Origin of the sequence: Bacillus sp. FSL M7-0791 (assembly GCF_038627085.1) — a bacterium.
Classification (GTDB): domain Bacteria; phylum Bacillota; class Bacilli; order Bacillales; family Bacillaceae; genus Bacillus; species Bacillus safensis.
On sequence record NZ_CP152022.1, the window covers coordinates 2,936,250 to 2,993,920 of the forward strand.

Here is a 57,671-nt window from a genome sequence, read left to right on the forward strand (position 1 = left end):
ATCATTCGATGAACAGCCGCTCTCATCCCATGCGTCTGTATGAGGGTAAGCTGATCAGCTACAGCTTGACTCAATCCATTTATATCCGTTAAATCTCTACCCCATAATGACTCGCATGAAAGAATTTTCGCTGCAACTCCTTCATTAGAAGGGTTTTCCCTTTCCCATGCTTCCTTCATGAGCGTTAGCACAGTTTCATCATCCTTTACCCTTCCCGCATGTGCTCTGTAGAAATAAATGAGACTGCTAAGTGAAAACACAAGTTTCATTGGTAGCTGTTTCTTTCGTTCAACATAATCAAGCAATGACGGAAGATTACGGGTTCGGAATTTGGATATCCCATTCAGCGCAATATCCAGCAATTGATGCTTTACAAATGGATTGCAAAAACGATCCCAAACGGATTGTGTATAAAGAAGAAGCTCATCTTCAGGGAGTTCAAGCCCTGGAAGTACTTCCTCCTCCAGCATACACCTGACGAACGGACCAACATGCTCATCATCCACAGCTTCTTTTACAGTTTCTAAACCGCATGAATAGGCAATCGGCACCATTGCCGTATGTGCACCATTTAAAATTCGTACCTTGCTCATACGATAAGGCGCAATATCCTCTACAAAAAGTACATTTAATCCTGCTTCTTGAAAGGGGAGCTCCTTTTGCACAAAAGCAGGCGCTTCAATGACAAAAAGATGATAATATTCTGCCGTGACAAGCAATTCGTCGATATACCCTTCCTCCTTTTGTACAATTTCAGCCGCTTCCTTAGAGAATCCAGGGACAATCCGGTCCACAAGTGTATTACAAAACGTATTGGCTTCCTTAATCCATGTAATAAACGCAGACGGCAGTTCCCACTCAGCTGCCATACTGATCACATATTCCTTCAATCGATCACCATTTTGTTCAACCAATTCACAAGGCAGAATGATCAGTCCTTTCTGCTCATCTCCAGCAAATGCTTTAAACCGGTGATACAAGAACGCTGTCAGCTTTCCTGGAAAACTGGCTTGCGGCCGATCCTCCAAACGATCCTCTTTTCTGAACACAAGTCCTGCCTCTGTCGTATTTGAGAAGACATAGCGAAGATTCGGGTTTTCCGCTACGTGTAAAAACTCCTCGTAATCCGTATACGTACTAATTCCTCTGCTAATCGATTGGATGATCATACGTTCATTCATTTCTTGCTGGTCATGATATCCCTGAATACATAATGTGTACAAGCCATCTTGTTCATTTAAGGCTGCTACCGATCCTTTTCGTGGAGGAACAACAACCGCTCTTCCTTTAAAATCTGTGCAGTCGTTCAGCTTCTGGATGTGCCAATTGATAAATCCTCGCATAAAATTTCCTTCGCCAATCTGCAAAATCGTTTCCGGATACTCAGCCGCCGGGTATATGGCTTTTGATAATCGTTTCAAATGGATTCCCCTCTCCAAGTATTATGCACACGTGAACATTTTTTCTAAGAAGGTGCTGATTACTGCACCTTTTTAACTGAATCTCTGATCATCAGTTCTGTGTGGACATACACTTTCTCCATATGATCCTCTTCTTGCTCTTCACCGTTTATTACTGAAAGGATAGCTTCTGCTCCAAGTGCACACATTTTTTCAATCGGTTTTTTCACCGTTGTCAATGCAGGTGTGGTATAGGACGAAAAAGCAATATCATCAAAACCAATAATAGAAATATCACCTGGACACGTTTTGCCTTTTGCAAATAAAGCATTCATTGCACCAATCGCCATGTCATCGTTTGAGCAAAAGAGCGCTGTTGGCGGATCATCGAGGGCCAGCAGCGATTCCATTGATTCATAGCCGCTTTTCATATGATAATCGCCTTTCATCATATATTCTTTCTTCATAGGTATTTGGTGATCAATTAACGCTTGCAGGAAACCAGCTTTTCTTTCCTGAGTTGATTTAAAGCCTTCTTTCCCTTCAATGATGGCGATTTGTTCATGACCTTGCTGAATGAAATGGTGTGCAGCCTGGTAAGCTCCTTGACTATCATCTGCTAATATATTCATGACCTCATGACTTTCTACACGGCGATTCAGCACAATGATGGGAATGCCCTGTTTCTTCACATGATGGATAAATGCTTCATCGTGTTCGCTTTGACTCATGAGCAAAATGCCATCGTAGCGTTGTTTATGAATGGTTGTGTAATCGTGAAAGTCGTCAATTCCTCTTACAAAGAGATTATAATACTCTGTCATGACGCTGTTGACACCTTTTAACGCATCCACAAAGAAGCTTGAAGATGTGCCTTCTGTTAAACTTGTAAAAAACAGACCAATTGTAAATGATTTTTGTGATACTAGGCCTCTCGCATGGACATTCGGTGAATAATTCAGCTGTTTTGCAATCGACAAAATCTTTTGTTTTGTCTTCTCTTTAATAAAAGGACTGTTATTCAAAGCCCTTGATACCGTGGTATGAGAGACGTTTGCCAATTTTGCTATGTCTTTAATTGTGACTGTCATGCTATTCCGCCTTTTATGATTTTTTACCATCTTATCATAAAACCGCTTTCATTTTCTTCATGTCATTTTGTTTGGGTGGTGCTTGAGCTGATTTGCCCGGTCAAATTTGAAATACTGCCTGGCATTTTCATAGCTGATTCTTTTCACGATTCCCCCTAACAGCTCAAGATCATAAGGGGCTTCTCCTTTTTCTACCCAATCTCCAATGATATCGCAAAGCAGTCTTCGAAAATATTCATGCCTTGTATACGACAAAAAGCTTCGTGAATCTGTCAGCATCCCAATGAAACGGCTGATCAGCCCAATACTGGATAGAGCCATCATCTGCTCTGTCATCCCTTGTTTCGTATCATTAAACCACCAAGCTGTGCCGTGCTGGATCTTCCCAGGTGTCGTTCCGTCTTGAAAGCTTCCAGCCAATGTGGAAATCACAACATTGTCCCGAGGATTCAAGGAATAGAGAATGGTTTTTGGCAGTGCCTGTTCTTGATCTAAACGGTCTAATATTCTGCAAAGCGGCTTGGCAATGTCTTCATCATTCATCGCATCATACCCTGTATCTGGCCCAAGCCGCTCAAACATTTTCGTATTGTTGTTCCTAAGCGCATTGATATGAAGCTGCATCGCCCAGCCCCGCTCATAGTAAGCCTGACCAAGCTTAATGAATGTTTGTGTTTTAAATTTAACCTTCTCTTTTTCCGTCAATGAATGCCCCGACATTTTTTTATGAAAGATGGCTTCCACTTCTTCTTCCGTCGTTTCTTCAAACGTCATTTCGTTAATGGCATGATCTGAGATCAGGCAGCCCTGTTCATGGAAAAAATCAATTCTTGCGAGGAGTGCTTTCAAAAAGTCTTGATAGGATTGGATTGGAGTAGATGAAGCCTTTGCCAGTTCGTGAACATACGATGTAAATAGGTGATTCGTTATATCGAGTGCCTTATCAGGCCGAAATCCGGGCAGTACTTGCACAGTGAATCCTTCTTCCCGCAGTTTTTGATGATAGCAAAGCGAATCGACTGGATCATCTGTTGTCACGACTGTTTCAACGTTCGATTTCACAATGAAGTCTCTTGCACCAAAACCCTCTCCTTGCAGCTTTTCATTTACTTTTTGCCAGATGATGTTTGCGGTTTTTTCGTTTAAAAGTTCTTCAACTCCAAAATATCGTCTCAGCTCTAAATGAGTCCAGTGATAGAGCGGGTTTCCAATGGTCATGGGAACGGTCTTCGCCCACGCCAGAAATTTCTCATAGTCTGAGGCATCCCCTGTGACGTGCGATTCGGGTATGCCATTTGCTCTCATGGCACGCCATTTGTAATGATCTCCGTAAAGCCATGCTTCGGTGATATTATGAAAGGTTTTATTTTCATAGATTTCTTTGGGGCTTAAATGACAATGGTAATCTATAATTGGAAGGTCCTTTGCAAATTCATGGTATAGCTGTTCCGCCGTTTGACTGTTGAGTAAAAACTGATCATCTAAAAAAGCTTTCATCAAACTCCCCCATCTCTCTTATAGATAAAAATAATTTGTTCACGTTAACAATTTTATTGTAATCGTTTACAAAATTGATTTCAATCCTAAAACAGGAAAAAACGATCTCCTTTAGAAAAGAAAATCGTTTTTTGGCTATTTTACAGGTGATGATTTTTTTAGGATAATCGCAATAGTTGTTCCAGTGCCTAGTTCACTTTCAACTTGAATATCACCGTCATGCAGCAAGACGAGCTCTTTTGCTATCGCAAGCCCGAGACCTGTTCCGTTCGTTGGATCGTTTGTATTTGTCCCTCTGTAATAGCGGTTAAACAGGTGATCCACCGTTTCCTGTGCCATTCCGCGGCCATTGTCTTTCATTTCGATTCGAACTTCTTCATCTGTTTCAGATAAAACAGCTGTAATATGTGTGCCTTTTTCGTTATGCTTCACTGCATTCGCCAGCAGGTTCTCAATCACTCGTCTGAACCAAGCTTTATCGATCTCAAATATGACACCATCTGTTTGATCTTCAAAGGAGGATGGATAATCCTCAGATGAGGAGCTTCTTGAAAACTCGTCCATAATGGAAGTTAAAAATTCACTGAGTTCAACCGGTTTCCGATTAATAGGCAGGGCACCATTCTTCAATCGGTACGTGAGATTTAAATCCTCAATCAGTGTCGACATGTATTCTGATTTCTCACGAATCACCTGTCCCATTTCCATGACTTCTTCTTTGGACCATTGATATTGATCGGATTCAAGCATGAGTCCATAGCCATAAATCGTACTTAGAGGCGTTTTCAAATCATGAGACAATCCTGCAATCCATTCTTCCCTTGTGGTTTGAATTTTTCTTCGGTTTGCTTCATTCTCTTTTAATGTAAGCGTGAGCTGATCCATTGTTTTTAGGATATCCTCAAATAATCGGTATTCCCGCTTAATACGGCCTTTTTTATTTTTGCTGACTGGAATTCCCTTTCTATTTGTTGGTTCCTGCAATTTATTTTTTGATAAGAAAATCAGCCAGCGAATAATGTGATAAATTGGCAGCCCATAACGATACGAATACCATAATGTCATGACAATAATAATAGTGAGTGCAAGACCTGCAATTAAGATGGTTGTATATTGATTTAAAGCGTCTCTCTCTTTATCATAAAGCTCGTCCGGGCTGTATACTTTATTTGGTACCGAAACAATAATATACAGGTTTTTATTCACTTTCATATAAGACAGATCACTTCTAAACTCCCAAGGCTTCGATTGATACTTGAGCAGTTCAACATCTGTTACGTTATGTTTCAAATCGGTGTTGGCTCGAATGCCTTTTAAATATTTTCCTTCGTCATTGAACAAATGAACTGATCCATTCATTCTCTTCAAGAATTCTTTCGTTTCAGCCGAATATTGAGATAATGCAGCCAAATTTTTCTCATGCTGTTTCAGATAATTGGCTACCTTTGTGCTGTTCGTTTTGAACCCATATAACACAGTAAAACTTTCTTGATCAATCTCAATTGGCCAGAAGTACATCTTGTAATCTTTAAATTGTCTTTTTTCAAAGATCTTGATCATTTCATCCTTTTGATAAGACGTTGGAATTGATTTAGGACGGTGATAGCTATAAACGGTATTCTTCTTTGAATCAATCACTTGCAGCCAGCCGTCTCTTTTTTTTACTGCTTGCTTGAGCTGATCGTCGGCTTCCATTTTTCCATCCTCGTTAAAATAAAGCCAGCTCATGAGTGTATCTCCATCAGCTTTTGTTAAACCAGTTTCGGTCATGTTCTCATAGTATTTATTTAAATATAAGTTCTCAGAGAACGTATTGCCGATCGTCAGAATGGCAATCACAATAAACATTTGTCCGACAAAGTGAAAGAAAAGTTTTGCTCGTAAATTCATAAATTATTGAAGGACCTTTGCAGGGTGCGGTATAAATTTATATCCCATACCACGGATCGTCACAATATATTCTGGCTGACTCGGATCTAATTCAATCTTTTCTCTCAGCTTTCGAATATGAACCATGACAGTGTTGTTATCACCATATGATGGGACGCCCCATACTTTCTCATAGATTTGATCTTTTGAGAGTACCACATTCGGATGGTCACAAAAGTACTTCAGCAAAGAAAGAAGCTGAGCAGAACATGCCGTCACCTCTCCTCTTACTTTCAATTCGGCTGCATGAGGATGATAGGAGAAATGGGCATAATGATATTGGCTTTGAGTGTCTTCTTGCTCCTCCTGTAAGGAGATATATGTTCGATTTAGGTGAGCCTTAATTCTAGCCACTAGCTCAAGCGGGTTAAATGGCTTCGTGATGTAATCATCTGCCCCCTGTGCAAAGCCCGTCAGTTTATCGACATCAGACGTTCTTGCAGTTAAATAGAAAATAGGCACTTTCGTTAACTTTCTGATTTCAGGCAGAACGTCAAAGCCAGACTTACCGGGCATCATTACATCTAGAAGTAAGAGGTGGATGTCCTCGTTTTTGACAATATCTAATGCTTCATCTGCATGGTAGGCTTTATAAATATGCTTGAATCCTTCTTTTTTTAATACGCGTTCAACCATTTTCACAATTGCTTCTTCGTCATCTGCAATCAATATTTTTGCTGTTTCCACGCATCTCTTTCCTTTCTAGCATGATCTCTAACCGTATATTACCATTGTCTAAAGTAAAAAAGTACCTCTTTTCTGCATAAAAGCGAAAAAATATCAACTGGAGAAAATGGCGGGACTAGGAAGTTTTAAACATGCAAAAAAACCCGGCAGCTGCACCGGGTTCCTATACATCTATTATCCATTCACAGCTTCTAGCTTTCGTTCATGATTCATTAAGTCATATGTTAAACAGATCGGCTTATTCGTTCTAGGATCAAGCACAATTTCTGCATCAATATGGAATACCCGACTGAGTACATCTTTGGTCATGACCTCATGAGGCGTACCATCTTTTATGACTTTCCCTTGATTGAGGGCAATCATGTAATGTGAAAAACGCGCCGCATGATTCAAATCATGGATGACCATCAACACAGTTCGGCCCTGCTCCCTATTTAAGCGTTCTAACAGCTGAAGAATCTCGAGCTGATGTGCAAGATCCAAATACGTCGTAGGTTCATCTAATAGGAGCAGCTCTGTTTCTTGGGCAAGTGCCATCGCAATCCATACACGCTGACGCTGTCCGCCGGAAAGTGCTTCAATTGGCCGATCATGAAAAGCAATCATTCCCGTTTCCTCAAGTGCCCACCTAATGATTCGTTTATCTTCATTTGATAAGCGACCAAACCCATTTTGATGCGGGAAACGTCCATATGACACGAGCTCATACACTGTCAATCCACTTGGTGCTTCGGGCGTTTGCGGTAAGATCGCCATTTGTTTTGAAATTTCTTTTGTCGGCGTCTCATGGATAGCCTTGCCATTTAAGTAAACAGCTCCTCGATTGGATTTCATAATACGAGACATCGTTTTTAAAATGGTTGATTTCCCGCAGCCATTCGGTCCAATCAGTGTTGTCACCTTGCCTTTTGGGATACTGACATTCAAATCTTCTACAATCAAACGGTCTTGATAACCGATACAAAGCTTTTCTGTTTCGAGTGATTTCATATGTTGTCTCTCCTTCCTCATTAGTTCGATTTCATCAATAAGTAAATGAAGTAAGGTGCACCTAAAGCAGAAACGACAAGGCCAACTGGCACTTCTGATGGTGCAAGGATGACGCGGCCAATTGTATCTGCCAGTAATAATAACAGCGCGCCAATCAGCGCGGAGGCCGGTATCATTCCTTGATGCTTTGGCCCAACAAGCTTTCTAGCCAAGTGCGGTGCGGCTAATCCTAGGAAAGAGATACTTCCTGCAACAGCAACACTCGCACCTGCTAATGCAACGGCAATCAGCATGAGAAGGCTTCTTTCTTTATGAACAGAAATGCCCAATCCATAGGACAGCTGATCACCTAAATTCATAATGTTTAAGTAGCGTGATCTGACAAGCGCTAATATAAGGAAAATCAGCATCCATGGCAGAACAGATAAGACGTACGTCCAGCTCGAGCCATAAATGCTTCCAGATAACCACACGATGGCTTGGTTAAAATCATTTGGGCTCATTTTCAACTGGATGACCACAATTGCTGCTGAAAACGCAGCATTCACACCAATACCAGTTAAAATCAATCGAACAGGTGTGATGCCTTTTTTCCACGCTAACACATAGATGAGAAATGCAGCAAAGCCTGCACCTACGAACGCGAAAAGCGGCAGTACAAAAATCGTAAAATCACCTAAATTTGTCATCGTGCCTTGAAATGCAAAGATAAATAGCACAACGGCAAAACCAGCACCGGCATTGACACCGAGAATACCTGGGTCAGCTAAACCATTTTGAGAAACACCTTGCCAAATCGCTCCTGATACAGCGATAGAAGCGCCGACAAGTAAAGCGATGACCATTCTTGGAAGCCTGAACTCGAATAATACGAGTTCATCCATTTCACTTCCGAATCCAAAAAGTGTTTTCAATGTATCCATCGGAGAGATTCGAATTTCTCCGGTATTTAAACTAATGAGAAACACAGCTACGATCGCGAAAAAGATCATGAGCATCGTTCGTTGATATTTCTTTTTCTTTGCTTGCTGCACCATTTCCATTTAAATCCCGCTCCTTTCACGTCTAGCTAAGTATAAGAAGAAAGGAACGCCTATAATCGCAGTAATGGCACCGACTGGCGTTTCAAACGGAGCGTTGACCAGCCTTGCAGCAATGTCTGCATAAATTAACAAAGTGGCTCCTAAAATAGCGGAGCATGGGATAATCCAGCGATAGTCCACTCCAACCAAGAATCGAGTGACATGAGGGATCACAAGCCCAATAAAACCAATAGAGCCTGCTACCGACACGGCAGCACCCGTTAAAAGAATAACAACCAATATACCAAGCACCTTGACCGTTTTTGTATATTGTCCAAGTCCTTTCGCCAGTTCTTCACCTAAGCTCAAAACCGTGATCGAACGGGCAAGGATCATTGCAATGATTAGTCCTGCAATGGCAACTGGAATGATGATATGAATGTTACTCCAATTCACACCTGCTACTCCGCCAGCATACCAAAAGCTCATATCTTGAGCGACGTCAAAACGGATGGCAATGGCTGAGGAGATGGAGCTCAAAAGTGCTCCAACCGCTGTACCAGCTAGTGCGAGCTTTACAGGAGTCAGCCCCCCTTTTGACATAGTACCGACACCAAATACAATAGAGGCACCGAGTGCGGCTCCAACAAATGACCAAAGAATTAATGTAAAAGAAGATTGGCCAGGGAAAAATGCTAATGCAATGGCAATCGCAAATGCGGAGCCATTTGTCACACCCATAATCTCAGGTGATGCAAGCGCGTTTCTTGTCATTCCTTGCATAATGGCACCTGATACGGCTAAAAAGGCACCGACGAGGGCAGCTCCAACTGTACGCGGCAGCCTCAATTCCCGAATGATTTGATGTGAAGTTTGATGTGGATCAAAATGAAAAACGGCTTCCCATACAGTCTGTAGATGAATGTTTGCCGCTCCTAATGATACTGATAAAAAAAGACCAAATGCTAAAGCGATCATTCCTATGATGATAACAGCTGCTGTTCCAAAAGGCTTCGTGACAATATCGATCGTATCATCGCTGGCTGGCAGCTGTTTATTCGATTGTGAGCCCAAAACCAGTCTCTTCCTTTCCGTTCATGTCTATTCTGTATTAGTGATAATGATTATCAATCTCGAAGTCTAGTATATCACTTTCTTTTCTTTTTGAAATCACTGTTCTGATAAATTTCTTTATTTTCGGCAAAAAACTGTGAGAATTTCATCATTTTTCTTTTGGTTCTAAATTAGCCGATGCATTTTTGTTCCTATCATGTTACGATAAAATTGAAAATGAGAATCATTATCAGAGGAAAGTGAATAGGAGAGAACTTTTGTGAAAAAACGAACTGGATTTCTTTTGATTTCTTTATCCATCCTTATGATCTTTACAGCCGCTTGCGGCAGCACTTCAAATAAACAATCTGCAGCGAAAAAGAATGACATGATCACCTATCAGGATGCCAAAGGTGAAGTGAAGCTACCGAAAAATCCGAAACGAATAGTGCTTCTTGCAGAAAGCTATTACGGGGACCTCGTCACGCTCGGCAAGACGCCGGTTGCTACAACATCACCCATCTTTAAAAACCCTTTTTATAAAGGGAAAACAGATGGAGTGGAAAATCTCGGAAGGACCCCATCAGTCGAAAAGGTAGCCGCTTTGAAGCCAGATATGATTATTGCATGGGGAGAAGACGAGAAGTTTGATCAATACAAAAAAATCGCCCCAACTGTAGCGGTTAAATACAACCAATATTCCTTCAAAGACCAGCTAAAAGAATTCGGTAAAATGACAGATACACCAAAAAAAGCAACAGAATGGATCACGAAATGGGATACCAAAATTGCTGAGGTGAAACCAAAGGTAACAAAAGCGGTCGGCAGCAAAACGGTTTCGATCGTATCGCCATTTGATAAAGGTATTTATATTTTTGGAAACACCTTTGGCCGCGGGGGCGAAATCATATATGACGAGCTGAAATTAAAAGCACCGAAGGCCGTCAAAAAAGAAGCGATCGACAGCGGAGTCGGCTATGCAAACATTTCTCTTGAGAAGCTGCCAGAATTCGCAGGTGACTATATTTTCACAGGTCCATGGAGCGGCTCAAAAAGTAATGGTGACCAAGTGTATCAAAGCAGCATTTGGACATCACTTCCTGCCGTCAAAAATAAACGTGTATTTGAAATAGATCCCGTCGGTTACTTCTTTAATGACCCAGTGTCACTAGAAGGTCAGCTAGAGTTTATTGTGGACCGATTGACATCTGCATCATAAAAAAACGTTTCTCCAGAGATGGAGAAACGTCCAAATTATTGACAAAGGGATAAAATGAGCTTTATTTTAGCCCTTTGTCTTCTTTTCAGCGTGATAGAAAACCTTTGCAGTCTAGGAAGGGCGAGTACCGGAGCGGAGCGAATTGAAACATTCGTGAGCACCGGAGCGCAGACCTGACAACGAATGCGAGGGTTTGTCTACACGCTGAACGTTTCTCCAGAGATGGAGAAACGTCTTCCTTATCCTAATCTTATACCGTTTCTTTGGCAAATCCTTTTGACATAAGTGGATAAAGCAAAATACCCACTAAGAATAAACCGATTCCAAGACCAAAAGTTTTCAAGTCGGCTGTTCCTGAAATAATGACCCAAGCTGAATATCCCATCGCAACAAGTGCAATAATACCGTCTCTTGTTCGATTTCCTTTTTGAAGCTCATATGTGTCACCTTGCATGATGACCTTAAAGCTGTAGATGGAAGACACAATATACGGAATAAGATACGCAAGTGTCGCTGATGTGGTTAAAAAGGTAAAAGCTTCATTAATCGTACGTGACATCACAGAGAAGATAAACAGCTGTGACATAATATTTGTAACAGTCAAAGCGAAAGCAGGGCTTCCTTTTTTGTTTGTTTTTGCAAATACTGCTGGAAAATCACCAGCCTTTGCTGCTTGATACGGTACTTCTGAACCAAGTAAAATCCAGCCAAGCATCGAACCAAACAAACAAATAATCGCCAGCAGTGCCATGACAATTCCGCCAGCTGGCCCAATAATAAGCTGAAGCACATCCACGAATGGTTTGTCAGAGCCTTGCAATTGATCATGCGGCAGAACGCCCATTGTAATCAATGTGATAATCATGTAGATCGAAAGTGCGATTAAAAGACCTGTAATCGTCGCACGTTTCACATCACGCTGTGAGGATGCTCTTCCTGATAAAATGACAGCTGATTCAATCCCAATAAATGCCCATAGTGTGGAAATAGCCGCATGATGAATTTGGCCACCAAGTCCGAGCACTCCTTCTCCGCCTGTTTCAACTGGGAAGTAATAATGTTCAAATAATGCCGTTTGAAATGCAAATAATCCCGCCACAATAAAAAGGACGAATCCAAGCACCTTCGAAAAGGTCGTAATAAAATTCAATTTACTTGCAGCACTTAAGCTAGTGATTAAAATGGTATGTGTTCCCCATAGAAGAAGGGTACATACGATAAACGTCATGAGCTGGCCAAGTGTGACCGCTTCTTTTCCAAAGGTAAAAACTTCAGTCTTCACGGTGAGAATAGGGAAAAAAGTCGTTAAATAACCAGCAAGGCTTGTAATAATTGCGACATTACTAATCCAGCTTGCCACCCAATATCCCCAAACCATTGTAAAACCGGCCGCTTTCCCCTTTTTCGGATCTTTAAAAAGCGCCCTTGCATAACTTTGTGGTCCAGCCGTCAGCTGCGGCTTATGAATGGACAAATGCCCAAATACAAGCGCAATCATCAGCACACCGCCGCCTGTGACAAGCCATGCCATCGTCACACCTAAAGGACTGGCGTGCTGGGCAAGCGTACTTGGCAGCATAAAGATGCCTGAACCTACCATATTTCCGACGACAAAAGCCGTCAATAACCAAAAACCCCATTTTTTTGTCTGTTCCATTTCCGTACCTCCGTTTTATTCACTTTGGACCAGACCCGGCAGTATCTTCATTGATATATTTGTGAAGCAATGACTTGCATTCTTTATGTTCATCATGGATTACTTATTCACAGCATACCCTTATTTTTGTTACTCAGAACATAAAAAAAAGCCTGAACAAAAGTCCATGCTTTTCAAAACATACACCTTGATCTCCGGATAGCCCTCCACGCTTCAAAGACGTGGCAGTCCTGCATTTATTCAATGCAGACCCAGCATAAAGAAAGTTGGAGCTCTCTTTACACTTCGGCGCTGATGCCTTTTTTCTCATGATCTACGATTCCATCTCTCCTATGAGTGACTCATCATCCGCGCAACCTCTACCTCACTGAGACATAGCGTGAGGATTTCTATTCATTTTTACTACACGAAGGTTATCAAACATTCTCACATCTGTCAAAGGGAAAAACATAGAAAAAAGGCAGAGAACGGTTTCTCTGCCCTTTACCTGCTTATTGTTGATTGTTTTTCTTCTTTTGTACAGCTTCCTGAAGCGGATCGCCTGCTAGCTCTTTACTTGCTTCCTCTAACAGCTGATCTACCTGCTGATGGTTTTTCTCACTTTTCGCCTTTTTATCCTTTTGGAAAAATGACATCGCTGTTTCCTCCCTTTTCATAAAATGCGGTTGCCTGTTTAATTTGCGCTACAGCGCTCAGCATTATACAAGGGAAGAGGCTCAATCATCATGAAAGGTCTGTCTCATTTTTTGCAAGTACGACAGAAAGGTTTTTAAATCATCCTTTGTGAAGTCTGACATCATATGCTGAATCACTTTTCCGAAAAGACGTGTATGCTTTTCATAAATCGCCATCCCTTTTTCCGTGACTTCTAAACGAACAAGTGATGAATCGTCCTTGTCCCGTTCTCTTTGAATATAACCCTGCTCACATAATTTATTGAGTGCAATAGAGGCTGCACCAGGGTTTAAAGAGAGTCTTTGCTTCAGCTCTTCGGCATGTGATACTTTGCCTTGTATCAAAATAGAAAGAGCATATATCTGCGGGGGCGTGATGTCTTTCTCTAACTCAAGTAACTTGCGGTTTAATTTACGGCTGACTTCATAATGTACAAGAACAATTTCTTTTAAAATGTCTGCATTACCCATCCGAATCGCATCCTTATCGTTAGTATCAACATGACTTCTCCCTTATTATAGAATGTTTTTCCATTCAGCCAACCATTTTGGCCTCTTTTTCTTTAGAAATAAGCCTTGCTGAATAAATCCACCCTTGATATAGTGAGTACTTGAACTAAAGATAGAACAGGAGTACGCATCATGACAGGAAAAACACACATCATGGGCGGAGTTGCCGCCTCTACAGCCGTTGCCTACTATTATGGATTAGACCCAGTGACGATGGCTGCTGCTGGATCAGTTGGTGCCCTGATCCCTGATCTTTGCCATACAAAAAGTAAAATCGGCAGAAAATTCCCGCTGCTCTCGGCACTGATCAGCAGTGTATTCGGTCATCGCACGTTTACACACAGTTTATTATTTTTGCTGATCATTTATTTTCTAGCGACAACATACATTCCAAATGACAGCCTAAGTATCGGTTTACTAGTCGGGATGGCAAGTCATCTCATCCTGGATGCAGGAACAGTGAACGGGATTAAATTTTTATTTCCAGCTTCCATTAAAGTGCGTCTTCCCTTCTATGTCAAAACAGGCAGCACAGGAGAACAAGTCGTACTAGCTGCTCTTACCGTCGTTACCTGCTATTACATCGCCGTCATCTGCGGCATATCCATCCCATTCTAATGAATTAAAAAGAGTTTTTCCGAAAAACACAGGATATGAATTGATCATTCCTCATTTTTTTAGTAGGTTTAAGATAAGTGTTTTTGCCTTGCAGCTGAATACAGAATGATGAGGAGCTACATAAATGAAAGCGTTCTTCAAAAATCACTGGTTTTTAGTGTATTCCATCCTCTTCATGTGGATGAAAACATACATCATATATCAATTCGGATTTCACATAAGAACGGCCAATCTGTTTCATGAATGGCTGCTTTTGATCAATCCACTTAGCTTTTTGCTCCCTTTGTTTGGGATTGCTCTTTTTTTAAATGAAAAGAAGCAAAAGATTTTTTTATTGACCGCAAATTTTATTTTGACGGCGATTCTCATAGCGAATACGATCTTTTATGGATTTTATATTGATTTCATTACGATCCCTGTATTATTCCAAGCGAAAAACATGGGGGATATGGGCAGCAGTATGACAGAATTGTTCCACCCGCTGTTTTTACTGATGCTCATTGATTTCGTGGTACTGGCATGGCTGTTAAAGCGTAAACCTTTAGCACCAAAAGCTTCCTTCAAGACGATCAAAACATATTATGCCGTGTGCTGCAGCTTTCTATTGTTTCATGTCAGTTCAGCCATGATGGATCACCCTCGTTTTCTGACAAGCTCTTATGATCGAGAAGTGATTGTACGAAACCTTGGGTTGTTCCAGTTCCACCTGTATGACGGTGCTGCCCAAACAGCGCGAATTGGACAAAAAGCCTTTGCAGATGAAGATACACTTTCAACCGTAGCTAACTACACAAAGGCTGATTACAGTGCACCAAACGAAGAGTACTTTGGACTTGCTAAAGGCAAGAACGTTGTGTTCATTTCACTCGAATCAACCCAGCAATTTGTCGTTGATCAAAAGGTGAATGGACAATACATCACCCCCTTTTTAAATCAACTCGCTAAAAAGAGTTTTTATTTTGATGAATTTTATCAGCAGACTGAGCAAGGAAAAACGTCGGATTCAGAGTTTATTGTCGCAAATTCCCTCTATCCATCTAGCAGCGGCGCTGTCTTTTTCACAGCGAGTGACAACGAATACGACACGTTATACAAGCAGCTGAAAAAAAAGAACTATCAATCCGTCCAATTTCATGCGAATAATAAAACGTTTTGGAATCGTGATGTGATGTATGAATCGTTTGGGATTGACCGCTTTTATGATGTCGATTCGTATCAAGTCAATGAACAGAATTCAACTGGCTGGGGCTTAAAGGATATCGACTTCTTTAACCAATCCATTGATTATTTAAAAAAGTTGAAGGCACCTTATTACAGCACATTCATTACCTTGACCAATCACTTTCCATTTGAAATCGATCCAAACGATCAATTGATTGATGAATATGATTCGTCCAGCGCCATTTTAAACCGCTATGTGACGACCGTCCGCTATCAGGATGAAGCCATAAAGACATTTTTTGAACGTATGAAAGAAGAAGGACTGTATGACAATACAATGTTTGTTCTCATGGGGGATCACTATGGCATCTCCGAGGCACATCATCAGGCAATGGCAGAGCTGCTCAATAAAGATGAAATCACACCGTTTGATGCTGTGAAATTGCAGCGGGTTCCCTTTTTGATTTACATTCCGGGAGTCACAGATCAAGCACCGCAGACAATTTCTGAAACAGCTGGGCAAATCGACGTGAAGCCGACACTCCTGCACTTACTCGGTATTGAAACGAAGGATGCCATTCAATTTGGCAATGACTTATTTTCAAACGAACGGACGCCTTTTGCTGTTTTGAGAAACGGGAACTTTATTACAAATGATTATCTCTATACAAAGAACACCTGCTATGATCAAAAAACAAAAGAGCCTGTTGAACAGGATGAGGTGTGTCAGCCTTATATCGAAAAAGCCAATAAAGAGCTTTCCTTATCAGACAAAGTGATCAATGGGAATTTGCTCCGTTTTTATCAGCATTAAAAGTCGCCTTCTGGCGGCTTTTTCTTTTCTCTTTTTACTGAAAGCCTATGAATGGTCAAATAAGTTTGCTTATAATAAAGGATACAGATGATATTGAATAATAAGAGGTGTAAACATGAAGTATGCGTTCTTCGCCTTCATCGCCATCTGTTTGCTCCTGAGCGGGTGTCAAACAGAGATGAAGTCATCGGATACAACCAAAAAAACTGAGCTTGTCATTTCAGCTGCGGCAAGCCTTCAGGATGCACTAAAGGAAATTGAATCTACTTATAATGATGAGCATCCGAATGTGACATTAACAAATAATTTCGGGTCATCCGGCGCATTAAAGCAGCAAATTGCGCAAGGGGCAAAGGCGGATCTCTTTTTCTCAGCAGCTGAAGCGCCCTTTGATGAACTTGTGAAATCTGGAGACATCGATCAACATTTTATCAAGGATGCTATCCAAAATGAGCTTGTACTCATTGTGCCAAAAGATCACTCTTCCTCTATTAAAAGCTTTCAAGACGTCCAGCACATAAAAGGAAAGGTTGCTCTTGGCACACCTGAATCCGTTCCTGCTGGTACATACGGCAAAGAGATTTTCACAAAGCTGAACATCTGGGATCAAGTGAAAAAGAACGCTGTGTACGGCAAGGATGTACGGCAGGTTTTAAGCTACGTAGAAACAGGAAATGTGGAAGCAGGTGTTGTGTATAAGACAGATGCCCTCGTTTCCAAAAAAGTAAAGATTGCAGCTGAAGCCAATCAGGACATGCATTCCCCGATCATTTACCCAGTAGGGATCGTAAAAGGGACAGAACATTTAGAAGAAGCCAAGTCCTTTTTTCAATTTCTACAATCAAAAGCAGCCAAATCCATTTTTAAAAAGTACGGCTTTCAAGTAACATAATGCCCATGCTCACTGAAGAATTCCTATCTCCCATCTGGCTGTCTGTGCAAGTTGCCATTGTGAGCGGGCTGCTGGCAACAGTTTTTGGTACAATGATTGGCTATTGGATGGCGCGAACTTCATTTAAGGGGAAAATGATCGTAGAAACGCTTTTGATGATGCCGCTTGTCCTTCCGCCAACAGTTGTAGGGTTTTTATTGCTCGTCATATTCGGAAGGCATAGCTTGATCGGAGGCGTGATTGAATGGATCTTCCACCAGCCGGTCATTTTCACATGGTGGGCGGCGGTAATTGCATCAACGGTTGTGGCATTCCCCCTTATGTATCAATCTGCAAAAGCTGGATTTTCTACGATTGAGTCAGACATTGAAGGGGCTGCAAAAGTAGATGGTGCTCATTCATTCCAAGTCTTTGCTTATATTACTGTACCACTTGCCCTGCCTTCCCTCTTGTCAGGCAGCATCCTCAGTTTTGCCAGAGCCCTTGGAGAATTCGGGGCGACCTTAATGTTTGCGGGCAACATCCCAGGAAAAACGCAAACACTCCCAACCGCTATCTATGTGGCAATTGATTCTGGACGAATGGAGCTTGCTTGGGCTTGGACGATTTGTATTGTGATCCTATCTTTTATCATGCTCTTGGCTGTGCGCCGAAGCAGTACGTAAAAAATCCTCTTTCTCATATAAGAAAGAGGATTTTATTATTTATTCAAACCCAACCGTCATCGTCTCTGGATTTGAGCCGACGCGTTCGTTATTGTTTAATGCATCGATTTTTTCCATGTCTTCTTTGGAAAGCTCGAAGTCAAAGATGTCTGCATTTTGTTTAATGCGTTCTTCATTGATTGATTTTGGAATTGTCACGACACCGCTTTGCAGATCCCAGCGCAAGATGACTTGAGCAACAGATTTGTTGTAGCGTGCAGCAATGTCTTTCAATACGTCATGATCTAATAGCTTCCCTTGCATCAGCGGAGACCATGCCTCAATTTGAATGCCTTTTTCCTTTGCATATTGACGCAGTTCAACAAGTGTCAGTTTCGGATGAAATTCAACTTGGTTCACAGCTGGAACAACCTCAGCATCTTTTAACAGCTCTTCTAAATGCTGAATGTAGAAATTGCTGACTCCAATGGCTCTGACTTTCCCATCTTTATAAAGCTTCTCAAGTGCGCGCCATGTGTCTTTAAATGTATCTGCATTTGGTCCAGGCCAATGAATCAAATAGAGGTCTAAGTAATCAAGACCTAATCGGTTTAAGCTTGCGTCAAACGCTTCAAGCGCTTTTTCATAGCCTTGATCTGTGTTCCATACTTTAGATGTGATAAATAAGTCTTCTCGTTTCACGCCAGATTCTTTAATCGCTTTTCCTACGCCTGTCTCATTTTTATAAACAGCTGCCGTATCAATGCTGCGATATCCGTTTCGTATGGCTGCTTTTACGGCATCTACCACTTGATTGCCGTCCTCCACTTTGAATACACCTAAACCAAACCAAGGCATTTCGACTCCGTTATTCAATGTTACGGTATCATTCAAGCTTTTGACCATTTTAACAACCACCTTTTTTATAGATTCCATCTCTTTCATTATCTCATGTTGTGCTTCAAAACTCTATTATCAGGCGTTTCTCTTCGCTTCGACGGCTAAGAGCAGCGCACCTGTCATGCCAGCCTTGTCCTCAAGCCCGGGGGAGACAATGTATGTATCAAGCGGCGGCAGATCCACATAATCATTGACATAAGCAGCCAGCTTCTCTCGAATGAGTGGGAATAGCTGCTTTTGCTTCATGACGCCTCCGCCCATGATGATGCGCTCTGGGCTTAAAATGAGTGAGTACTGCATAAGCGCCTGCGCTAAATAATCCGCTTCAAGTGCCCAAACCGCTTCTTCCTGCGTAAGCTCTTTGGCGGGTTTTCCCCACCTTTTCTCAATCGCTGGTCCAGCTGCCAGCCCTTCTAAGCAATTTCCATGTGCCGGACAGACACCTGCAAACGGATCTGATTCATCCTGTCTGATAAGGATATGTCCCATCTCAGGATGTGAATGGCCGTGTAGAAGCTCATTTTTCACAACAGCTCCCGCACCAATGCCTGTACCGACCGTGATATACAAACAGCTGCTTAGCCCTTTGGCTGCCCCTTTTGTTAATTCACCTAGTGCTGCGGCATTGACATCTGTTGTAAAGGATACTGGGACACCTAATTGCTTCTCAAGCTCAGGAATGAACGGATAATGCTTCCACTCCACTTTCGGCGTGTTCATAATATAACCGTATGAAGGATCATCCTTTTGAACACAAATGGGTCCAAAGGAGCCAACCCCTAATGCTGCAATGTCATGCTGCTTAAAAAATGGAATAAGCTGCTGTATTGTTTTCTCTGGGTGCTCTGTCGGAATCGTCATTTCCTCTAAGATGTCTCCATGCTCATTGCCGATTGCACAACAAAATTTTGTACCCCCAGCTTCAATCGCTCCATAATACGCCATCATTGATCTCCCCTCTGCTCGTTCTCTTTCTTCATCATAAAACACGAGGGAGAAGATGACAACATCACGTATTGGTGAGCAGAACAGCTTCCATGTCATTGATATACTCCCTTAAATGATGGGCAATATCACGGTTGATCTCACCATCTTCATATAAGGTTTGAATTTCATTTCGAATCGACTGTACAGCTTGGAAGTTAAGCTCTTTTTTCTTTCGGTCAAATGAACGGTCTTTTTGCTGGAAGAAGCTTGGACCGTGTTCACAGCGGTAAATCACTTGGTTGTAAAAACCAATCACTTGGTGGCACGTTTGCTGGTTTTCATCTGTCATATGCTGTTTGATCGAGTCTACCGCAGCCTCAGCCGTTTTCTTACGGATTTGTTTGTACGCGTCCTCTTTTTCTAAAATACCGCTTGAAATGTGCTGATTCGGCCGCCATAATTGCAGCCATTGAAGCAAGCGGAGAAACTTCACCTTTGAAAAACGGATTTTGAAGGAGTTTGAATACAGCATTTCCAGCTCATGAAATCTCTCTTGCAGCTCATAGGCTTCTTCCTTGTCAATTTTCTCTTCATCGATTAATTGTTGAAGTTTCATCTGTTCTGCTTTGATGCCGTGCAGTCTGATTTTTCGCTCTTGTTTTCTCATCCCGAATTGGTATGGTTCACGCTGGATATTTCTCAGCTTCATTCGGTAATCATTGATGAGTGCAAGGGATACTTCCCTGTTGTCCTCATTCATCCCTTCTTTTAACGTTTTAATCGCACTTCTCAGCAGTTTTCGTTTCGCATGCTGAATCTTTGTATCCAAGTCCACGTCGACTTGTTTGTCTTTTTTCTCAGATAAAAGAGGCAGTAACACACTGGCTAAAATGAGTGTACATAAGATGACGCCTGCTGCGAGGAAGATAATCAAATGCCGCTCTGGAAATGGTGATCCGTCCGCGAGCGTAAATGGGATAGAGAAGGCACCGGCTAATGTCACAGCCCCGCGGACACCAGAGAATGTCATGAGCATCGAGGCGCGAAACTTCGGCTTTTTCACATTTTGCTTTTTTGTTGCACTCCATTTTCCTGCCCAGAACAGCCATACCCATAAGAACCGCAGCACCATGAGACATAGTGTAATAATTAAGATGTAACCAATCACCTGCATGTTGTTAAAGGATTCATCTTGGAAAATAACTGTAGATACATCTGGAATCTGCAATCCAAGTATGACGAAAACAAGTCCGTTTAAAATAAATAAAATAATATTCCATGTGTTTGATGAAGCAATTTGCAGTTTGGCTAAATTCGCTTCCATTCGATCTTGTTCAATGGCATGTGTCACACCGCCAGCCACAACGGCTAAAATTCCGGATACACCGATTTCTTCCGCTGCTAAATAAATCACAAATGGTGTAAGGATTTGCAGGATGATATGCATTGTGACATCGTCCATTCCTAAACGGCGGAGAAAATAGCGAAAACGAATGATAAAAAAGGATAGAATAAATCCAGTCAATAACCCGCCTGCTGCAATCAGTACAAAACTAAAGGATGCCTGAGCAATTGAAAATGCTCCTGTCACCGTTGCAGCAATGGCAAATTTAAAGGCGACAAGTCCTGATGCATCGTTCATCAGCCCTTCGCCTTCCAGCAGTCTCATGATGCCCTTTGGCATATTCACACGGCTGGATAAAGCACTTACTGCCACCACATCTGTCGGTGATAAAATTGCTGCAAGCGCAAAAGCGGCTGGAAGCGGTATGCTTGGAATCATCCAATGAATGGTATATCCCGCTACAATGACGGTCGCAAACACTAGACCAAGCGCTAAAAGAAGAATCGGTGCTCTTAATTTCCATAGCTCATCCCTTGGGGTACGCTTCCCGTCATTAAATAACAGCGGCGCAATAAATAGAACGAAGAAGAGTTCAGGATTTAAAGAAATATGTAAACCTGAAGGAAAAGCTGCCACCAATATTCCTAAGCCCACTTGAATTAACGGAACGGGAATAAAGGGGACAAAACGATTGATAATATTAGATACTGCAATGAGTGCCAGTAGTACGAGCACTGCCAAAAAAATCTCCACTAGTACATGTCCCTCCTATGTATATTTTTCGTCAAGTTTTGCTTACATGCAAAAGATGTGTTCATTTCATCCATCCGTCCGCTCAGAAGTGCTTCTTTAGTATTCCGCAAAAAGTGAAACCAACACATAACAATCCATCTAGGCAAAAAAAGGCTGAATCTAGATATTCAGCCAGCTGACAAAATTTTCATCATATGTATTGTTCAAATGATGAACAAAAGACCCTGCTTTTATTTTACACGAAAACTCCATCATCTGCTGATATTCAGCTCTTATTAAACACAAAAAAAAGAGCGGAATCGCCCTTTTTTCGTTTTACCCTTTATTTAAAAAATAAGACCTGGCGGGAAGACGCCATTTGAATAAGTAGGAACAAACTCTGCATACGACGAGGATGACAAACAGCAGATATAAAGCAAGCTCTCCTTGTGCTAAGCCGAGTCCGACGAATAAGCCGCCAAGGGCTGCCCATACGGCGTAAATCTCTGCTTTTAGCACAAGCGGCTTTCGCCCTGCTAATAAATCACGCACAATTCCGCCGCCGCTTCCAGTCAAAATGGCTGCCACAATAACTGCACTGAGCGGGAGTTCTCTTTGCACAGCAAATAATGCGCCTTGAATCGCAAACGCTGCTAAACCGATCGCATCCGAGAAATTCCCCCATGTGCTCCAATGCTTGAGCAAAAGCTTTGGAAAAAGAAACACAATCGTAATGGATACAAGGGCAATCGTAAACATTTTGCCCTGTGACCATAAAGCAGACACAGGCAGACCAATTAATAGATTCCGAATCGCTCCACCGCCAAATGCTGTCACAATCCCTAAAATGTACACACCAAGAATATCGTACTCTTCCTCCATTGCCACAATCGCACCACTAATAGCGAATGCGACAATGCCAATGATACTTAAGACTTCCCATGCCATTTTCCGCTTATCTCCTTACCTTTATCTGATCATCTAACACTACTCCCTTAATGTATATCTGACACAGGTGAAAAGCAATACAAATTTTCTTTAAATTTTATCTTTTTGCAAAAATAAAAAATAGCCCGCTTATAAGCAGGCTATCTCTTTCAATCTTCTTTTGCATTTAACAGCAGCATACTAATGATGATGAGAATAAATGCAATAAGGGCTAGTAGTGGAATGGTGATAAAACCAAACCAGTTCAAATAATCAACGGAACAAGGAATACCGCTCAGGCAAGGGCGAATCGATGCAAAGCCAGGTATCTTTTGTTCCATATAATGATAGATAGAAAAACAAGCGCCGATCACAGCCAAAGGCAGAACGTAATATTTCACTTTCACATCGCCTCTGAATGTCGCAATTCCAAGTAAAAGCACGAGCGGGTACATGAAAATACGCTGAAACCAGCACATATCGCATGGGATAAACTTCTTTACTTCACTTAAATACAGGCTGCTCATCGTCGCAACGATAGAAACGATCCAAGCACTGTATAAGTAAACAAGCTTATTCTTCATGATTTTTTCCCTTTGAGCTCTTGATCAATTAATTCTTTGATTTCATCATAGTCATAAAAGTTTTCGACTTGTTTATTGTTAATGAAAAGAGTTGGTGTTGCATTCACTTTATATTGGTTCACAAGCTGATCGTCTGTGTTCAGCTGCGGCTGATATGTTTTCTTTGATAGGTTATCTTTAAGCTTGTCCGTATCTATTTTTGTTGTCTTTTTCGCTAGCTCTGTCAGCTTAGCAGGCGTGACCCATTCTGCTTCACTATCTGGCTGTGCTTGATAGACAGCTTCATGAAATGCCCAAAAGTTTTTCGGATCTTCTTTCCACACTTCTTCAGAAGCTAGTGCTGCCAGCACTGCGCCATCTCCATGAACAGGAAGTGGCAAGTTAATAAACGAAAATGATACATCGCCTTTATCTATGTAGTCCGCTTTCAGCTTTGGGAAAATGTCTGTTTCAAATGATTTACATGATGGACATTTATAATCCCCAAACTCGACGATTTGTACGGCTGCGTTTTTATCTCCCATGACAGGCTGTCCTTTAATAGAAGGCTTACTGTCAACCGTTTGTGCTTCTTTGCTGTTGTTATTTCCAATGACGACGAATAATCCGATGAGAAGAGCTGCGATAATGGTTAAAATGACAGCAAATTTAATGGATGATGATTGATTATTTTTTTTACTCACATAAGCACCTACCTTATCTTTTTCATTCCTTCAAAAGAAAAAGGATAATAGCTTAGAATAATGCCATTATCCAACTTCTTCTATTTTAACAAGAGGGGATTCATTATGAAAGATGGTATTCATGAATTTTTCCTAACAATTTTATTTCATTACCCTCATGGCATTTAAAACAGCGAGTACAGTCACACCGACATCCGAGAAGACGGCTTCCCACATGGTCGCAATACCAAATGCTCCGAGTAATAGGAAAACCCCTTTAACCCCAAGAGCAAATGCAATATTCTGCCATACAATTCTTCTTGTTCGTTTAGCGACAGCGATGGCTTCTGCAACTTTTGACGGCTGGTCTGTCATAATGACGATATCAGCCGCTTCTACCGCTGTATCTGAACCAAGTCCGCCCATCGCAATTCCTATGTCTGCTCTTGCTAATACCGGTGTATCATTAATGCCGTCCCCAACAAATAATAATTTTTCTTGAGGCGCTTTTTTCTGATCAATTTCTTCTAATTTCGTTACTTTATCCTGCGGTAATAATTCGGCATGTACTTCATCAATGCCAATTTGCTGGGCGACCGCTGTTCCAACTTGCTTGGCATCACCAGTCAGCATGACTGTTTGAATGCCAGATGCTTTTAGAGCTGAGACCGCTTCAATTGCATCATCCTTTAATTCATCTGCAATCAAGATCGATCCGGCAAACTCACCGTTAATGGCCATGTACACAACCGTTCCGCTTCGTTTTTCTTTTTCATATGAAATGCCTTCTCGTTCCATCAAGCGATGATTACCCGCTAACACTTGGGAACCACTGATGGTTGCTTTAATTCCATGTCCCGCAATATCTTCATATGCTTCGATCTTGCTTTCATCAAGCGGCGAACCATATGCCGCTTTAATCGATTCAGCAATCGGATGTGAGGAGTGGGCTTCTGCTAAAGCTGCAAAAGAAAGCAGCTCTTCTTCTGACCACTTGTCGCTCGTTGTCACGATATTGGTCACCGTAAAGTTCCCTTTTGTGAGTGTGCCCGTCTTATCAAATACAGCATAGCTCACAGAGTTTAGTGCTTCTAGATAGTTACTTCCTTTTACAAGGATACCTCGTTTAGAAGCTGCCCCAATTCCCCCGAAGAATCCTAATGGGATGGACACGACAAGCGCACAAGGACAAGAAATCACTAGGAAAACGAGTGCCCGGTAAACCCAGTCAGACAATTGAGCTGATGGAATGAGAAGTGGCGGCACAAAGGCAAGCAGCAATGCTAATACAACGACAGCCGGTGTATAGTATTTTGCAAACTTTGTGATAAAGTTTTCTGTCTGTGCTTTTCGGCTGCTCGCATTTTCAACCAAATCTAAAATTTTCGTCACTGCTGATTCGCTTAGCCCTTTTTGCACTTCAATTTCAAGAATACCGTTTTGATTCACAAATCCTGCAAGAACTTCTTTCCCTGCTTCTACATCCCGCGGCACAGACTCACCTGTTAATGCAGAGGTATCCACGAGTGAAAAGCCTTCAATGACGAGACCATCAAGTGGAATTTTTTCGCCCGGTTTTACGACGATACGGTCACCGACTTTTACTTCTTCCGGCTTCACTTTTTTCGTTTCATTTCCTACTTTGAGATTCGCATATTCAGGGCGAATATTCATTAATTCACTAATGGATCGTCTTGAACGATTCACTGCTGCCCCTTGGAACAGCTCTCCAATTTGGTAAAACAGCATCACTGCCAGTGCCTCTGGATATTGCTGAATGACAAAAGCGCCAGCTGTTGCAATGGTCATTAAGAAGTTTTCATCAAATACTTGGCCGCGCACGATATTTTTCAGCGCTTTAAAAACCACATCACCGCCGACTAGTAAATACGCTGCGAAAAACATGATAAATTTCAGCAAGCCATCTTCTGGTATAAAATAAGCTGCTGTTCCAATGACTGCACCGCCAATTAATTTCAGCACAATCGCTTTTAAATTCTTTGTCCCATGATCATGATCGTGGTGATGTCCTTCTTCTTTTGGTGATACACTCACATGAGGTTCGATGGACTGAACCGTTTTTTCAATACGCTTTGACATCGTTTCTTGCTTATCTGCATGTGTGACAGTCAATGTCCCTGTCGCAAAATTAACGGAACAAGCTTCAACGCCATCCATTTTGCTGACACCTGTTTCAATTTTACGTGCACAGTTTCCACAATCAAGACCGCTTAATACGTATTCATCCTTCATTTTTTTCATGTTCTCACCTTTTTTCTATATGATAAGTAACGTTCCCTGGATCGATGAAACCTATTAAAAATCAAGAACTTTATATATGAACATATATTCATATATTAGATTACCTTTATTATATGAAGAGTTCTTGTCTTCTGTCAATCCTTTCTGAAGAAATCATTGGTTTTTTGTGTCCAATTCTGTCACACGGATTTTCAATAAACCAAGCTCATGTCCCCCCCTCCCCGCATAACATAAAAACGATCGTTTGCAGTTTTTCTCTTTACAAAAGAAGGACAAACGCTTAGAATAAAATAAAAGTTTCCCTAAGGAAACAAATTAGCGTTAGAGAATCATTTCATCCTTTAGTCAAAATTATTTAATGTATGCATATATCTTTAGGAAGCGCAATGATGATTGAAAGGGGCCGCAAGAGATGTCAAATGCTTTAACAATCGACCGTCTTCATGTCTCATATCACGGACAGGATGCATTAGAGAACGTCTCTCTTTCCATACAGGAAGGGACAATGACAGGAATCATCGGTCCAAATGGTGCTGGTAAATCGACGTTACTCAAGGCATGTTTGGATCTCATTGAAAAAGACCAAGGGGATATTCTTTTTTTTGAACAGCCCTTTAAACAAGTCAGAAAACAGATCGCCTATGTACCGCAGAGAAATGATTTAGATTGGACGTTTCCGATTCATGTACTGGATACCGTACTACTTGGAACATATCCGAAGCTCGGACTAATCAAACGTCCAAAAAAAGAAGACCGGGCATATGCGTATCACTGTTTAGAAAAAGTCGGGATGCAGGACTTTGCCAAAAGACAAATCGGTGAGTTATCCGGCGGACAGCAGCAGCGTGTCTTCCTTGCAAGGGCACTTGCTCAAAACGCACAGCTCTTCTGTTTGGATGAACCATTTGTCGGGATTGATATGGCAAGTGAAGAAACGATGGTTCGCATTTTGAAGGAATTGCGAGATGAAGGGAAAACCATTTTGGTTGTCCATCATGATTTGAGTAAGGCAGATGATTATTTCAGCCATCTTGTTCTGTTAAATAAAAAGCTCATCAAAGCAGGGCCTGTACATGACATCCTTCGCCCAGAGATCATGCTGGAAGCATATGAAACACAGCTGCCATTCTTAAAATCAGCAGGAGGAGACGTGTAATGGAATTTTTAACCGGACTCTTTGAATATGCTTTTTTACAAAAAGCGCTATTTACATCCGTCATGGTAGGCATCATTTGCGGCGTTATCGGCTGCTTTATCATTTTACGCGGCATGGCTCTGATGGGAGACGCCATTTCTCATGCCGTACTGCCAGGGGTCGCCATCTCTTATATGCTTGGAATTAACTTTTTCTTCGGGGCCGTTTTAACTGGCGTGTTAACAGCGATTGGGATCGGTTATGTGAGTCAAAACAGCCGCATAAAAAATGATTCTGCCATCGGCATTGTCTTTACAGCCTTTTTCTCAATCGGAATTATTTTGATCACATTTTTGAAAAGTTCAAGTGATCTATATCATATTCTATTTGGAAACGTTCTAGCTGTTCGATCATCTGATATGTGGATTACACTGGGAATCGGTATTTTTATTTTGCTAGCCGTCATTGTTTTCTACAAGGAACTGCTCATTAGTTCATTTGATCCGGTGATTTCTTCGGTTTACGGTTTGCCGAATCGTATGATTCATTATTTTCTCATGACCTTATTGACCCTTGTGACCGTTGCATCACTGCAAACCGTTGGGATTATTCTTGTCGTTGCCATGCTGATCACGCCGGCAGCCACCGCTTATCTCTTAACGGACCGGCTCTGGATCATGATTTATTTATCTGCTTTTTTCGGTGCTGTTTCTGCTGTCGTAGGTCTTGGGCTTAGTTTTACGTATAACTTGTCATCTGGCGCTTCCATCGTGCTGGTCGCGACCATTTTATTCGGCAGTGCCTTTATCTTTTCACCAAAGCAAGGCATTCTATGGAGATCATTAAAATCTAAACGAAAACGAACGCACTTAAGAAAGGAAGCGTCTATGTAAAAGGAGGACATATATGAAGAAGGTATTTGCTATCCGTTTGACCGCAGTATTCATTGCCCTTATGATCATCGCAGGCTGTTCGACCAAGCAAAGTAATTCCGGTAAAGATGACGGCACATTAAAAGTTGTCACGACCTACTCCATTCTTTATGACATTGTGAAGGAAGTAGGTGGGCAGCATGTCTCTATTCACAGCATTGTTCCCATTGGTACAGATCCACACGAATTTGACCCACTGCCAAAGGATGTTCAGTATACGACGGATGCAGACCTTGTTCTATATAATGGCTTGAACCTTGAAACAGGGAACGGCTGGTTTCAAAAGCTGCTTGAATCGAGCGGCAAGGACGGGGATGATGCACCTGTAGCCGAGCTGAGTAAAGGCGTCAAAGTGAAGCATTTGTCCTCAAAAGGCCTTGAAAGCCAGCAGGACCCTCACGCATGGCTGAATGTTGAGAACGGGATCCTTTATGCCCAAAATGCCCGAAATGCGCTCATTCAAGCGGACCCTGAACATAAAGAGGATTACGAAAAAAATGCAGAAGCCTATATCAAAAAGCTTCAAGCTCTTCACGATGAAGCAAAAGACAAGTTTGATCAGCTGCCAAAAGATAAAAAACTCCTTGTCACAAGTGAAGGGGCATTCAAATATTTTGCAGAGGCGTATGGATTGAAAGCCGGCTATATTTGGGAGATCAACACAGAAAGTGAAGGAACACCAGGACAAATGAAGCGCATTATTCATTTTGTCAAAGATCATCAAGTTCCTGCGCTCTTTCTTGAAACAAGTGTTGATAAACGCAGCCTTGAAAGCCTCTCTGAGGAAACCGGGGTTCCGATCAAAGGAAAAGTCTTCACCGACTCTATTGGAAAAGAAGGGGAAGATGGAGACAGCTACTATAAGATGATGAAATGGAATATCGACACCATTTACAAAGGGCTGTCATCATAAGAAAAGACAGGCGGAGTGAATTCGCCTGTCTTTTTTGTCAGCCTGTTATATTTTCTGGATGCTTTTTCGGCCAAATGACGTAGCTGATGCTAATGATGAAATCAATCGTTAAGATCATCCCCCATGTATTGACAAGCTGCATCAGCGCTTCCGTCCGCTCTGGTGCTTGTATGAGATAGGTTAATCCATATAACAGCCCCGCTCCAATAACATAAGAAATGAAATGCCGCGCCCAGCCGATCATTTCATACACAGACCGCTCTTTCCCGTACTTTGGTTTTCCCTTTGGCTTAGGGCCTCCTGCAAATCGATAGGCAAACCTAGCATCTGCCCATTTCACCATTTGATGTCCGAAGGCAAGGCTCACACCAATATAAACAGCCGCAAGCCCGTGGATGACACTCGCCACAGCCCCTTGCCTTAAATCTATATAAGTAGCCGCAAGAAGGATGAGATCTAAAACTGGCGTACAGACAAGAAAAAAAGCACCCCACTTTTTCTGTTTAAACACATAACGAAGCGTTAAGCCTATTAGAATAAACAGCCAAAAACCAATTTCACATGCCACAATCAATAACCCGACCAATTTCTCCACATCCTTTTTAATACGATTGTATTAAATAAAAAATAACACATCTGTGTTAAAAAAACAACAGCTATGCTAAAATCAATGTATGCCAAAAATCGTCGATCACCATAAACAAAAACAAAAGGTCGCTCAAGCTGCAATGAGAGTGATTAAACAAGAGGGATTGGAAAACGCTTCTGTACGAAAAATAGCAGTCGAAGCTGGAATTTCAGCCGGCTCTATGCGTCATTATTTTTCCACACAGCAAGAGTTATTTCTCTTCTCTATGAATTTAATTCAGGAAAGAGTCAAGGAGCGGATTACAGGGCTTTCATTAAACGGTTCAACGGAGGAAAATGTCCTCACTTTATTGGAGCAGCTTCTTCCACTTGATGAAGAGCGAAAATTTGAAATGGAGGTGTGGCAGGCTTTTACAGTCAAGGCGCTGACTGAACCAGATCTACAGCCGCTCAATGCAAAGATGTATGACGAGCTATTCCAAACGGTGCAATATTGTTTAATGAAATTGAAAGAGGATGGGCTGTTGCTAACTGATATCGATCTTTTATTAGAAACTGAGCGGCTTTATGCGGTCATCAATGGGCTTGCATTGAATGGAATCGTGCAGCCCGAACGCATACCGCCTCAGCTCATACGCTCCGTACTGCAGATGCACCTGCAATCTATCACAAAAAAAGACATGTCTCCTTAATTGGAGAGCATGTCTTTTTTTAATCTTCCATAAAAATACGTTTCGCTTCGTAGTAAAGCACCTGCACAAATTTCTTCACATTGATACGGGTGTGTTCTTCTCTTCCGCTCATCTCTTTCGTCAATTCACTCATTTTCTTCCGTACGATGGTGAAATCGAAAAATTTAGATGCGTAATTTTCAAACGTTGGATGAGAAAAATCGGTTAGCCCAAGTGATGCGATGTGCTTTAATGATTGGTTGATCGCACGTCTTACCCGTTGTTCGGCCGCCTTTGCTTCTCTTGCGATGTCTGCCGATGTGTAGGGCTCACTTAACTTATCCTCTGTAATCCCAGTGAAAATGATCTTTAAAGAAGGAAAGGAATCATGATGATCAGCATGCAGCGCTAAATACTGGTCTGTAAAAAGAATCATATCTAATAAATCTTTAGACCCCTTCTCACCAACAATGCCAAGCTCCGCCAGCAAAAACTGCCCCGCCTCTGCAAGACTTTTCCCCCGCTGCTTCGTTTTCGTCTGACCGCGTTGCTGAAATTGTATGACCGATTTGAGTGAGTGCTGAATATTTTCAATTGAATGCTCTAAATGAAGACGTTCAATCATGAGATGGAGAACACTTAAGACCTCTACACGATTGATCGGCTTTGTCACATAATATTCGACGCCAAGCGTATACGCCTGTCCGATTAATTCCTTTGTTTCAACCTGTGACAGCATTAAGTATTTCCCATGAAACTCATCCTTGATCGCTCGAATCGTTTCAAGCCCGTCCCTTTCCGGCATCAATAGATCAATACATAAGATATCAATGTGCAAATCATTTAAGTAGCTGGCTGTTAACTCTGCGCCATCCTCTGCTTCCCCGGCCACAATGCCAAGCTCTTCATCTTCAATGAGCTGAGCCAGCGAAGAACGAACGGCTTCATCATCATCAACAATAAAAAATCTCATCTCCCAATCCCCTCTTTTCTACTGACTTGATCTACTGGTATCGTTAATGTGAAAATCGTTTGTTCATTTGGGATACTCTCCATCTCAACACTTCCGCCAAGCTTCTCCGCTGTATCCTTTACATAGGCAAGCCCGATACCGCTCGATGGATTCCCAGCCTGATCGTATTTTAAAGTGAAGCCCGGTTTAAAAATCACATGATGATTACGTTCTTTTATGCCAGGCCCGTTGTCGCTGATTTGAAAAATCACGTGGTTTTCTTTCTGTGAAATAGAAAGTGACACCTCTCCTTCTACAGGAATGGCTTCCACAGCGTTGGATACGATGTTATTTAACAAAGATAGAATGGTATACACGTGATAGGCGGGATGCTTTCCATCTTCATCATAATGAAAGACGATGTTTTTTTTAAGAGATTCTGCATAATTTTCATGAATGCGAATGACAAGCCCAGCGATATGAGAAGGACTCTCATAAGCCTGGAAGTTTTCCTCATGAATCAGCTTTGATAAGGCAGAAAAAATCCGCTGGTTATCCTTTTTGATTTCATGCACCTCTCCTGCAATCTGCAAGGCGGTTTTACCGAGCTTTTTCAAATCCAATGATTCCGCATCCTTTGCGTGGTGAAGGGATTGATACAATTGATAGGATGTAGCCGTAATATGCTCAGCATGTGCGAGTGTTTTATGAAAATATGTAGATTCTGTGTAAAGGTTAGACAGAAGCATCAGCAGATGTTCCTTTTCCTTTTTCATCTGACGCTCTCTCGCCTGCTCTTCATATAAGCGAATCATTGTATAACAAGCCAACACGAAAAAGCTTCTGAATATCGCCAAAACAAATAATTGGAACAGCGTCCTCACCGTTAAAATTTCATCCATCGTGCCTCGAAGTGCGATGATTTCAACAACGCTTGCGCACAGCTCCATGACGATGCCTGTTGCTCCAATCAGCCATGGCTGATCGCGGAAACGTCTCACCTTCAATAAATAAAAGAGTGTGCCATAGACAACATAATAAAGCAGGGAAGGAAATCTTAATGAAACTGCCTCTTCAAGCGGAAGATGCCCTGTCACAGCTGTATCAAGCAGCACGCGAAACACAAAAACAGATATCCCAGCGATGATGCCGCTTGCCCATGCCGGAAATCTTTTCATTTGTAGCAGGATAAAGAAAAAGATAACGGTTCCAAAGCTGACCCGAAAGCTGTCCTCAAACGGATAAAATTTAAACTCTCCGCCAATCGGCGTCAGTACAATGAGCAGCACAATTAAATAAGGCTCTGTATTCAGCCATTTTTTCAGTAGATTCAAACGCAGTCACATCCCTAATAATTGACGATAGTATACTATGTGAGCTAAAGAAAAACAAACCTCCATGAAAAAGCGCACACCGGAACTTTGCCGGTGTGCGCTTCTCATGATGCCGCTTAATCTTCTAAACGATCCTTTTCTAAAAGTGATGCACCAGCAATACCTGGTTTTGTCATTTCAAAAGGATTTAAGATGACATCAAGCTCTTCCTCTGTTAACACATCATTTTGCAGACAAAGCTCACGTACAGATGCGCCTGTAAGGATGGCTTCTCTTGCAATTCGTGCAGCCGCTTCATAACCAATGTGCGGGTTCACCGCCGTCATGACACCGGCACTCTTTTCTACATATTCTTTTAATCTAGATTCATCTGCTTTTAAGTCACGCAAGCAGTTGTCCACGAAGGACTCGAATACATTTTTCATCATGCTGAGAGATTGAAGCAGGTTGAACACTAACACTGGTTCCATAACGTTTAGTTCAAGCTGGCCAGCCTCTGATGCAAGACAGATTGTGTGATCATTCCCTATGACTTGGAATGCCACTTGGTTCATGACCTCAGGCATAACTGGGTTGACTTTCCCTGGCATGATGGATGAACCTGGCTGTCTCGGCGGCAGGTGCAGCTCACCAAAGCCTGCTCTTGGACCTGAAGCCATCAGACGAATATCGTTCGCCATTTTGGACATGTTCATCATACATACTTTAAGTGCAGCCGATACTTCTGTATAAGCATCCGTATTTTGCGTGGCATCGACTAAGTCTTCAGCGCCAACTAACGGTAATCCGCTAATGTCAGATAGGTAGCCAACCACTTGGCGAATATATTTAGGATCTGCATTCAATCCAGTTCCGACTGCTGTTGCACCCATATTGACTTCATATAAATGCTGTCTAGACTGCTTGATACGTTTAATATCACGAGCAAGAACTTTTGCATACGCACTAAACTCTTGTCCAAGTCTGATTGGAACAGCGTCCTGAAGATGCGTGCGTCCCATTTTGATGACATGATCGAATTCCTGCGCTTTTTCGGTCATGACTTGATGCATGTTTTCCATCGTATAAAGTAGTTTTTCAATCATATTCAATGTTGAAATATGAATCGCTGTTGGGAAAACGTCGTTTGTTGACTGCGACATGTTCACATGCGTGTTTGGACTTAGCTCAGTATAAGCGCCTTTTTCCTTTCCTAGTAGTTCAAGCGCTCTGTTTGCAATGACTTCATTGGCATTCATATTCATTGAAGTGCCAGCCCCGCCTTGAATTGGATCGACAATAAATTGATTGTTCCATTTTCCTTCAATGACCTCATCTGCGGCTTGAACAATTTTTTCTCCAAGACCAGAATATAGTCGCTGTGTATCCATATTTGCAAGTGCGGCTGCCTTTTTGACAATCCCTAATGCTTTGATGAGTTCCTCATGAATACGGTAGCCTGTAATTGGAAAGTTCTCCACTGCACGTAATGTTTGAATTCCATAATATGCTTGAGTGTCTACTTCCTTTTCACCTAGAAAGTCACGTTCGATTCGAACTTGCTTGTCCTGTAGCTTCGTCATTTGAAAAGATCTCCTTTTTTACGCTGCTTTTGTTTGTTGTTTTAATTCCTCAATATACTTCTTCGATTTCTCTTGATCAAATACTTTTTCCCACTTAGACATGACAATGGCTGCAAGTGAGTTACCAAATACGTTCACTGTTGTACGAACCATGTCAAGAAGTCGGTCGATCCCAACGATGAAGGCAAGTCCTTCAAGCGGCAGTCCCATAGCACCAAGAGTTGTGATGACAACAACGATCGATGCACCTGGTACACCAGCCATTCCTTTAGATGTCAGCATTAAAATTAATAGTAACGTAATTTGCTCATAGATGGAAAGCGGCATGCCATACATTTGTGCAACAAATATCGCAGCAATGGATTGATAGATGGCACTTCCATCTAAGTTAAAGGTGTAGCCTGTTGGAATAACGAACGACGTGATCGCTTTCGGGCAGCCGAACTTCTCCATTTTGTCCATTAATCTAGGCAGTACAGCCTCTGAACTTGCTGTTGAGAATGCAAGAATGATTTCTTCTTTTAATACTTTAAATAGTGTAAAGACGCTTGTTCCAGCCATTTTCGCAATAATGCCAAGTACAACAATGACGAAGAATGCCATTGTACCGTAAACGACAAGTACCAGTTTGCCTAGCGGGAGAAGCGCTCCGACCCCGAATTTGATCACCGTCACACTGATGAGCGCGAATACACCAAATGGTGCAAACTTCATCACTTTATTGGTCACCCAGAACATGGCTTCGAGTATACCTTCAAAGAATCCTAATACTGGTTTTCCTTTGTCTCCAACTGCGGCAATTCCTAATCCGAATAAGACTGTAAAGAAGATGGTTGGTAATAGATCACCTTCTGCAATGGATTGGAAAACGTTTGTCGGTACAAGATGCACCAACGTTTCAGAGAAAGTCGCTTTTTCAGAAGAAGCCTTAGATGTCTCTTCATATTTAGAGATATCACCTTTCTCCATGTTGCTCATATCAATTCCTGTACCAGGATGGAAGACGTTTGCTGCAAGCAGTCCAACTGCTAATGCAATCGTTGTCACAATCTCGAAGTAAAGAATGGTTTTTCCGCCGAGTCTTCCGATCGTTTTCATATCTCCAACACCTGCAACTGCTACAATCAATGCAGCAATAACAATTGGAAGAACGATCATTTTAATTAAATGGATGAATATATCGCCAATCGGCGTTAACACATTAATAACGGTTTCATTTTGATAAAACAGCGCTCCCACGACAACACCCAGAACAAGTGCAATGAGTATTTGAGAAGCTAACCCTAACTTTTTCATACGTGAACCCCCTTTTTTTGATAACGCTTTCTTTGTTGCTTAATCGCATCTTAACGACGAACCTACAAAAAACGACAAAAAGGAACAAAAAGAAGTGAATTTTTTATGAAAAATCTTTAAAAAGGTGGGTTTTTCCACAATATTGTAAAAAAAAGACTTCGCTTTTGGCGAAGTCTTAGAATATAGACAACGTGCTAAAATGATTTTGTTTTAGCACGTTGTCTTCTTTTCAGCGTAATAGAAAACCTTTGAAGTCTAGGAAGGGCGAGCACCAGCGCGGAGCGAATAGACATTCGTGAGCACTGGCGCACAGACCTGACAAAGAATGCGAGGGTTTGTCTACACGCTGGGACTTCGCTTTTGGCGAAGTCTTAATGATTTTGCATCTGTTCACTTGGTGTATGTTGATTTGGAAAAAATTCATTATAAATCGTATATCCAATGAGCACAAGAGCAACGTAGAACAATGCACTAACGGTCCAAATCCATTTGACATTCAGCTTCATTCTGCCACTCCCTCTCTAACTGGCTTCAATCGCTGCAATCTGAGCGCATTCAGCACAACGGACACGGAACTAAAGGCCATTGCTGCTCCTGCAAGCCATGGCGCAAGGAAACCAAATACAGCAATCGGTATCCCGATACAGTTATAGGCAAGCGCCCAAAATAGGTTTTGTTTAATGTTTCTCATTGTTTTTTTACTAAATTCCAGCGCATCTGCAATGGCATGGAGATCTCCCGTCATGAGCGTAATATCTGCTGCTTCCATGGCAACGTCTGTCCCTGTTCCCACAGCCATCCCAATATTCGCTGTTGCAAGAGCTGGGGCATCATTGATACCGTCTCCGACCATGGCGACTTTTTTTCCTTGTTTCTGAAGCGCTGCAATATGAGCCGCTTTTTCTTCAGGCAGCACTTCAGCAATGACATGATCAATGCCCGCCTGTTTCGCAATCGCCTCTGCTGTTAGTTTATTATCACCTGTCATCATCACAACGTGAATCCCCTGCTCTTTTAGACGAGCGATGGCTTGTGGAGAGGATGATTTGATTGTATCTGCAACCGCGACAATGCCGGCGACTTCACCGTCAATCGCAACAAGCATAGCCGTTTTCCCTTGCTCCTCCAGCGTTGTGACAGAAGCTTCAATTTGCTCATATTGGATATGATGTTTCTGTAATAGCTTACGCGTTCCAATCAAAAGCTTGTGTCCTGCTGCCTTTGCTTCAATTCCATGACCTGGATCTGCTTGGAACGCTTCAACCTCGACCGCTTCAAGACCTCGTTCCTTCATACCGTCTGTGATCGCCCGGGCAAGCGGGTGTTCCGACTGCTGTTCTGCCGAGCCTGCTAGCTGCAGCAGCGTATCTTCTGTCCAGTTGGCATATGCCAGTACATCTGTCAGACTAGGCTCTCCTTTTGTCACAGTCCCTGTTTTATCTAACACCACCGTGTCGAGTGATTGAGTCACTTCTAAATGCTCTCCGCCTTTAAACAGAATGCCTGATTCAGCCGCACGGCCGCTGCCAGCCATAATAGAGGTTGGTGTCGCAAGGCCGAGCGCACACGGACATGCGATGACAATGACGGCTATAAAGGTTTCAAGTGCTGACGTCACATTTCCTGGATCAACAAAGAAAAACCATATGAGGAATGTGAGCACAGCAATTCCTACAACAATAGGAACAAATATCCCTGATATTTGATCTGCCATTCTTTGAATCGGTGCCTTTGAGCCCTGCGCTTGTTCTACGACTCGGATAATCTGTGAAAGAGCGGTCTCTTTCCCGACTTTAGTCGCTTTTATTTTGATGAATCCATTTTTATTGATCGTTGCCCCAATGACCATATCTCCTGCTGTTTTATCAACAGGCAGACTTTCTCCTGTAATCATGGACTCATCTATTGCGGTTGTCCCCTCTATGATTTCTCCATCTACCGGCACTTTTTCCCCGGGTTTGACAAACACAAGATCATTCACTTTCACGTCAGAAATAGGCACAGTCATCTGTTTGCCATCTCGCTCGATAACCGCTTCTTTCGCCTGTAAGCCCATCAGCTTTTGAATCGCTTCTGATGATCTTCCTTTTGCTCTTGCTTCCATTAATTTTCCGAGCACGATCAACGTAATGAGGACAGCACTTGTTTCATAATAGAGGGCTGCCTCATGTGTGCCTCTAATCGCTGACTGAATGCTTTCATATAAACTATAGAAAAACGCGGCAGATGTCCCAAGTGCGACAAGAACATCCATATTGGCACTTTTATTTCTTAAAGCCTTATACGCACCTACATAAAAGGGCCAGCCGACAATGAACTGCACCGGCGCTGCTAACGCCAGCTGTACCCATGGATTCATAAACGCTTCTGGCAGCCAAATAAAGGATGTAAAAGAAAAATGGCTGACCATTGCCCAAAGAAGCGGCAGTGATAAAATCATCGAGAATAAAAAGCGTGCCGTTTGCTTTTCTATTGCAGCTTGCCGGTGATCTTTTTTTCCTTCCTCCGCTTGATCTGCATCTGGTTCTATTAAAGAATACCCAATAGACTGCACCGCATCTTTTATGTCATTTGCAGACGTTTGGCCCGGATGATATGTGACCTGAAGTGTCTCAAGGGCAAAGTTTACAGACCCGTGATCGACACCGTCCATTCGGTTAATTTTTTTCTCGATTCGGTTTGCACAAGCTGCACAGGTCATTCCCTCTATATCAAATTCTGCTTGCTCCATCACCACATCATAGCCAAGAGATTGAACTTTTCGCTTCAAATCATCTGGTGTTAACTGCTCAGTTTCATAAATGATATGAGAAGTTTCAAGCGCCAAATTCACACTGGCATCCTCCACACCTTCCAGCCTGTTCAATCCCTTTTCGATGCGGCCTGCACAGGCAGCACAGGTCATCCCCGTAATTTGAAAATCAATTTCCTTTTTCATTGATCTCACCTCTCCACATACTCCATGGGGGTATTATATTTTGAAAAAAATACGTGCTGTTTTGCAGCACGTATACTTATTTATACAACATCATATCCCTGTTCCTCAATCACATCGGAGATACGGTGTAACGTGACTTGATCCGGGTGAAATGAAACCTCCACCTGTCCTTTGTCTAAATGGACTTTCACAGATTCAACACCTGCTAATTCTCCTACATTTCCTTCGACTGCTTTCACGCAATGTCCGCAAGACATGCCCTGCACTTGAAGTGTTGCTTGTTCCATTTCTCATCGCCTCCATCAATCATTTTCTACAATTTACTATACCCTAGTAGGGTATTAATGTAAACATAAATGCTACGATTTTGTCAGTTTCGTAAAGACCGTCATTAACTCTTCAATGGCTTCATCCCCATTGCCGCTCTTGATAGCATCTGCAACACAATGATGTGTATGCTTTTCCATCAAATGAAGACTGACTTTTTTCAAAGCCGCATTGACTGCGGAGATTTGATTCACAACATCTATACAGTAACGATCGTTTTCAATCATTTGCTGAATCCCGCGCACTTGTCCTTCCACTCGTTTTAAGCGATTGATCAATTGGTCCTTTTCCTTTTCGGCTCTAGGCGAAGCCATATGTCTTTCTTCATGTTCTGTCATGTGATCACCTTTTTTCCATTATGACTTGTCTGTACCTAAATTAAAGCATATCTCCACCGGAAAAGGCAAAGATATGCTGAGCACCGCATATAAAGCTGTGTTTGTCCTAATTTGTTAATTGTTCGATATCCTGCAAAAGATTGACGGATTGCTGAAGCTGTTTCATCAATCCCTGCTGATCCTCCAGTATGGCGGCAGCATCGATATCGCCTGCCTTCAATTGCTGTAAATACGTTTGGATTTCCTCTGACAGCACTTTATTTTTTTCAATGATTTGCGCATGCAGGTCTTCTGCCATTTTTGGCGCTGTGACTTCATTAAAATCTTGAATGTCTTTCTTCAATGATTCAAGCTGCTGCGTTAATTCTGCTTTTTTGGCGGCATTTTGCACAGCTTCTTCAGCGAGTTTTGGAAAATCCTCTGTAAATTGCTGAATGTCTGTCACATAGTCATTTGCCTCAGTGACATATGTCGTTGTATCGTTGACCTGATCAAGCAAGCCGGAGCACCCGCTTAATACAAGCGTTCCGGAAAATAGGAAAGCCATCACATATTTTTTCAAGGTCGATCATCCTTTCATCTGTAGGATTAAAAGCATCATTTGTTCCGCTTCTCTATCACACAGATGCAAAAAGACCTTAAAAATAGCCAGACCTTTGCCTCATGTGTGATAGGCAAAGGTCTGGCTAACATTGTTCATGCCGGAATAGCCGAGAAACAACGGATGTTTCTGTAATGACGACCAAACCGTAAAAGCTACTCCCCTTTAGGAAACCGTTCAAATGTTATGTTTATCATATCGAATGTCAGGACAACAGTCAATTCGGAAGATCCTGCTCTTGATACAGCACATGGCCCTTACCAGTGGATGCATAAATCCGGTTCCGTCCTTGGCGTTTTGACATATACAAGGCCTGATCCGCTTCAAATAGAAGTGTCTCTAATACACAAGGATCATTGGCTGTGTGAGCAATTCCAAAACTCGCTGTCACTCGCACTTTTTCTTCATCATTTGTAAAGAAACTTGCTTCAAACGAATGTCTTATTTTTTCCGCGATATGACATGCCTCTTTAAATGACTGATGAGGCAGACAAATGGCAAACTCTTCTCCCCCATATCGTCCAAATAAATCATCCATTTGTAAATGCTCCTGACAAATAGAGACAACATGACGCAGCGCTTCATCCCCGATATGATGTCCGTGTGTGTCATTGATTTGTTTAAAGAAATCAATATCAAACAGCATAACAGCCGTATCCTGTGCATCCTCTTCCAAGATCATCTGCGTTCGTTCGATGAAAGAAGAACGATTGAAAATATTCGTCAAACCATCGATATACGCACGACGCTCCAGCTCTTCCTGCAGCAAACGCTGCTCTGTTACATCACTGATCACGATTTGCCTGCCTTCGATCTCTCCTCTTCTATTAAATAGAGACGAAGCGGTCAAATGATAATAGCAGGACTGGTCTTTTTCCTTTTTCCACATTAAATCATATTGCGAATGATCCTGCGGAGAGCGCAGCCATTGAATGAACGCTGAATCTTTGATGATTGCTGAGAAAATATCGTCGATTTTATAGCCAATTCCCTTTTTATTCGCAAGTGCTGGAATGATCGATGCAGCAGCGGGATTGTAGTCAATGAGTGTCCGATATCGATCTAAAATCAGAACCCCTTCAGACATATGCTCAAACACACGCTCCATTGCAATAGGAGACAGCTTAAAGAGCTGAAACGACATAATTGCCCATAAATAGAGTGCATTGGTGATAAACATCACCACAGGAACCGGATCAATATGTAGGGGTGTAACACCTAATAAATAAATAAAAGAAGTCAAAATTGGTAATGACATTCCCACTAACAGTATCAGAATCTGCTTTAAATATTCTTTTTTTGTGACACGTAAAAACCAAAGCAGCATAAAGATAGCAAGCATCGAACAGCCAAACGTATAAACGCCATGAATGATATACCAATAGCCAATCGAAAAATCAGCCAATAAAAACCCATCTACTGGATTCATCGTGATGCTTCGATAAAAGAGTGAATGTAAAGAGTTGGTGAACACCATAATGGTTGTGAGAGTTGGAATCAATAAGATGAGAAGCACGCGGCGCTTTGTTAAATATTGATGGAACCCCGTAAATTGTAGCACAATCAGCAGACTGAGCGGTGCGATAAACGGAAGACCTATGTATTGAAAACAAACCCAGAACATGATTTCTCCAGGAGTACGAGCCAATAATTCAAACGTATGCCCAAAAATATAAATCGCAGTTGCTCCAGACATGTACATAAACAATTGACAGCCAATATATCGATGGCGGTTTGCATGAGCAATGATTGATAATATCACGGACAGAATGCCAGAAACACTCATGATCACAATAAAATGTAAAACAATCGAATCCATGTAAACGCCCCAATTTCAGTTATTTAGAACTAGTCTAATCTTACTATATATGAGGACGTCTCAAATGGGAAGATGTGATTTTGAATTGGTTGGAGGTTTTTTGTAAAATTTCAGGCGTCATCGGTTCGTGATTCCTTATATTTTCACTACTTTTTGCTTAATTTGAGGGAGAAGTATGTTGCGTTCGGAGAAATATCTGTACAATGTGGGGATGAATGGAGAGGAGACTCGAAAGGAATATGACTTTTTGGATGATTATGACGGGGCTGTTTATGCTGATTCTTTTAGAAAAACCGTTTAAAAAGAGAAGTTCTGGATTGTTATTTTTGATCAGTTACTTGCTGCTGATTGCGGTTTATGTGATTCAGACAACGTTTGTAAAACTTATGCCGGATGGATTTTTGATGATGATTGCGGTGGTTGTCGTTTTTCCTTTGTTTGTTCGGTTGGTGCAGTCTTCTCAAAGGAGTATTTAACTTCACTCCATAAAAAACCTCTACTTGTTTCTATACCAAGTAGAGGTAATCATCTGATTTAAATTTATTTACTCGTAAATACTTTCTTCACAACCCGCTCACTTGCCCTACCATCTTCTAATGAACAGAATCTTTCATGGAATACATCATATTTTTCCTTGTAAGCATCTTTTACGCTTTCGATGTTTTGTATGCTATTTAGAACTTCTTCAGACGTATACAATAATGGACCTGGTAGATCTTTTTCAACATCAATATAAAAACCTCTCAGCACATCTTTGTATTTATCAATATCATACGTAAAGAAAAGAATTGGCTGCCTTAAGTTTGCAAAATCAAAGAATACAGACGAGTAATCAGTGATTAGGATGTCGCTTGAAATATATAAATCATTTATATCGTTATATTTGGAATAATCAAAGGCAAATCCTTCAAATCCAGTTAAATCAATATTATCTGAAATAAAATAGTGCATCCGTAATATAATGACATATTCTTCGCCTAACTTTTCTTTTAGTAAATTTAAATCTAAGGTAAGATTAAATTTATACTGACCTGCTTTATGAAATTCATCATCTCTCCATGTTGGTGCATATAAAATAACTTTTTTATCAGCAGGTATACCAAGTTTCGATTTAATTTTGACTTTATCCTCATCAGTAAAGTTTTTCAAAATATCATTTCTTGGATATCCATAAGTTAATATATTTTCTTTCGGATACATAAATGCACTTTCAAAGATTTTTTCGGAATATCGGTTTGCTGCAATTAAGTAATCCCATTTACGTGACTGCAAGTAAAATTCCTTTTTATAATCGGGATTAGCAGATACTACATTTTCCATATCAAATACTAATTTCTTCAGTGGTGTTCCATGCCAAGTGGATAAAATAATTTGTTCATCTTTTTTATAAAGCCACTTTGGCTGTCTCATGTTTAAAACAAAGTATTTGGCGACGGTGACATAATAAAAATATTTCCAGCTAAATCGCTTAATCACTTTGACGTTCTTATGCCGAAATTCTTCTTCATTTGATACCATTTCTTTATCATTAAGAATCCAAACATGCTTCCATTTGTTTGGTTCATTTTTCAGCAAATATTTAAAAATCGCTTTTGGACTATCCGAGTAGTTTCTTCCTAAAAAGCTTTCATAAACAATTGTGTGGTGTTTGATAGGTAATCTAGAAAAAAACATTTGTTGAACTGTTCTTTGTCTCGCTCTCTTCTTTTTCGGTTTTATACTCTGATATAGAGTATAATAAAGAACGCGTTTTTTACTTAGACGATATGCCTTATTGTAATTCCCATTCTTAATAGCATCAATCTCTTTTGTATGTCTTCTCTTCAATTTGAATGGATTTGACTCTGCATTCAAAATGGTTTGAAAGTACTGATAAATAGGCGTTAATCGTTCAGTTCCTACTTTAAATATTGGGCTTTTTACAACTTTATACAAATATTGACTAATTGCTTCAACCTTTACTTGTTTAACCAAAGCCAAATCATCACATTGTTCAATTGACTTGCTTAATGTTCGAAACAATTCTTCGAATCGATGATCATGATCTTCTTGAGAAAGTGATGCATAATTGATAGGATCATTATGAATCAGCTTATAGTATAAGCAAATTGAAGTCTCCAAAATAGAGAAAGCATCTTGGTAAATTTTCATTAAGAAAGGAATATCACTATACAATGGTGCGCTTTCATCAAACTGTATTTGTTTGTTCAGCAAATATTTTTTTTGCACAACGAATCCGTGTGATTTAAATTGGTAGGATATCTTTTTAAAGAATTTTTCTTTTGCAATTTCATGATAATGTGCCGAAACCACATTCTCCTCAAAAAGCATTTGCATGACTTTGTTTTCATCCGCATTAACATTTAATTTTTTCAAAACATGGCTTAAATTATCTAAAGTATCATGCTGATACAAAGCCTGCTTCTTTTCTTTTAATGTTGTTTTTCTATCTACGATTGTCTTTTTAACTTTTAGTTTGAATACATTCACTTGTTCTTGATCAATAATTTGCTTCGCATATATAAGTGCATTAGGATGTAAGAAATCATCTGCATCTAAAAACAAGATGTATTCTCCTTGGGCTTCTAATATGCCTTTATTTCTACTAATGCCTGGATTAGTATGAAGTCCCATATTGATGGTTCTATAGTTAAAGGAATAAGACTCTAATATTTCTTCTAAATGTTGACTATCTTGATGAATAAAAAGCACTTCGAAATCTTTAAAAATTTGATCATCTAAACTTTTGATGCAGTTATCAGTATACTTTTTATTGGTATCCTTATAAGGAATAACAATAGTAAATAACATAAGATCCCTCTTCCGAATTTTGTATAAAAATATAGTAATGTTTCAATTTCTCCATCACTTAAGTTGAATTCAAAAACAATAAATATTATAACAAAAACATGTTTTTATTCAAAAAAAAGATTCGTCTATAAAGACGACTCAATAGAATAATTTGTTGATTTAATAATGCCTTACCTTTTCACTTCTATGATACAACAATTTATCATACTTAACATAAAAAAACCACATTTCTTACCGACTTGAAATAAAAATAACAAGAATACATTTTGCATTCTTACTTTTGCTAATATAATCTTATAAAAAATAAAAAAATGACGCTATAACAAGCGTCATTTTTAATTATTCATGTTGCCAGACCCGCATCAAGGGCTTTCAAACTCTTGATACGGCTGCATTCTAAAAGTTTTGATGGAGACGGTGGGAGTCGAACCCACGTCCAGAGACATCGATTACTTAAGCGTCTACGAGCGTAGTCAACATATTTACGTGTTCACTCATCCTCATGCCTGCTGACGGGCGCTTGGAGAGCTAGTCTGATGGATCTCTTCTTACGTCCTCAGACGGAAACGTAAGCGTAGCCTACTTCATTGGGCTCCTCACAGACACATAGGCGATGTCAGGAAGAGCTCGCTGCGCTTATTAGGCAGCTAGTGCTAAGTTTTGGTTAAAACTTTTAGTTTTGCCAGTTACATTTAAGTGCGTGTTAACGAGATCGCCTCTCGGCTCGCAGCCTAAGCTCGAACCATCCCTGTCGAATCCGTAACGTCCCCTTGTAAAAGGGATATACGGGATGGAAGTTCAGCTTCACTGCTTCCGTATATAACTATTATAACAATCTCACTGCTCGAAACAACTGGTGGTTTCTGTCAAAACAGCGATGATTGTTTACTGCATAACATATTGTAGCATAATGCTTCCGCTCTCAGCAAGCCATCAGCATCAGGCTAGAATTGCTTTTGACGATCGCGGAAGGCACGTTCGATTTCACGTTTTGCATCTTTTTTCTTCAGATCTTCACGCTTATCGTATTTCTTCTTCCCTTTTCCGATTCCGATCAGCACTTTGGCAAAGCCATTTTTCAAATAGAGTTTCAGAGGCACAAGTGAATAGCCTTCTTCCTTCGTCGCACCAATCAATTTGCTGATTTGCTTTCGATGAAGCAGCAGCTTTCTCGTTCTCAGCGGATCATGGTTATAACGGTTCCCTTGTTCGTATGGGCTCACGTGCATATTATGAAGAAACACTTCTCCTCGCTCGATTTTGGCAAAGGAATCTTTTAAATTCACTTTTCCAGCACGAATCGATTTGATTTCAGTTCCTTGTAATACTAGGCCGGCTTCGTATGTTTCTTCTATAAAGTAATCATGATTTGCTTTTTTGTTTTGGGAAACAACTTTTCCCTCTCCCTTTGGCATTGGCGTACACCCTCCTTTTGACACAAACACGGTCCAAATCGTACGGATTATTTTATCAAACAATCCAGCTTTCGACAATGCTGACGCCATGTGGTCAAAAAGCAAATAGAGCGGGATGCCCTATTTGCTTTTTGGCACGTTACTTTTTCTTTTTGCGTTTTTGTTTCGGTGCGTTTTCAAATACGCGTTTTTTCTTTTTCTTCTTTTTACGGTTTGTGAACCAGTCACTTCCGCTTTTATCCTCTTTGCCTTTTTCCCCAGAGGCTTTTTGACCTCCACGGCCTTTTTTCGCTGGTGGATCTGTCCGTTTTTTGAACTTGAAATCTTTTGGAGATTTACGGCGAGTGCCTTTCATCCCGACGATTTCAAAATCAATTGAGTGCTCATCTTTATTGACATTCACGACTTTGACAGTGATTTCATCACCGATACGGTAGACATTCCCTGTACGTTCACCGATCATAGCAAAGTGCTGTTCATCAAAGCGATAGTAGTCGTCAGTCATGTAGCTGACATGGACAAGACCTTCTATCGTATTCGGCAGTTCAACGAATAGTCCGAAGTTCGTCACGGAACTAATCATGCCATCAAACTCTTCACCGATTTTATCTAGCATAAACTCTGCCTTTTTCAGGTCATCTGTTTCACGCTCTGCATCGACTGAGCGGCGCTCCATTGTAGATGCATGATCTGCGATTTCAGGCAGCAGCTGGCCCCACTTTTCTAAGGTCGCTTCATCTGTCTTTTTCTGAATCAAATAGGTTCTAATCAGTCTATGCACGATTAAATCCGGGTAACGGCGGATTGGTGATGTGAAGTGTGTATAGAATTCCGTTGATAATCCAAAATGGCCAATGCTTTCTGGATCATACTTCGCCTGTTTCATAGAGCGAAGCATCACAGTTTGAATGACGACTTCTTCTGGTTGATCCCTGACAGCATCGAGGACACTTTGAAGTGCGCGCGGGTGAATGTTCGTTGACGTCCCTTTCACAATGTAACCAAACGTCGTCACGAACTCTAAAAAGCGCTGAAGCTTCTCAGGATTTGGTTCTTCGTGAATTCGGTAAATGAACGGAACATTCATCCAGTGGAAATGCTCTGCAACCGTTTCGTTTGCAACAAGCATGAATTCTTCAATTAATTTCTCTGCAACGGAACGCTCACGAATGACAACGTCTTTCGCTGCGCCTTCATCATCTACAAGTACTTTTGCTTCCTTGAAATCAAAGTCTACAGCTCCGCGCTCCATTCGTTTGTCACGAAGAATCTCTGCAAGCTTCTCCATCTCTTGGAACATCGGAACAAGCGGCTCATATTTGTTTAGAAGCTCTTCATCTTGGTCGACTAAAATCTTATTCACATCGGAATAGGTCATTCTCTCTGTCGTTTTGATCACACTTTGGAAAATCTCGTGTTTGACGACTTTCCCGTTACGATCAATAACCATTTCACAAGACAAGGTGAGACGATCGACCTTTGGATTTAATGAACAAATACCGTTTGACAAACGATGCGGAATCATCGGAATGACGCGGTCGACGAGATACACACTCGTTCCACGTTCATAAGCTTCCTGATCAATCGGGGAATTCTCTGTGACATAATGAGAAACGTCTGCAATGTGTACGCCAAGCTTATATTTGCCATCATCCAGCTTTTGCACAGTTACGGCATCATCTAAGTCCTTCGCATCTGCACCGTCAATCGTCACAATCGTTTCATTGCGCAAGTCGCGTCTGCCTTCAAGATCTTTTTCATCAATCGTTTCCGGTGTGTCTACTGCCTGCTGAAGTGCTTCTTCTGGGAACTCACCTGGCAGACCGTGTTTATGAATGATCGACAAAATATCAATGCCAGGGTCATTTTTATGACCGAGGATTTCAGTCACTTCACCCTCTGCACTCATTCTTCCTTCAGGATAGCTTGTCAGCGTCACAACGACTTTATGCCCTTCGACCGCACCGTTTTTAGCGGATTTCGGAATGAAGATATCGTTTGTGATTTTTTTATCATCAGGAATGACAAAGCCAAAGCTTTTCGTTTCTGTATAGGTACCGACAACCGTCTGAGTATTACGCTCGAGAATACGGATGACAGTTCCTTCTTTTTTCGTGCCGTTTGATTTGTGGCTGACACGAACCATGACGGTATCGCCATTCATCGCTGTGCCTAACTCATTTGGCGGAATGAAAATATCATCCTGTCCAAACTCTTCAGGCGTTACAAATGCAAATCCTTTTGCATGAGCAGACAGCTTTCCTTTTACCAAATTCATTTTTTCTGGTACACCGTAACGGTCGCTGCGCGTGCGAACGATGAGTCCTTGATCCTCCAGCGTCACAAGTGCTTTGACGAGCTCTTTATAATCATCGGGATTGGTAATCTCCATCATGACTTCCAGCTCTTGAACAGTTAACGGTTTATACGCTTCTTCTTTCATAAAAGCGAGTAATTCATCCATAAATTCTTCTTTTTGCACACTCTAACCCCCTATATATTTAAATTGACCAATCAAGTGATTCTAAGAATGCATAGACATCCTGATGAACCTTCTCCCGCTCTTTATCAAGCGTGATGACATGGCCTGATTCTTCATACCATTTCAAATGCTTATCATCTGTCTCTACTTCGTTATAAATGATATTCGCACTGTCTGTATTAATCATATGATCGTGACGTGCCTGCACAACAAAAGTAGGTGAATAGATCATGTCGACATTGTTTCTAACATCTGCAATCAGTTCTTGCAGGCTCCTCAGTGTATTCATTGGTGTTTTCTTGAACGATTCCATTTCTTGTTCAATTTGGTCCTCTGACTTACCCTCAAATTTCTTATAGTTACGGGCATAATCTAGTACACCCTGGTACATGACTTCTTCACTTTTTATGTACATAGGTGCACACATAGGTACAATTCCCTTTACAGGTACAGTGTAACCTAATTTCAATGAAAAAACTCCTCCGAGGGATAGTCCGCAAACTGCAATCTCCTCATAACCTTCATCTTTTAAGAATTGATAGCCTTCTTCTACATCTTTCCACCAATCAGCCGGGCCTGTATGGACAAGCTCTTCTGGCGGCACACCGTGTCCTTTATATTGAGGTGCATGGCATGTATATCCTCTTTCGTTCAAATAACGGCCAAGCATTCGAACATCGGCTGTATTCCCAGTAAAACCGTGAAGAAGAAGCACCGCCTTTTCTCCACCTTTAAACGTAAATGGTTTTGGTGTAACAACTTTCATGATGTGACTTCCTTTCCTTCTGATATGGTTTATATTTTCCACTTGTATGTATGAAACAAACACAAAAGAGTGCTGATAATAAAAAAAGGTCTGAAAAAAGATCAGACCTTCTGTTACTCGCGCTTTACACGCCTAAATATGCCAATGCAAGTGTTAAGATGAAGAAAAGCACTGACAAAATAACCGTTAATCGGTGAAGAATCAAGTCAAGGCCTCTCGCTTTTTGCTTACCGAAAAGCTGCTCGGCTCCACCTGAAATAGCGCCTGACAGTCCAGCACTTTTACTTGATTGTAGTAATACAACGATGATAAGTGCGATACTGACAATTACGAGTAATGTGATAACAAATGCGTGCATGAAAACACCTCCAGACAAACTGGTACACATAACTTTATTTTACATGAAAACAAGGTGCATGTCACGAAACATCAAAATAAAGATTTCCTATATATTGTCGACTTGATTCGTTATTTTGATACAATTTCGTTCCAAAGTGCTGGCTGCAGCATTTTTATATGCAATTTTTCGGTTAAAAACACATTTTTAATGAGTTGCTTCTTCCTTCAATAGCTGTTTTAATTCTACTAACAAACGTTCAGCTCCTTCAGGACTCAGCATCACGTTCCCATTTCCATAGCTTTTGTTGTACTTCGTCACTTGTCCCGTCAGCAGGCAGCTCTTATCTGCATCATATTTTTTCAGCATAATGGTTTGATCTTCAACGAAAATTTCTAACAGCTGCTCTTCTTTAATATTGAGTACCTTGCGCATTTCTGAGGGCAGAACAATTCTGCCGAGAGAATCAATGTGTCTGACCATCCCAGTCCTTTTCAATGACATTTCCTCCTTGATGATTGATATGATGATATCATTTATTGACTTTTGTCAATATCTTCATAGTAAAATAGATCTTCAAATTTTTTATCAAAGTAATGAATCATTTTGCCAATGACAAGCTGTCCTGGTTTTCGGTGACCATTTAACACCCTGCTAAGTGTGGCAGGAGAGATGCCAATTTCATCAGCGAGCTGATTTAACGACATATCGTTCTCGATCATATACTGCATGACAAAAGCCCGCCTGATCTGAATCTTTTCGACCATCATTACAACCTCCTATGGAATCATTATGTACAACATGTAAGGCTCTCACATCAAGTAGATTCATTAACTTATGTCAACACTTTTACCCCTCTGCTATTTCCTTTGGTCAATGATCATACTAAAATAAGTCATATACTGAAATGTGAGGTTCGATGTCATGAATCACTTTGGTGAACAATTACGCATTTTAAGAGAAAATAGAAAAATGTCGGTCAATCAGCTTGCCATGTATTCAGGTGTAAGCGCTGCTGGAATTTCTCGTATTGAAAATGGAAAGCGCGGTGTGCCAAAGCCGTTAACCATAAAAAAATTAGCACACGCCTTGAAGGTGCCTTATGAGGATTTAATGCTGCTTGCCGGTCATATTGAACAGGAACAAGTTCATGAAATGAAACCGAAATATGAGTCCATGTTAAAAATCTATCAAACGGCGCTTCAAAAGGATGTAGAACATCTCCCCATTTTTGACGGGGACAAATGGGAAAGGCTCTCCGCACAAGACATCAGCCAGCTGAATGAATACTTTCTCACGCTCATCAACCAAAAAAGGTGAACAAATAGCGGGGCATAACCCTAATGTACATCCACCATTAACTAATGTCAATATTTTCATGGTGCACTTATTGCCAATAGTCAACAAATCATGTAAAATAGACATATCGAATCTATAACCATGTGAGGTTTTGCGTTAATGAACTTTGGTGCATATTTAAGAGCATTACGTGAGGAAAAGAAGCTGTCGGTGAACCAATTAGCGATGTATTCTGAGGTCAGCGCTGCCGGTATATCTCGTATTGAAAACGGGAAACGCGGCATTCCGAAACCTCCTACGATTAAAAAGCTAGCTGGTGCGTTAAAGGTACCTTATGAAGACATGATGCAGGCTGCGGGCTATATTGAGGAAGCCACTTCTGTCCAACAGCTCGAGGAAAATGATCTTTCTTTATCCAAAATAAAAGAAGCCGCAGCGCAATATGAACTTACTGATCTCGAAATATTTGATGGTGACATATGGTCGACCCTTTCGAAAAAAGAAATAGAGGACCTCAACCGCTATTTATTATTTATGTTAAACAGCCGTTCGTCCTCATAAATGTTTAAGCTTTTTGCGCCGATTTATGGCAGATTTACGGTATAATGGGTTCAGATTGGAGTGAAGAAAGATGAATCAATCTGACATGTGCCCGCGGTTTGAAAAAGCAGTTGAGTTATTGAGTAAACGCTGGGTGGCACTGATTGTTTTTCAGCTTCTCTCAGGTCAGCAGCGCTTTAGTGAAATTGAGGCGGCTCTGACAAATTTAAGCGGAAGAGTATTATCTGAGAGATTAAAAGAGCTGGAAGCAGCAGGTATTGTAAAACGGGAGGTTTTTGCTGAAACACCCGTGCGCATTGAGTATTCTTTAACAGATATGGGGCGTTCACTTGCACCCGTTTTTGAGGAAATTGCGAAGTGGTCCTCTGAATGGATCACGCTTGAATCATAAACCAGCATTCGAACCGCCTGATCTTCATAAAACAACCTCCCTTACAGATGTAAGGGAGGTTTTGTTTCAACCGCTTAAGCAGATGTGATGTTTTTTTCAGCTAACGCTTTTCTTTCCTTTTTCTTGTTTGTCGGGCTTAAATAGCGTTCGAGCCAGCCCATGACAAGGTCAGCAATAATAGCCATAAGTGCAGTTGGAATCGCACCTGCTAAAATGATAGCTGTTCCGTTTGTGGCGTTTGATCCTCTGATGATGATATCGCCAAGACCTCCCGCGCCCACAAATGTTCCAATCGCTGTAATACCGATGGCAATGACAAGTGCGGTTCTTAAACCAGCCATAATGACTGATAAAGCAAGCGGTAGTTCAACCATTCTCAGCACTTGCCATTTCGTCATGCCCATCGCTTTACCTGATTCTAAATAGGCATGTTCAATGCTGACAATGCCTGTATACGTGTTTCGGATAATCGGCAGAAGTGAATACAGAAAGAGTGATAGGATGACTGTATTTGCACCAAGTCCTAATACAAGCATCAATACAGAAAGCATCGCTAATGCCGGTATCGTTTGAATGACATTGGTAATGGCAAAGACCCAATTGCTCAGCTTGCGGTAATGCGCCACAAAGATGCCTACTGGAATCCCGACAATCGCCGCAAACAGCACCCCATACGCCGACATGAGAAAATGCCTATAAAATTCTTCTAACACATATGACCCGTTCTGCTGATAATACGTCCATAATTGCTGCAGTGTGTCCATCAGCCTTGACACCTCCCCATCTTACTCAAAGTAATTGTGTTTTTTCAGGAAATTCTTCGCAACGGTTGCTGGTTCTTGAAGCTCCCCGTCGACTTGATAGTTCAGCTCTTGCATTTGTTCTGTATCGATTTTTCCGATCAGCCTGTTGATCACCTTATCAAGCCCTGGATTTTCTTTTAAGACTTTCTCCGGGACTACTGGTGATGCATCATATGGCGGGAAGAACCGTTTATCATCTTTTAAGATTTTGAGATTATAGGCTTTGATTCGTCCATCTGTTGAATAGGCAAGCACAATATCCATTTTTTCATTTTTTAATGCATCATAGACTAAACCAATCTGCATCGGATACGTGCTGCCAAATTTGATTCCGTATGTTTTCACGAATCCGTCATAGCCGTCGCCTTTCTTTTTGAGCCAAATATTATCGACACCAAACCGGTAATTGTTCGCATTCTTTTTCAAATCAGAGACCGTTTCTAACTTGTTTTCCTTCGCCATCTTCTGCGTCACAGCAAAGGCATAAGTATTATCAAATCCATAAGAATCAAACCATTTGTAATCATAGCGTTTTTTAAATTCTTTTTGGACGATCTCCATCGCACGCTCCGGGTCTTTTTCCGCATCCATTCCAAGCGTGCTTGTTAAATCCGTGCCTGAATATCTTGTCGCAGAAATGTCGACATCTCCGTTTTCCATTGCTTTCTGCTGCACAGTGTTGGAACCTAGGTTTTTCACAATGGTCGTCTTTTTATCTGTGTAATGTTCGATCATATCGCCAACCATATAGGCCATAATTTCTGATTCGGTAAAGTTTTGTGCTCCAATTCGCAGCGTGCCCCCTGAGGAGCCGGCTAGTCCAGGAAGTGAACAGCCGCTTATCAATAGCAAGCATCCGGCAAGCAGTGCACTGATCCATTTTGTTTTTCGATTCTTCACATAAGCCAACTCCTTATGAAACTTCCTTCAATCCTTTTAAGCCTTTTGGTGTTACTTTTTTCTCCAGCTTCATTAATGATAGGTCGATGATGACTGCTAAAATTGTGACTGGTATCGCACCCGCAATAATAAATTCCGGCTGATACAGCTGAAGTCCAATCAAAATGTAGTCACCTAGACCGCCTCCACCGATAAAGGCTGCAAGTGTTGTCCAGCCAATCAAATATATCGTTGACGTTCTGACACCTGCCATAATGACCGGTACAGCAAGCGGGAGTTCAACAAGACGAATTTGTTCCCATGTTGTCATCCCGATTCCTTTACCGGATTCAAGCAAGTTTTTGTTCACACCTTGGACCCCGGCATACGTATTTCTTAAAATAGGTAAAACCGAATAGAAAAAGAGAGCAACGATTGCAGGTATTTTCCCAACCCCCAAAATAGGAATAAAAAAGGCAAGAATCGCTAAACTAGGGAGTGTTTGAAAGATATTCACGATACCGATGATAAAACCTGCGCCTCGTTTCATTCGTGTGAGAACCACGCCTAAAGGAACGGCAACAAGAATACCAAGCACAACAGCAATTAAGGAAATATATAAATGCTCCCACATTTTTGTGAGGAGTTCCCCACCATTTTTCTCTAGAAAGTCGATGATTTGATCCATGTGTACACCTCCCTTACTTCATTTCAGTGACAGCCGCCGGCGTATCGTCTCCCCAAATGGAGTCGTACACAACATCTACAAGACTTGCTCGTGTCACAATGCCTTTTAAGTGTCCTTCTGCATCCACAACCGGTACATATTTAATGCCGCGTATTAAGATTTTCCGGACAGTGTCTCTTAGAAGTGCGCCTTCTTGTACGGTATAGAACTCTGTATTTAAAATATCACCAACGAAAGCTGCTTTTCTGCGGTTCGCATCGATTGTTTCAATATCGATATAGCCTTTTAGCACATGATGTTCATCTACTACAAGCAAGGAATCGACCCGCTTTTCTCTCATGATGTAGATGGCATCTGTTAATGTTTTTTCAACTGTAACGGTGACTGGTGACGTGTTCATCATTTGTTCTACACGTTCCATATTCGGATTTGATTGAAGCAGACGTTCTTTGCCGATGAATTCTTCTACGAATTCATTGGCTGGGTTCCGCAGAATATCGTCAGGCGTACCTACTTGGACAATCTCTCCATCTTTTAAAATCACAATTCGATCAGCTAGTTTAATAGCTTCGTCCATGTCATGTGTGACGAATACGATGGTTTTATTTAACGTTTTTTGCAGTTTCTTAAATTCTTCCTGCAATGAATCTCGTGTGATTGGATCAAGTGCGCCAAACGGTTCATCCATGAGGATCAGAGGGGGTTCCGCTGCTAGTGCGCGAAGAACACCGATGCGCTGCTGCTGTCCTCCACTGAGTTCATGAGGGTAGCGCTCTAAATATTCCGGTCCCATGTCGACAAGCTTCAGCAGTTCACGTGCCCGTTCTTTTCGTTTTTCTTCCGGCCATTTTAACAGCTTCGGAACAAGTGAAATGTTTTGTGCGATGGTCATATGGGGAAACAGTCCAATTTGCTGAATCACATAGCCAATTTCTCTTCTTAATTGAACTGGGTCTTTTTTCATAATGTTTTCTCCCTCGATAAAGATTTTTCCTGAGGAAGGTTCGATGAGTCGGTTGATCATCTTCATGGTTGTTGTCTTACCACAGCCACTCGGTCCAATAAAACAAATAAATTCTCCTTTTGCTATTTCTAAATCAATATTTTTGACAGCTTTTTTTCCGCCTTTATACGTCTTAGATACATTCTCTAGTTTCAGCAAATGAGACACCTCCATTAGTCGGATCAATATTTTCAGAAAATTTACACCTTATTTATTATAGTGCAAACTTTATAAAATAAAAAGTTTATGATGTGTTTGTATTGCATAACATTTATTTAAAATTTTCAGTTAACGGCCTGATAGATAGAGATCTCTCCTTTTTCCTCCAAATTACGAGCAAATACTCAATATTTATTGTTTTCATCAACAAACAGGTATATGATATATTGTGTTACAAATTGTCAGTCGTGAAGGGATGAATCGGGGAGTGGACAAGCAAGCGTTAGGCGCCATTCAAAAAGCACAGGATCATTATATTGAAAAAGCTGCCGAGAACATGAATGCCTTTGGTCTTTCTTCTACAGTGGGTAGAGTGCTTGGTATCATTCACATGAACCGTAAACCAATGACGCTTGGAGAGCTATCAGAGGCGACAGGCATGAGCAAAACGAGAATGAGTCAAGTCGTTCGAGAAATGCTTGATTTGAATATTGCGGAAAAGGTTTATGAAAAAGGAATACGTAAAGATCTATATGACGTTGAGCAAGATCAATACCAAACGTTTATTTCCTTGTTTGCAGCCAATTGGTCCCGAGTTGTCAGCAAAAACCGCAAGGCACATAAGAAAACGTGCAAGGAATTGCTGGAGCTGCTTGAACAGGACGACCTGCCAGAAGAGACAGAAGATAAAATCAATCTGCTTCTTTCAGAAATCAAGGAAAGTCTTGATTACTATGATTGGATTAGCCGCTTAATTGAATTCTTTGAAAGTGAAGAAGTGTTTAAGCATGTGCCGAAACCTTAAAAAAAGCTGTTTTATTTTACATCATTGTAGAAAAAAACAGCTTTTTTATATACACCTATTGCATAAACATTGGAAACATCCCTTTTAATCCTGCGCCGATCATCTCAACTGCCACTACAGCAAGAATTAATCCCATTAACCGCGTCACGACATTCATCTCTGTTTTCCCCATTTTCCGCATAATGAAACTTGAATAATGAAAGGCATAAAAGGTCATTGCCAGAACGATGACAATGCCGATTAAAATCGCAAACATGTGAAGCATCCCTTGACTTCCCGGGGTTAAACTCATCACTGTAGCGATTGTACCGGGACCAGCGATGATCGGAATCGCCAGCGGCGTAACGGAGACATCCGCCTTTTCTTTGCTTTCTGCCTTTTCCTCAGAATGAGGATTTTGGACATGTGACTCCTTTGCATTCAGTAAATTGTAAGCGATACCAAAAATAAAAATACCTCCGGCGATACGGAGTGCATGAATATCGATCCCAAACAATTTGAAAATGAGCCTCCCTGCCAATAGAAAGGCAACAAGAATAATGAAAGAGACCACAATGGCTTTTTTGGCTGTCTGGGAGCGTTCTTTCTCTGTATATCCCTCTGTTAAAGTGATGAAAAGAGGCACGTTTCCAATAGGGTTTGATACAGCAAATAATGAAACCACAACATGAATCATAAAGGAAATCAACAGACACCCTCCTTTTTTCATAGTGTCTGCCAATCTGATGTGAATATTCCCTTGTGATGTTAAAACCTGTATATATTTAACCGATGATAATAAAGGTTTAAAGAAAGGGGAATGACACATGAAGAAAACGATCACCATCATCCTTCTATCTGTTGCGGTTTTAGGAGCAGCCGGCTGGATGGTTTGGCAGCAGCAGACCATCAAAGCAGCTGAGGAAAAACATCAGCAAGAAAGCAAAACGAACGACGAGAAGCTTTCGAAATTAAAATCAGATCAAGCGGATATGAAGCATGAAAACGAAGATCAAAAAAAGAAACTGTCTACCATCACCAAAAAGCTCAAAAACGAAAAGAAAGCCTATCAAAAAGAAGTCAAGCAACGTAAAATACTTGAGTCAAAAATTGACCAGCTTCAAAAAGAGCTGACAGCAGCGAAAGCCACTGCTCAAGCGAATAAACAGAGCGCACAGGCTGCAAGGCAACCAACTGTTAAAAAAGACCCAAATGTCACTCACAATCCGCCCTCACAATGGGTACAGGATCAATATGATTGGGGTGTGAAACAAGGATATATTAAAGAATAGAAAGGATGAAAAAATATGATACACATTCGGCCATTGTCAGGTGATCAATCCGTCCCTATGGATCTTTTACTCTTAGCTGATCCTTCAAAGGAAAAGGTTCTTACTTATGTGCAATCCGGCTCTTGTTATGCCGCGTATCATGAACAGGACGTGATTGGTGTCTATGTGCTTTTATCTCTGTCTCAGCAGACAGTCGAAATCATCAATGTCGCCGTGAAGGAATCATGGCAAGGAAAAGGAATTGGGAAGCAGCTGATCCGCCATGCCATTGCTGAAGCGAAAGCCGCAGGTTTTCACACGGTTGAAATCGGCACAGGCAACTCGAGCATTCAGCAGCTCGCACTTTATCAGAAATGCGGCTTCCGCATGATATCTATTGACCACGATTTCTTTCTTAA

At 41.3% G+C, this 57,671-nt stretch carries 57 protein-coding genes, 1 other RNA gene and 1 riboswitch (2 of these 59 cut by a window edge); of the genes, 16 read left to right on the plus strand and 42 right to left on the minus strand.

From position 1 onward, the window contains the following. From MHI08_RS15205 to MHI08_RS15240, 8 genes are all read right to left on the minus strand, one after another. Positions 1-1,421, minus strand: partial view of a tagaturonate reductase gene (locus MHI08_RS15205; RefSeq protein ID WP_056765807.1) — the 5' portion only. 37 nt of this gene lie to the left of the window's left edge; only the first 1,421 of its 1,458 coding nucleotides appear in the window; its start codon is at positions 1,419-1,421; its stop codon lies off the left edge, out of view. Positions 1,422-1,480: 59 nt separating this feature from the next. Then, entirely contained in the window at positions 1,481-2,491 is a 1,011-nt protein-coding gene (locus tag MHI08_RS15210) for a LacI family DNA-binding transcriptional regulator (RefSeq protein WP_034280892.1), read from the minus strand. Between the two features lie 57 nt (positions 2,492-2,548). Continuing rightward, positions 2,549-3,988, minus strand: a complete 1,440-nt coding sequence (gene uxaC, locus MHI08_RS15215; RefSeq protein WP_056765806.1) for a glucuronate isomerase — start codon at positions 3,986-3,988, stop codon at positions 2,549-2,551. 135 nt (positions 3,989-4,123) lie between these two features. Next, a complete protein-coding gene (locus MHI08_RS15220) occupies positions 4,124-5,878 on the minus strand; it encodes a HAMP domain-containing sensor histidine kinase (RefSeq protein ID WP_056765804.1) in 1,755 nt (584 codons plus the stop codon). 3 nt (positions 5,879-5,881) lie between these two features. Then, the gene (locus tag MHI08_RS15225) at positions 5,882-6,604 is read right to left on the minus strand and encodes a response regulator transcription factor (RefSeq protein ID WP_024423448.1); all 723 of its coding nucleotides are present in this window, start codon (positions 6,602-6,604) and stop codon (positions 5,882-5,884) included. Between the two features lie 174 nt (positions 6,605-6,778). Then, positions 6,779-7,594 (minus strand): ABC transporter ATP-binding protein, encoded by an 816-nt coding sequence (locus tag MHI08_RS15230; RefSeq protein ID WP_024423449.1) that lies wholly within the window; start codon positions 7,592-7,594, stop codon positions 6,779-6,781. 20 nt (positions 7,595-7,614) lie between these two features. Next, positions 7,615-8,637, minus strand: a complete 1,023-nt coding sequence (locus MHI08_RS15235; protein ID WP_048237425.1) for an iron ABC transporter permease — start codon at positions 8,635-8,637, stop codon at positions 7,615-7,617. Further along, on the minus strand, positions 8,638-9,690 hold the full coding sequence (locus tag MHI08_RS15240; protein ID WP_024423451.1) for an iron ABC transporter permease: 1,053 nt from the start codon (positions 9,688-9,690) through the stop codon (positions 8,638-8,640). Positions 9,691-9,949: 259 nt separating this feature from the next. On the opposite strand from MHI08_RS15240, the gene MHI08_RS15245 reads away from it, so the two are divergent. Continuing rightward, on the plus strand, positions 9,950-10,888 hold the full coding sequence (locus tag MHI08_RS15245) for an iron-hydroxamate ABC transporter substrate-binding protein (RefSeq protein WP_025094112.1): 939 nt from the start codon (positions 9,950-9,952) through the stop codon (positions 10,886-10,888). 250 nt (positions 10,889-11,138) lie between these two features. On the opposite strand, the gene MHI08_RS15250 is transcribed toward MHI08_RS15245, so the two are convergent. The 3 genes from MHI08_RS15250 to MHI08_RS15260 form a co-directional block, all read right to left on the minus strand. Further along, positions 11,139-12,545 (minus strand): amino acid permease, encoded by a 1,407-nt coding sequence (locus MHI08_RS15250; protein WP_041107769.1) that lies wholly within the window; start codon positions 12,543-12,545, stop codon positions 11,139-11,141. A 191-nt stretch (positions 12,546-12,736) separates the two neighbouring features. After that, a riboswitch (Lysine riboswitch) is annotated at positions 12,737-12,915 on the minus strand. Between the two features lie 121 nt (positions 12,916-13,036). Further along, positions 13,037-13,180 (minus strand): small acid-soluble spore protein SspJ, encoded by a 144-nt coding sequence (gene sspJ, locus MHI08_RS15255; RefSeq protein WP_024423454.1) that lies wholly within the window; start codon positions 13,178-13,180, stop codon positions 13,037-13,039. Between the two features lie 81 nt (positions 13,181-13,261). Next, entirely contained in the window at positions 13,262-13,690 is a 429-nt protein-coding gene (locus MHI08_RS15260) for a MarR family transcriptional regulator (protein WP_024423455.1), read from the minus strand. 171 nt (positions 13,691-13,861) lie between these two features. Here MHI08_RS15260 and MHI08_RS15265 point away from each other — a divergent pair, with 171 nt between their 5' ends. The 4 genes from MHI08_RS15265 (at position 13,862) to modB (ending at position 17,879) form a co-directional block, all read left to right on the plus strand. Further along, positions 13,862-14,347: a metal-dependent hydrolase gene (locus MHI08_RS15265; RefSeq protein ID WP_024423456.1), complete on the plus strand. Its 486-nt coding sequence runs from the start codon at positions 13,862-13,864 to the stop codon at positions 14,345-14,347. 124 nt (positions 14,348-14,471) lie between these two features. Next, entirely contained in the window at positions 14,472-16,322 is a 1,851-nt protein-coding gene (locus MHI08_RS15270; RefSeq protein ID WP_151862892.1) for an LTA synthase family protein, read from the plus strand. 115 nt (positions 16,323-16,437) lie between these two features. Then, positions 16,438-17,214 (plus strand): molybdate ABC transporter substrate-binding protein, encoded by a 777-nt coding sequence (gene modA / locus MHI08_RS15275; protein ID WP_041115683.1) that lies wholly within the window; start codon positions 16,438-16,440, stop codon positions 17,212-17,214. Beyond that, complete coding sequence (gene modB / locus MHI08_RS15280; protein ID WP_151039899.1) at positions 17,214-17,879, plus strand: molybdate ABC transporter permease subunit; 666 nt, start codon at positions 17,214-17,216, stop codon at positions 17,877-17,879. The genes modA and modB overlap by 1 nt, the downstream gene beginning before the upstream one ends. Positions 17,880-17,918: 39 nt before the next feature. Here modB and MHI08_RS15285 read toward each other — a convergent pair whose 3' ends face one another. The 7 genes from MHI08_RS15285 to MHI08_RS15315 all read right to left on the minus strand — a co-directional run bounded on the left by MHI08_RS15285 (position 17,919) and on the right by MHI08_RS15315 (position 26,197). After that, positions 17,919-18,764, minus strand: a complete 846-nt coding sequence (locus MHI08_RS15285; protein ID WP_024423460.1) for an aldo/keto reductase — start codon at positions 18,762-18,764, stop codon at positions 17,919-17,921. Positions 18,765-18,833: 69 nt separating this feature from the next. Further along, the gene (locus MHI08_RS15290; protein ID WP_024423461.1) at positions 18,834-19,703 is read right to left on the minus strand and encodes an ROK family protein; all 870 of its coding nucleotides are present in this window, start codon (positions 19,701-19,703) and stop codon (positions 18,834-18,836) included. Positions 19,704-19,767: 64 nt separating this feature from the next. Further along, the gene (locus MHI08_RS15295; RefSeq protein WP_103131617.1) at positions 19,768-21,783 is read right to left on the minus strand and encodes a Na+/H+ antiporter; all 2,016 of its coding nucleotides are present in this window, start codon (positions 21,781-21,783) and stop codon (positions 19,768-19,770) included. 315 nt (positions 21,784-22,098) lie between these two features. Further along, a complete protein-coding gene (locus MHI08_RS15300) occupies positions 22,099-22,710 on the minus strand; it encodes a trimeric intracellular cation channel family protein (RefSeq protein WP_024423463.1) in 612 nt (203 codons plus the stop codon). A gap of 149 nt (positions 22,711-22,859) precedes the next feature. Then, the gene (locus MHI08_RS15305; RefSeq protein ID WP_024423464.1) at positions 22,860-23,273 is read right to left on the minus strand and encodes a disulfide oxidoreductase; all 414 of its coding nucleotides are present in this window, start codon (positions 23,271-23,273) and stop codon (positions 22,860-22,862) included. Then, positions 23,270-23,956, minus strand: coding sequence for a DsbA family protein (locus MHI08_RS15310; RefSeq protein ID WP_044331353.1), 687 nt, complete (start codon positions 23,954-23,956; stop codon positions 23,270-23,272). The genes MHI08_RS15305 and MHI08_RS15310 overlap by 4 nt, the downstream gene beginning before the upstream one ends. A gap of 141 nt (positions 23,957-24,097) precedes the next feature. Beyond that, positions 24,098-26,197 carry a heavy metal translocating P-type ATPase gene (locus MHI08_RS15315; protein WP_342499730.1) on the minus strand — a complete coding sequence of 700 codons (2,100 nt, stop codon included), beginning with the start codon at positions 26,195-26,197 and terminating at the stop codon, positions 24,098-24,100. 412 nt (positions 26,198-26,609) lie between these two features. Here MHI08_RS15315 and MHI08_RS15320 point away from each other — a divergent pair, with 412 nt between their 5' ends. The 3 genes from MHI08_RS15320 to MHI08_RS15330 are packed head-to-tail and all read left to right on the plus strand — an operon-like array spanning position 26,610 to position 29,177. After that, positions 26,610-27,353: a metal ABC transporter ATP-binding protein gene (locus MHI08_RS15320; RefSeq protein ID WP_041107786.1), complete on the plus strand. Its 744-nt coding sequence runs from the start codon at positions 26,610-26,612 to the stop codon at positions 27,351-27,353. Then, positions 27,353-28,225: a metal ABC transporter permease gene (locus MHI08_RS15325; RefSeq protein WP_342499731.1), complete on the plus strand. Its 873-nt coding sequence runs from the start codon at positions 27,353-27,355 to the stop codon at positions 28,223-28,225. The genes MHI08_RS15320 and MHI08_RS15325 overlap by 1 nt, the downstream gene beginning before the upstream one ends. 13 nt (positions 28,226-28,238) lie before the next feature. Then, entirely contained in the window at positions 28,239-29,177 is a 939-nt protein-coding gene (locus MHI08_RS15330) for a metal ABC transporter substrate-binding protein (protein ID WP_034623873.1), read from the plus strand. Between the two features lie 37 nt (positions 29,178-29,214). On the opposite strand, the gene MHI08_RS15335 is transcribed toward MHI08_RS15330, so the two are convergent. Continuing rightward, positions 29,215-29,763: a hypothetical protein gene (locus tag MHI08_RS15335; protein ID WP_034623874.1), complete on the minus strand. Its 549-nt coding sequence runs from the start codon at positions 29,761-29,763 to the stop codon at positions 29,215-29,217. Positions 29,764-29,851: 88 nt separating this feature from the next. Here MHI08_RS15335 and MHI08_RS15340 point away from each other — a divergent pair, with 88 nt between their 5' ends. Further along, a complete protein-coding gene (locus MHI08_RS15340; protein WP_024426047.1) occupies positions 29,852-30,457 on the plus strand; it encodes a TetR/AcrR family transcriptional regulator in 606 nt (201 codons plus the stop codon). 19 nt (positions 30,458-30,476) lie between these two features. Here MHI08_RS15340 and MHI08_RS15345 read toward each other — a convergent pair whose 3' ends face one another. The 10 genes from MHI08_RS15345 to MHI08_RS15390 all read right to left on the minus strand — a co-directional run bounded on the left by MHI08_RS15345 (position 30,477) and on the right by MHI08_RS15390 (position 41,603). After that, entirely contained in the window at positions 30,477-31,409 is a 933-nt protein-coding gene (locus tag MHI08_RS15345) for a response regulator (protein WP_342499732.1), read from the minus strand. Further along, complete coding sequence (locus MHI08_RS15350) at positions 31,406-32,722, minus strand: sensor histidine kinase (RefSeq protein WP_342499733.1); 1,317 nt, start codon at positions 32,720-32,722, stop codon at positions 31,406-31,408. Before MHI08_RS15350 ends, MHI08_RS15345 begins: the two co-directional genes overlap by 4 nt. Positions 32,723-32,838: 116 nt before the next feature. Then, positions 32,839-34,284, minus strand: coding sequence for an aspartate ammonia-lyase (gene aspA / locus MHI08_RS15355; protein WP_024426050.1), 1,446 nt, complete (start codon positions 34,282-34,284; stop codon positions 32,839-32,841). Between the two features lie 18 nt (positions 34,285-34,302). Then, on the minus strand, positions 34,303-35,580 hold the full coding sequence (locus MHI08_RS15360) for a cation:dicarboxylase symporter family transporter (protein ID WP_024423473.1): 1,278 nt from the start codon (positions 35,578-35,580) through the stop codon (positions 34,303-34,305). A 371-nt stretch (positions 35,581-35,951) separates the two neighbouring features. Further along, complete coding sequence (locus tag MHI08_RS15365) at positions 35,952-36,086, minus strand: hypothetical protein (RefSeq protein ID WP_259279817.1); 135 nt, start codon at positions 36,084-36,086, stop codon at positions 35,952-35,954. Next, positions 36,083-38,518, minus strand: a complete 2,436-nt coding sequence (locus tag MHI08_RS15370; RefSeq protein WP_342499734.1) for a heavy metal translocating P-type ATPase — start codon at positions 38,516-38,518, stop codon at positions 36,083-36,085. The genes MHI08_RS15365 and MHI08_RS15370 overlap by 4 nt, the downstream gene beginning before the upstream one ends. A gap of 80 nt (positions 38,519-38,598) precedes the next feature. Then, a complete protein-coding gene (gene copZ, locus MHI08_RS15375; RefSeq protein ID WP_024423475.1) occupies positions 38,599-38,805 on the minus strand; it encodes a copper chaperone CopZ in 207 nt (68 codons plus the stop codon). Between the two features lie 72 nt (positions 38,806-38,877). After that, the gene (locus MHI08_RS15380; RefSeq protein WP_012011272.1) at positions 38,878-39,183 is read right to left on the minus strand and encodes a metal-sensing transcriptional repressor; all 306 of its coding nucleotides are present in this window, start codon (positions 39,181-39,183) and stop codon (positions 38,878-38,880) included. Positions 39,184-39,289: 106 nt separating this feature from the next. After that, positions 39,290-39,745 carry a DUF6376 family protein gene (locus MHI08_RS15385; protein WP_327822621.1) on the minus strand — a complete coding sequence of 152 codons (456 nt, stop codon included), beginning with the start codon at positions 39,743-39,745 and terminating at the stop codon, positions 39,290-39,292. 256 nt (positions 39,746-40,001) lie between these two features. Beyond that, positions 40,002-41,603 (minus strand): histidine kinase N-terminal 7TM domain-containing protein, encoded by a 1,602-nt coding sequence (locus MHI08_RS15390; protein WP_342499735.1) that lies wholly within the window; start codon positions 41,601-41,603, stop codon positions 40,002-40,004. 239 nt (positions 41,604-41,842) lie between these two features. On the opposite strand from MHI08_RS15390, the gene MHI08_RS15395 reads away from it, so the two are divergent. Continuing rightward, on the plus strand, positions 41,843-42,079 hold the full coding sequence (locus tag MHI08_RS15395) for a hypothetical protein (protein ID WP_025094100.1): 237 nt from the start codon (positions 41,843-41,845) through the stop codon (positions 42,077-42,079). Positions 42,080-42,143: 64 nt separating this feature from the next. On the opposite strand, the gene MHI08_RS15400 is transcribed toward MHI08_RS15395, so the two are convergent. The 8 genes from MHI08_RS15400 to MHI08_RS15435 form a co-directional block, all read right to left on the minus strand. After that, the gene (locus MHI08_RS15400; protein WP_025094099.1) at positions 42,144-44,414 is read right to left on the minus strand and encodes a CDP-glycerol:glycerophosphate glycerophosphotransferase; all 2,271 of its coding nucleotides are present in this window, start codon (positions 44,412-44,414) and stop codon (positions 42,144-42,146) included. A gap of 406 nt (positions 44,415-44,820) precedes the next feature. Then, positions 44,821-45,184: a transfer-messenger RNA gene (gene ssrA / locus MHI08_RS15405) on the minus strand. Between the two features lie 174 nt (positions 45,185-45,358). Continuing rightward, positions 45,359-45,829: an SsrA-binding protein SmpB gene (smpB, locus tag MHI08_RS15410; protein ID WP_012011279.1), complete on the minus strand. Its 471-nt coding sequence runs from the start codon at positions 45,827-45,829 to the stop codon at positions 45,359-45,361. A gap of 139 nt (positions 45,830-45,968) precedes the next feature. After that, the gene (gene rnr, locus MHI08_RS15415) at positions 45,969-48,311 is read right to left on the minus strand and encodes a ribonuclease R (protein ID WP_041107812.1); all 2,343 of its coding nucleotides are present in this window, start codon (positions 48,309-48,311) and stop codon (positions 45,969-45,971) included. A gap of 19 nt (positions 48,312-48,330) precedes the next feature. Next, positions 48,331-49,077: a carboxylesterase gene (locus tag MHI08_RS15420; RefSeq protein WP_076840043.1), complete on the minus strand. Its 747-nt coding sequence runs from the start codon at positions 49,075-49,077 to the stop codon at positions 48,331-48,333. Positions 49,078-49,201: 124 nt separating this feature from the next. Beyond that, positions 49,202-49,435, minus strand: coding sequence for a preprotein translocase subunit SecG (gene secG, locus MHI08_RS15425; protein ID WP_003212746.1), 234 nt, complete (start codon positions 49,433-49,435; stop codon positions 49,202-49,204). Between the two features lie 186 nt (positions 49,436-49,621). Continuing rightward, positions 49,622-49,912, minus strand: a complete 291-nt coding sequence (locus MHI08_RS15430; protein WP_076840045.1) for an AbrB/MazE/SpoVT family DNA-binding domain-containing protein — start codon at positions 49,910-49,912, stop codon at positions 49,622-49,624. A gap of 38 nt (positions 49,913-49,950) precedes the next feature. After that, positions 49,951-50,184 carry a helix-turn-helix transcriptional regulator gene (locus MHI08_RS15435; RefSeq protein WP_024426059.1) on the minus strand — a complete coding sequence of 78 codons (234 nt, stop codon included), beginning with the start codon at positions 50,182-50,184 and terminating at the stop codon, positions 49,951-49,953. Positions 50,185-50,338: 154 nt separating this feature from the next. Here MHI08_RS15435 and MHI08_RS15440 point away from each other — a divergent pair, with 154 nt between their 5' ends. The 3 genes from MHI08_RS15440 to MHI08_RS15450 all read left to right on the plus strand — a co-directional run bounded on the left by MHI08_RS15440 (position 50,339) and on the right by MHI08_RS15450 (position 51,665). Then, positions 50,339-50,734 carry a helix-turn-helix transcriptional regulator gene (locus tag MHI08_RS15440; RefSeq protein WP_034280928.1) on the plus strand — a complete coding sequence of 132 codons (396 nt, stop codon included), beginning with the start codon at positions 50,339-50,341 and terminating at the stop codon, positions 50,732-50,734. 138 nt (positions 50,735-50,872) lie between these two features. Then, positions 50,873-51,274 carry a transcriptional regulator gene (locus MHI08_RS15445; protein ID WP_075621764.1) on the plus strand — a complete coding sequence of 134 codons (402 nt, stop codon included), beginning with the start codon at positions 50,873-50,875 and terminating at the stop codon, positions 51,272-51,274. Between the two features lie 70 nt (positions 51,275-51,344). Continuing rightward, on the plus strand, positions 51,345-51,665 hold the full coding sequence (locus MHI08_RS15450) for a helix-turn-helix domain-containing protein (RefSeq protein ID WP_024423485.1): 321 nt from the start codon (positions 51,345-51,347) through the stop codon (positions 51,663-51,665). Positions 51,666-51,739: 74 nt separating this feature from the next. On the opposite strand, the gene MHI08_RS15455 is transcribed toward MHI08_RS15450, so the two are convergent. Genes MHI08_RS15455 through MHI08_RS15470 form a run of 4 tightly spaced genes read right to left on the minus strand, consistent with a single transcriptional unit; the run spans position 51,740 to position 55,197 of the window. Beyond that, positions 51,740-52,429, minus strand: coding sequence for an ABC transporter permease (locus MHI08_RS15455; protein ID WP_034280931.1), 690 nt, complete (start codon positions 52,427-52,429; stop codon positions 51,740-51,742). Between the two features lie 21 nt (positions 52,430-52,450). Next, the gene (locus tag MHI08_RS15460; protein WP_041107821.1) at positions 52,451-53,368 is read right to left on the minus strand and encodes an osmoprotectant ABC transporter substrate-binding protein; all 918 of its coding nucleotides are present in this window, start codon (positions 53,366-53,368) and stop codon (positions 52,451-52,453) included. A gap of 13 nt (positions 53,369-53,381) precedes the next feature. After that, complete coding sequence (locus tag MHI08_RS15465) at positions 53,382-54,035, minus strand: ABC transporter permease (protein ID WP_342499736.1); 654 nt, start codon at positions 54,033-54,035, stop codon at positions 53,382-53,384. 13 nt (positions 54,036-54,048) lie between these two features. After that, the gene (locus MHI08_RS15470) at positions 54,049-55,197 is read right to left on the minus strand and encodes a betaine/proline/choline family ABC transporter ATP-binding protein (RefSeq protein WP_025094044.1); all 1,149 of its coding nucleotides are present in this window, start codon (positions 55,195-55,197) and stop codon (positions 54,049-54,051) included. Positions 55,198-55,465: 268 nt separating this feature from the next. Between MHI08_RS15470 and MHI08_RS15475 the strand changes: the two genes are divergently transcribed. Next, positions 55,466-56,002: a GbsR/MarR family transcriptional regulator gene (locus MHI08_RS15475; protein WP_024426065.1), complete on the plus strand. Its 537-nt coding sequence runs from the start codon at positions 55,466-55,468 to the stop codon at positions 56,000-56,002. 55 nt (positions 56,003-56,057) lie between these two features. Here the strand turns inward: MHI08_RS15475 and MHI08_RS15480 are convergent, their stop codons facing one another. Next, a complete protein-coding gene (locus MHI08_RS15480) occupies positions 56,058-56,690 on the minus strand; it encodes an NAAT family transporter (protein WP_041107823.1) in 633 nt (210 codons plus the stop codon). A gap of 118 nt (positions 56,691-56,808) precedes the next feature. Here MHI08_RS15480 and MHI08_RS15485 point away from each other — a divergent pair, with 118 nt between their 5' ends. Further along, positions 56,809-57,273: a hypothetical protein gene (locus MHI08_RS15485; RefSeq protein WP_341082444.1), complete on the plus strand. Its 465-nt coding sequence runs from the start codon at positions 56,809-56,811 to the stop codon at positions 57,271-57,273. A 15-nt stretch (positions 57,274-57,288) separates the two neighbouring features. Beyond that, positions 57,289-57,671, plus strand: partial view of a GNAT family N-acetyltransferase gene (locus MHI08_RS15490; protein ID WP_056765773.1) — the 5' portion only. The gene runs 82 nt beyond the window's last position; 383 of the gene's 465 nt are visible here — the first part of the coding sequence; the start codon lies at positions 57,289-57,291; the stop codon falls past the right edge of the window.

What these genes read in the sequence shown, in the direction of transcription:
- MHI08_RS15210 (WP_034280892.1), bottom strand. Translation starts at nt 2,491, where the DNA reads ATGACAGTCACAATTAAAGACATAGCAAAATTGGCAAACGTCTCTCAT.
- uxaC (WP_056765806.1), bottom strand. Translation starts at nt 3,988, where the DNA reads ATGAAAGCTTTTTTAGATGATCAGTTTTTACTCAACAGTCAAACGGCG.
- MHI08_RS15220 (WP_056765804.1), bottom strand. Translation starts at nt 5,878, where the DNA reads ATGAATTTACGAGCAAAACTTTTCTTTCACTTTGTCGGACAAATGTTT.
- MHI08_RS15230 (WP_024423449.1), bottom strand. Translation starts at nt 7,594, where the DNA reads ATGAAATCACTCGAAACAGAAAAGCTTTGTATCGGTTATCAAGACCGT.
- MHI08_RS15235 (WP_048237425.1), bottom strand. Translation starts at nt 8,637, where the DNA reads ATGGAAATGGTGCAGCAAGCAAAGAAAAAGAAATATCAACGAACGATG.
- MHI08_RS15250 (WP_041107769.1), bottom strand. Translation starts at nt 12,545, where the DNA reads ATGGAACAGACAAAAAAATGGGGTTTTTGGTTATTGACGGCTTTTGTC.
- sspJ (WP_024423454.1), bottom strand. Translation starts at nt 13,180, where the DNA reads ATGTCATTTTTCCAAAAGGATAAAAAGGCGAAAAGTGAGAAAAACCAT.
- MHI08_RS15260 (WP_024423455.1), bottom strand. Translation starts at nt 13,690, where the DNA reads ATGGGTAATGCAGACATTTTAAAAGAAATTGTTCTTGTACATTATGAA.
- MHI08_RS15265 (WP_024423456.1), top strand. Translation starts at nt 13,862, where the DNA reads ATGACAGGAAAAACACACATCATGGGCGGAGTTGCCGCCTCTACAGCC.
- MHI08_RS15270 (WP_151862892.1), top strand. Translation starts at nt 14,472, where the DNA reads ATGAAAGCGTTCTTCAAAAATCACTGGTTTTTAGTGTATTCCATCCTC.
- modA (WP_041115683.1), top strand. Translation starts at nt 16,438, where the DNA reads ATGAAGTATGCGTTCTTCGCCTTCATCGCCATCTGTTTGCTCCTGAGC.
- modB (WP_151039899.1), top strand. Translation starts at nt 17,214, where the DNA reads ATGCCCATGCTCACTGAAGAATTCCTATCTCCCATCTGGCTGTCTGTG.
- MHI08_RS15285 (WP_024423460.1), bottom strand. Translation starts at nt 18,764, where the DNA reads ATGGTCAAAAGCTTGAATGATACCGTAACATTGAATAACGGAGTCGAA.
- MHI08_RS15290 (WP_024423461.1), bottom strand. Translation starts at nt 19,703, where the DNA reads ATGGCGTATTATGGAGCGATTGAAGCTGGGGGTACAAAATTTTGTTGT.
- MHI08_RS15300 (WP_024423463.1), bottom strand. Translation starts at nt 22,710, where the DNA reads ATGGCATGGGAAGTCTTAAGTATCATTGGCATTGTCGCATTCGCTATT.
- MHI08_RS15305 (WP_024423464.1), bottom strand. Translation starts at nt 23,273, where the DNA reads ATGAAGAATAAGCTTGTTTACTTATACAGTGCTTGGATCGTTTCTATC.
- MHI08_RS15315 (WP_342499730.1), bottom strand. Translation starts at nt 26,197, where the DNA reads ATGAAAAAAATGAAGGATGAATACGTATTAAGCGGTCTTGATTGTGGA.
- MHI08_RS15320 (WP_041107786.1), top strand. Translation starts at nt 26,610, where the DNA reads ATGTCAAATGCTTTAACAATCGACCGTCTTCATGTCTCATATCACGGA.
- MHI08_RS15325 (WP_342499731.1), top strand. Translation starts at nt 27,353, where the DNA reads ATGGAATTTTTAACCGGACTCTTTGAATATGCTTTTTTACAAAAAGCG.
- MHI08_RS15330 (WP_034623873.1), top strand. Translation starts at nt 28,239, where the DNA reads ATGAAGAAGGTATTTGCTATCCGTTTGACCGCAGTATTCATTGCCCTT.
- MHI08_RS15340 (WP_024426047.1), top strand. Translation starts at nt 29,852, where the DNA reads ATGCCAAAAATCGTCGATCACCATAAACAAAAACAAAAGGTCGCTCAA.
- MHI08_RS15345 (WP_342499732.1), bottom strand. Translation starts at nt 31,409, where the DNA reads ATGAGATTTTTTATTGTTGATGATGATGAAGCCGTTCGTTCTTCGCTG.
- aspA (WP_024426050.1), bottom strand. Translation starts at nt 34,284, where the DNA reads ATGACGAAGCTACAGGACAAGCAAGTTCGAATCGAACGTGACTTTCTA.
- MHI08_RS15360 (WP_024423473.1), bottom strand. Translation starts at nt 35,580, where the DNA reads ATGAAAAAGTTAGGGTTAGCTTCTCAAATACTCATTGCACTTGTTCTG.
- MHI08_RS15365 (WP_259279817.1), bottom strand. Translation starts at nt 36,086, where the DNA reads ATGAAGCTGAATGTCAAATGGATTTGGACCGTTAGTGCATTGTTCTAC.
- MHI08_RS15370 (WP_342499734.1), bottom strand. Translation starts at nt 38,518, where the DNA reads ATGAAAAAGGAAATTGATTTTCAAATTACGGGGATGACCTGTGCTGCC.
- copZ (WP_024423475.1), bottom strand. Translation starts at nt 38,805, where the DNA reads ATGGAACAAGCAACACTTCAAGTGCAGGGCATGTCTTGCGGACATTGC.
- MHI08_RS15380 (WP_012011272.1), bottom strand. Translation starts at nt 39,183, where the DNA reads ATGACAGAACATGAAGAAAGACATATGGCTTCGCCTAGAGCCGAAAAG.
- MHI08_RS15390 (WP_342499735.1), bottom strand. Translation starts at nt 41,603, where the DNA reads ATGGATTCGATTGTTTTACATTTTATTGTGATCATGAGTGTTTCTGGC.
- MHI08_RS15395 (WP_025094100.1), top strand. Translation starts at nt 41,843, where the DNA reads ATGACTTTTTGGATGATTATGACGGGGCTGTTTATGCTGATTCTTTTA.
- MHI08_RS15400 (WP_025094099.1), bottom strand. Translation starts at nt 44,414, where the DNA reads ATGTTATTTACTATTGTTATTCCTTATAAGGATACCAATAAAAAGTAT.
- smpB (WP_012011279.1), bottom strand. Translation starts at nt 45,829, where the DNA reads ATGCCAAAGGGAGAGGGAAAAGTTGTTTCCCAAAACAAAAAAGCAAAT.
- MHI08_RS15420 (WP_076840043.1), bottom strand. Translation starts at nt 49,077, where the DNA reads ATGAAAGTTGTTACACCAAAACCATTTACGTTTAAAGGTGGAGAAAAG.
- secG (WP_003212746.1), bottom strand. Translation starts at nt 49,435, where the DNA reads ATGCACGCATTTGTTATCACATTACTCGTAATTGTCAGTATCGCACTT.
- MHI08_RS15435 (WP_024426059.1), bottom strand. Translation starts at nt 50,184, where the DNA reads ATGATGGTCGAAAAGATTCAGATCAGGCGGGCTTTTGTCATGCAGTAT.
- MHI08_RS15440 (WP_034280928.1), top strand. Translation starts at nt 50,339, where the DNA reads ATGAATCACTTTGGTGAACAATTACGCATTTTAAGAGAAAATAGAAAA.
- MHI08_RS15445 (WP_075621764.1), top strand. Translation starts at nt 50,873, where the DNA reads ATGAACTTTGGTGCATATTTAAGAGCATTACGTGAGGAAAAGAAGCTG.
- MHI08_RS15450 (WP_024423485.1), top strand. Translation starts at nt 51,345, where the DNA reads ATGAATCAATCTGACATGTGCCCGCGGTTTGAAAAAGCAGTTGAGTTA.
- MHI08_RS15455 (WP_034280931.1), bottom strand. Translation starts at nt 52,429, where the DNA reads ATGGACACACTGCAGCAATTATGGACGTATTATCAGCAGAACGGGTCA.
- MHI08_RS15465 (WP_342499736.1), bottom strand. Translation starts at nt 54,035, where the DNA reads ATGGATCAAATCATCGACTTTCTAGAGAAAAATGGTGGGGAACTCCTC.
- MHI08_RS15485 (WP_341082444.1), top strand. Translation starts at nt 56,809, where the DNA reads ATGAAGAAAACGATCACCATCATCCTTCTATCTGTTGCGGTTTTAGGA.